This is a genomic window from Hydrogenobaculum acidophilum, assembly GCF_054656715.1.
On sequence record NZ_BAAHXP010000005.1, the window covers coordinates 57,672 to 106,615 of the forward strand.

At 34.8% G+C, this 48,944-nt stretch carries 55 protein-coding genes and 1 tRNA gene (1 of these 56 only partly in view); 18 read left to right on the forward strand and 38 right to left on the reverse strand.

Annotation, left to right across the window (positions count from 1 at the left end; genetic code table 11):
- The 13 genes from ACYQZV_RS04150 to ACYQZV_RS04210 all read right to left on the reverse strand — a co-directional run.
- On the reverse strand, positions 1–1,610 hold the 5' portion of the coding sequence (locus tag ACYQZV_RS04150) for a diguanylate cyclase (protein WP_459893503.1). 988 nt of this gene lie to the left of the window's left edge; the window shows 1,610 of its 2,598 coding nt (coding positions 1–1,610); its start codon is at positions 1,608–1,610; its stop codon lies beyond the left edge, outside the window.
- A gap of 14 nt (positions 1,611–1,624) precedes the next feature.
- Positions 1,625–2,050, reverse strand: coding sequence for a phosphatidylglycerophosphatase A family protein (locus tag ACYQZV_RS04155; RefSeq protein WP_459893505.1), 426 nt, complete (start codon positions 2,048–2,050; stop codon positions 1,625–1,627).
- A 17-nt stretch (positions 2,051–2,067) separates the two neighbouring features.
- On the reverse strand, positions 2,068–2,712 hold the full coding sequence (locus ACYQZV_RS04160; protein WP_459893507.1) for a hypothetical protein: 645 nt from the start codon (positions 2,710–2,712) through the stop codon (positions 2,068–2,070).
- Between the two features lie 12 nt (positions 2,713–2,724).
- A complete protein-coding gene (locus ACYQZV_RS04165) occupies positions 2,725–3,567 on the reverse strand; it encodes a menaquinone biosynthesis family protein (RefSeq protein ID WP_459893509.1) in 843 nt (280 codons plus the stop codon).
- An 81-nt stretch (positions 3,568–3,648) separates the two neighbouring features.
- Positions 3,649–4,860, reverse strand: a complete 1,212-nt coding sequence (locus tag ACYQZV_RS04170) for a (Fe-S)-binding protein (RefSeq protein WP_459893511.1) — start codon at positions 4,858–4,860, stop codon at positions 3,649–3,651.
- Between the two features lie 62 nt (positions 4,861–4,922).
- Positions 4,923–5,339 (reverse strand): hypothetical protein, encoded by a 417-nt coding sequence (locus tag ACYQZV_RS04175; RefSeq protein ID WP_459893514.1) that lies wholly within the window; start codon positions 5,337–5,339, stop codon positions 4,923–4,925.
- Positions 5,339–6,172: a diaminopimelate epimerase gene (dapF, locus tag ACYQZV_RS04180; RefSeq protein WP_459893516.1), complete on the reverse strand. Its 834-nt coding sequence runs from the start codon at positions 6,170–6,172 to the stop codon at positions 5,339–5,341. Before dapF ends, ACYQZV_RS04175 begins: the two co-directional genes overlap by 1 nt.
- A 1-nt stretch (position 6,173) precedes the next feature.
- Positions 6,174–7,571 (reverse strand): Do family serine endopeptidase, encoded by a 1,398-nt coding sequence (locus ACYQZV_RS04185; RefSeq protein WP_459893518.1) that lies wholly within the window; start codon positions 7,569–7,571, stop codon positions 6,174–6,176.
- A gap of 62 nt (positions 7,572–7,633) precedes the next feature.
- The gene (locus ACYQZV_RS04190) at positions 7,634–8,257 is read right to left on the reverse strand and encodes a c-type cytochrome (protein ID WP_459893521.1); all 624 of its coding nucleotides are present in this window, start codon (positions 8,255–8,257) and stop codon (positions 7,634–7,636) included.
- Positions 8,258–8,378: 121 nt separating this feature from the next.
- Positions 8,379–9,134 carry a patatin-like phospholipase family protein gene (locus ACYQZV_RS04195; protein WP_459893523.1) on the reverse strand — a complete coding sequence of 252 codons (756 nt, stop codon included), beginning with the start codon at positions 9,132–9,134 and terminating at the stop codon, positions 8,379–8,381.
- Positions 9,104–9,574 (reverse strand): 2-C-methyl-D-erythritol 2,4-cyclodiphosphate synthase, encoded by a 471-nt coding sequence (ispF, locus tag ACYQZV_RS04200; protein WP_459893525.1) that lies wholly within the window; start codon positions 9,572–9,574, stop codon positions 9,104–9,106. The genes ACYQZV_RS04195 and ispF overlap by 31 nt, the downstream gene beginning before the upstream one ends.
- A 30-nt stretch (positions 9,575–9,604) precedes the next feature.
- Complete coding sequence (locus ACYQZV_RS04205; protein WP_459893527.1) at positions 9,605–10,714, reverse strand: L,D-transpeptidase; 1,110 nt, start codon at positions 10,712–10,714, stop codon at positions 9,605–9,607.
- 45 nt (positions 10,715–10,759) lie between these two features.
- Positions 10,760–11,392: a C40 family peptidase gene (locus ACYQZV_RS04210; RefSeq protein ID WP_459893529.1), complete on the reverse strand. Its 633-nt coding sequence runs from the start codon at positions 11,390–11,392 to the stop codon at positions 10,760–10,762.
- Between the two features lie 97 nt (positions 11,393–11,489).
- Between ACYQZV_RS04210 and ACYQZV_RS04215 the strand changes: the two genes are divergently transcribed.
- Genes ACYQZV_RS04215 through ACYQZV_RS04225 form a run of 3 tightly spaced genes read left to right on the forward strand, consistent with a single transcriptional unit; the run spans position 11,490 to position 15,279 of the window.
- Positions 11,490–12,425, forward strand: a complete 936-nt coding sequence (locus ACYQZV_RS04215) for an NAD(P)H-dependent glycerol-3-phosphate dehydrogenase (RefSeq protein WP_459893531.1) — start codon at positions 11,490–11,492, stop codon at positions 12,423–12,425.
- Entirely contained in the window at positions 12,418–13,926 is a 1,509-nt protein-coding gene (locus tag ACYQZV_RS04220; protein WP_459893532.1) for a sigma-54 interaction domain-containing protein, read from the forward strand. The genes ACYQZV_RS04215 and ACYQZV_RS04220 overlap by 8 nt, the downstream gene beginning before the upstream one ends.
- On the forward strand, positions 13,927–15,279 hold the full coding sequence (locus tag ACYQZV_RS04225; RefSeq protein ID WP_459893534.1) for an ArnT family glycosyltransferase: 1,353 nt from the start codon (positions 13,927–13,929) through the stop codon (positions 15,277–15,279).
- On the opposite strand, the gene ACYQZV_RS04230 is transcribed toward ACYQZV_RS04225, so the two are convergent.
- The 15 genes from ACYQZV_RS04230 to ACYQZV_RS04300 form a co-directional block, all read right to left on the reverse strand.
- A complete protein-coding gene (locus ACYQZV_RS04230) occupies positions 15,276–16,547 on the reverse strand; it encodes an NAD(P)/FAD-dependent oxidoreductase (RefSeq protein ID WP_459893536.1) in 1,272 nt (423 codons plus the stop codon). The genes ACYQZV_RS04225 and ACYQZV_RS04230 overlap by 4 nt on opposite strands.
- Positions 16,547–17,485: an NAD-dependent epimerase/dehydratase family protein gene (locus ACYQZV_RS04235; protein ID WP_459893538.1), complete on the reverse strand. Its 939-nt coding sequence runs from the start codon at positions 17,483–17,485 to the stop codon at positions 16,547–16,549. Before ACYQZV_RS04235 ends, ACYQZV_RS04230 begins: the two co-directional genes overlap by 1 nt.
- Before the next feature lie 12 nt (positions 17,486–17,497).
- The gene (locus ACYQZV_RS04240) at positions 17,498–18,556 is read right to left on the reverse strand and encodes a mechanosensitive ion channel family protein (protein ID WP_459893540.1); all 1,059 of its coding nucleotides are present in this window, start codon (positions 18,554–18,556) and stop codon (positions 17,498–17,500) included.
- Positions 18,557–20,827, reverse strand: coding sequence for an endonuclease MutS2 (locus tag ACYQZV_RS04245; RefSeq protein ID WP_459893542.1), 2,271 nt, complete (start codon positions 20,825–20,827; stop codon positions 18,557–18,559).
- 84 nt (positions 20,828–20,911) lie between these two features.
- A complete protein-coding gene (locus ACYQZV_RS04250) occupies positions 20,912–21,256 on the reverse strand; it encodes a hypothetical protein (protein WP_459893544.1) in 345 nt (114 codons plus the stop codon).
- On the reverse strand, positions 21,253–21,945 hold the full coding sequence (locus ACYQZV_RS04255) for a response regulator transcription factor (RefSeq protein WP_459893546.1): 693 nt from the start codon (positions 21,943–21,945) through the stop codon (positions 21,253–21,255). Before ACYQZV_RS04255 ends, ACYQZV_RS04250 begins: the two co-directional genes overlap by 4 nt.
- Entirely contained in the window at positions 21,942–23,051 is a 1,110-nt protein-coding gene (locus ACYQZV_RS04260; protein ID WP_459893548.1) for a hypothetical protein, read from the reverse strand. Before ACYQZV_RS04260 ends, ACYQZV_RS04255 begins: the two co-directional genes overlap by 4 nt.
- The gene (gene rsfS / locus ACYQZV_RS04265) at positions 23,048–23,380 is read right to left on the reverse strand and encodes a ribosome silencing factor (RefSeq protein WP_459893550.1); all 333 of its coding nucleotides are present in this window, start codon (positions 23,378–23,380) and stop codon (positions 23,048–23,050) included. Before rsfS ends, ACYQZV_RS04260 begins: the two co-directional genes overlap by 4 nt.
- Entirely contained in the window at positions 23,373–24,299 is a 927-nt protein-coding gene (locus tag ACYQZV_RS04270) for an outer membrane protein assembly factor BamD (RefSeq protein WP_459893552.1), read from the reverse strand. The genes rsfS and ACYQZV_RS04270 overlap by 8 nt, the downstream gene beginning before the upstream one ends.
- 261 nt (positions 24,300–24,560) lie before the next feature.
- On the reverse strand, positions 24,561–25,280 hold the full coding sequence (locus ACYQZV_RS04275; RefSeq protein WP_459893554.1) for a DODA-type extradiol aromatic ring-opening family dioxygenase: 720 nt from the start codon (positions 25,278–25,280) through the stop codon (positions 24,561–24,563).
- A gap of 8 nt (positions 25,281–25,288) precedes the next feature.
- On the reverse strand, positions 25,289–25,918 hold the full coding sequence (locus ACYQZV_RS04280; RefSeq protein ID WP_459893557.1) for a class I SAM-dependent methyltransferase: 630 nt from the start codon (positions 25,916–25,918) through the stop codon (positions 25,289–25,291).
- On the reverse strand, positions 25,902–27,230 hold the full coding sequence (gene hemG, locus ACYQZV_RS04285) for a protoporphyrinogen oxidase (RefSeq protein WP_459893559.1): 1,329 nt from the start codon (positions 27,228–27,230) through the stop codon (positions 25,902–25,904). Before hemG ends, ACYQZV_RS04280 begins: the two co-directional genes overlap by 17 nt.
- Positions 27,227–28,018 carry a thiazole synthase gene (locus ACYQZV_RS04290; RefSeq protein ID WP_459893561.1) on the reverse strand — a complete coding sequence of 264 codons (792 nt, stop codon included), beginning with the start codon at positions 28,016–28,018 and terminating at the stop codon, positions 27,227–27,229. Before ACYQZV_RS04290 ends, hemG begins: the two co-directional genes overlap by 4 nt.
- Entirely contained in the window at positions 28,019–28,225 is a 207-nt protein-coding gene (gene thiS / locus ACYQZV_RS04295) for a sulfur carrier protein ThiS (protein WP_459893563.1), read from the reverse strand. It lies immediately after the preceding gene.
- A 22-nt stretch (positions 28,226–28,247) separates the two neighbouring features.
- The gene (locus ACYQZV_RS04300; RefSeq protein WP_459893565.1) at positions 28,248–29,465 is read right to left on the reverse strand and encodes a molybdopterin molybdotransferase MoeA; all 1,218 of its coding nucleotides are present in this window, start codon (positions 29,463–29,465) and stop codon (positions 28,248–28,250) included.
- A 67-nt stretch (positions 29,466–29,532) separates the two neighbouring features.
- Between ACYQZV_RS04300 and lepB the strand changes: the two genes are divergently transcribed.
- Together lepB and ACYQZV_RS04310 are read left to right on the forward strand one after the other, a co-directional pair.
- Positions 29,533–30,213, forward strand: coding sequence for a signal peptidase I (gene lepB, locus ACYQZV_RS04305; RefSeq protein WP_459893567.1), 681 nt, complete (start codon positions 29,533–29,535; stop codon positions 30,211–30,213).
- A gap of 5 nt (positions 30,214–30,218) precedes the next feature.
- Complete coding sequence (locus ACYQZV_RS04310) at positions 30,219–30,506, forward strand: hypothetical protein (protein ID WP_459893569.1); 288 nt, start codon at positions 30,219–30,221, stop codon at positions 30,504–30,506.
- A 136-nt stretch (positions 30,507–30,642) separates the two neighbouring features.
- Here ACYQZV_RS04310 and ACYQZV_RS04315 read toward each other — a convergent pair whose 3' ends face one another.
- Together ACYQZV_RS04315 and purE are read right to left on the reverse strand one after the other, a co-directional pair.
- A complete protein-coding gene (locus ACYQZV_RS04315) occupies positions 30,643–31,026 on the reverse strand; it encodes an STAS-like domain-containing protein (RefSeq protein ID WP_459893571.1) in 384 nt (127 codons plus the stop codon).
- A gap of 60 nt (positions 31,027–31,086) precedes the next feature.
- Positions 31,087–31,551 carry a 5-(carboxyamino)imidazole ribonucleotide mutase gene (purE, locus tag ACYQZV_RS04320; protein ID WP_459893573.1) on the reverse strand — a complete coding sequence of 155 codons (465 nt, stop codon included), beginning with the start codon at positions 31,549–31,551 and terminating at the stop codon, positions 31,087–31,089.
- A gap of 57 nt (positions 31,552–31,608) precedes the next feature.
- Here purE and ACYQZV_RS04325 point away from each other — a divergent pair, with 57 nt between their 5' ends.
- The 5 genes from ACYQZV_RS04325 (at position 31,609) to tpiA (ending at position 36,075) form a co-directional block, all read left to right on the forward strand.
- The gene (locus ACYQZV_RS04325) at positions 31,609–33,618 is read left to right on the forward strand and encodes a carbon monoxide dehydrogenase beta subunit family protein (protein ID WP_459893576.1); all 2,010 of its coding nucleotides are present in this window, start codon (positions 31,609–31,611) and stop codon (positions 33,616–33,618) included.
- Positions 33,619–33,633: 15 nt separating this feature from the next.
- Positions 33,634–34,671: a histidinol-phosphate transaminase gene (gene hisC, locus ACYQZV_RS04330; RefSeq protein ID WP_459893578.1), complete on the forward strand. Its 1,038-nt coding sequence runs from the start codon at positions 33,634–33,636 to the stop codon at positions 34,669–34,671.
- The gene (locus ACYQZV_RS04335; RefSeq protein WP_459893580.1) at positions 34,668–34,994 is read left to right on the forward strand and encodes a winged helix-turn-helix transcriptional regulator; all 327 of its coding nucleotides are present in this window, start codon (positions 34,668–34,670) and stop codon (positions 34,992–34,994) included. The genes hisC and ACYQZV_RS04335 overlap by 4 nt, the downstream gene beginning before the upstream one ends.
- 17 nt (positions 34,995–35,011) lie before the next feature.
- A tRNA-Ser gene (locus ACYQZV_RS04340) sits at positions 35,012–35,098 on the forward strand.
- Between the two features lie 236 nt (positions 35,099–35,334).
- A complete protein-coding gene (tpiA, locus tag ACYQZV_RS04345; RefSeq protein WP_459893582.1) occupies positions 35,335–36,075 on the forward strand; it encodes a triose-phosphate isomerase in 741 nt (246 codons plus the stop codon).
- Here the strand turns inward: tpiA and ACYQZV_RS04350 are convergent.
- Complete coding sequence (locus ACYQZV_RS04350) at positions 36,072–36,734, reverse strand: class I SAM-dependent methyltransferase (RefSeq protein ID WP_459893584.1); 663 nt, start codon at positions 36,732–36,734, stop codon at positions 36,072–36,074. The two genes, tpiA and ACYQZV_RS04350, sit on opposite strands and share 4 nt — an antisense overlap.
- 23 nt (positions 36,735–36,757) lie before the next feature.
- Between ACYQZV_RS04350 and minC the strand changes: the two genes are divergently transcribed.
- The 8 genes from minC to ACYQZV_RS04390 are packed head-to-tail and all read left to right on the forward strand — an operon-like array spanning position 36,758 to position 41,208.
- Complete coding sequence (minC, locus tag ACYQZV_RS04355) at positions 36,758–37,354, forward strand: septum site-determining protein MinC (RefSeq protein ID WP_459893587.1); 597 nt, start codon at positions 36,758–36,760, stop codon at positions 37,352–37,354.
- Positions 37,351–38,145, forward strand: a complete 795-nt coding sequence (gene minD / locus ACYQZV_RS04360) for a septum site-determining protein MinD (protein WP_459893589.1) — start codon at positions 37,351–37,353, stop codon at positions 38,143–38,145. Before minC ends, minD begins: the two co-directional genes overlap by 4 nt.
- A 2-nt stretch (positions 38,146–38,147) precedes the next feature.
- Entirely contained in the window at positions 38,148–38,387 is a 240-nt protein-coding gene (minE, locus tag ACYQZV_RS04365; RefSeq protein ID WP_459893591.1) for a cell division topological specificity factor MinE, read from the forward strand.
- A gap of 37 nt (positions 38,388–38,424) precedes the next feature.
- Positions 38,425–38,991 carry a hypothetical protein gene (locus ACYQZV_RS04370; RefSeq protein ID WP_459893593.1) on the forward strand — a complete coding sequence of 189 codons (567 nt, stop codon included), beginning with the start codon at positions 38,425–38,427 and terminating at the stop codon, positions 38,989–38,991.
- A 4-nt stretch (positions 38,992–38,995) separates the two neighbouring features.
- Positions 38,996–39,460 carry a hypothetical protein gene (locus tag ACYQZV_RS04375; protein ID WP_459893595.1) on the forward strand — a complete coding sequence of 155 codons (465 nt, stop codon included), beginning with the start codon at positions 38,996–38,998 and terminating at the stop codon, positions 39,458–39,460.
- Complete coding sequence (locus tag ACYQZV_RS04380) at positions 39,461–40,207, forward strand: ABC transporter ATP-binding protein (RefSeq protein WP_459893596.1); 747 nt, start codon at positions 39,461–39,463, stop codon at positions 40,205–40,207.
- Positions 40,208–40,262: 55 nt separating this feature from the next.
- Positions 40,263–40,745 carry a chemotaxis protein CheW gene (locus ACYQZV_RS04385; protein ID WP_459893598.1) on the forward strand — a complete coding sequence of 161 codons (483 nt, stop codon included), beginning with the start codon at positions 40,263–40,265 and terminating at the stop codon, positions 40,743–40,745.
- Entirely contained in the window at positions 40,732–41,208 is a 477-nt protein-coding gene (locus ACYQZV_RS04390; RefSeq protein WP_459893600.1) for a J domain-containing protein, read from the forward strand. The genes ACYQZV_RS04385 and ACYQZV_RS04390 overlap by 14 nt, the downstream gene beginning before the upstream one ends.
- On the opposite strand, the gene ACYQZV_RS04395 is transcribed toward ACYQZV_RS04390, so the two are convergent.
- The 7 genes from ACYQZV_RS04395 to ACYQZV_RS04425 form a co-directional block, all read right to left on the reverse strand.
- Positions 41,203–41,970 (reverse strand): HAD family hydrolase, encoded by a 768-nt coding sequence (locus ACYQZV_RS04395; RefSeq protein ID WP_459893602.1) that lies wholly within the window; start codon positions 41,968–41,970, stop codon positions 41,203–41,205. The genes ACYQZV_RS04390 and ACYQZV_RS04395 overlap by 6 nt on opposite strands.
- Entirely contained in the window at positions 41,954–42,877 is a 924-nt protein-coding gene (locus ACYQZV_RS04400; protein ID WP_459893604.1) for a LysR family transcriptional regulator, read from the reverse strand. The genes ACYQZV_RS04395 and ACYQZV_RS04400 overlap by 17 nt, the downstream gene beginning before the upstream one ends.
- Before the next feature lie 119 nt (positions 42,878–42,996).
- Positions 42,997–44,217 carry a cysteine desulfurase family protein gene (locus ACYQZV_RS04405; protein ID WP_459893606.1) on the reverse strand — a complete coding sequence of 407 codons (1,221 nt, stop codon included), beginning with the start codon at positions 44,215–44,217 and terminating at the stop codon, positions 42,997–42,999.
- 1 nt (position 44,218) lies between these two features.
- Complete coding sequence (locus tag ACYQZV_RS04410) at positions 44,219–45,262, reverse strand: Mrp/NBP35 family ATP-binding protein (protein WP_459893608.1); 1,044 nt, start codon at positions 45,260–45,262, stop codon at positions 44,219–44,221.
- Between the two features lie 109 nt (positions 45,263–45,371).
- Positions 45,372–46,736, reverse strand: coding sequence for an apolipoprotein N-acyltransferase (gene lnt, locus ACYQZV_RS04415; protein ID WP_459893610.1), 1,365 nt, complete (start codon positions 46,734–46,736; stop codon positions 45,372–45,374).
- The gene (locus ACYQZV_RS04420) at positions 46,726–47,673 is read right to left on the reverse strand and encodes a lysylphosphatidylglycerol synthase transmembrane domain-containing protein (RefSeq protein ID WP_459893612.1); all 948 of its coding nucleotides are present in this window, start codon (positions 47,671–47,673) and stop codon (positions 46,726–46,728) included. Before ACYQZV_RS04420 ends, lnt begins: the two co-directional genes overlap by 11 nt.
- On the reverse strand, positions 47,670–48,875 hold the full coding sequence (locus tag ACYQZV_RS04425; RefSeq protein WP_459893615.1) for a bifunctional 3,4-dihydroxy-2-butanone-4-phosphate synthase/GTP cyclohydrolase II: 1,206 nt from the start codon (positions 48,873–48,875) through the stop codon (positions 47,670–47,672). The genes ACYQZV_RS04420 and ACYQZV_RS04425 overlap by 4 nt, the downstream gene beginning before the upstream one ends.
- Positions 48,876–48,944: the final 69 nt, after the last annotated feature.

Consider the following 48,944-nt stretch of genomic DNA (forward strand, 5'->3'; position numbering starts at 1 on the left):
AAAATATCGTAAGCTTCATCTTCCTTATGAGCTTTAGAAAGGTCTGTTATAAAAGAATAAAGAGTATTTAAATCTTTGTTTGTATTTTTTAATTTTTCTTCTATAATTAGCTCTCTTGATATGTCCCTCGCCACCACAAGTATATGCTCTTTGGTAGTATGATTTTCAAATTCTACCTTTGTTGCTACTACATGCACTGGCAAAAAACTACCGTCTTTTTTTATATAGACTCTTCTTCCCACCACTTTTTTATTTTCTTTTAGTATCCGGTCTATAAAACGTTTTATCACATTTTCCGAATTTAGTATAATCTCAAAAAAATTTCTACCTAAAAGCTCTTCTTTGGAGTATCCAAGGTGCTCTACAACTGAGTTGTTGATAAGCTTTATCTTGTAATCATAAGCATCATAGATTATGACCATATCATCCATAGCATCCAAAATACTTTTATATTGCTTATTTATTTTTTTTAATTCTATTTCTGATGTATAAGCTTTTGTAATATCCTTAAATAAAATTTTAATTCTTCCATCTATTATTTTGGGTTCATCTTCAACATAAACACAAGATATGTGATATATGTTATCTTTAATAAAAATAGGTTCATAGTTTACGCTTTTATCGTTTCTAAGCTTTTCATAGATGCTTTTCCACGTATATATATCTATAATTTCATTTATATTTTTGCCTAGAAAATTCCCGAAGATACTTTTCGCACTTTCGTTTTGCCATACTATCACACCAGAAGATGGATTAAAAACTCCAGCATCTATAATTTCTAATACTGGGTCTTGCATTATATTTAACATGAATCTAATATGCTTAAGCTTCTTTTCTACATATTCTTCGTATTTTTCTTCGAGGTTTCTTATAATATCTCCTTGAGTTATAACACCTATTGGCTTATCATCGTCATCCACCACCACAAGCCTTCTTATGTTAAACCTAGCCATCATCTCTGAAACTTCTATAAGAGGAGTATCCAGCTTACACGTAACCACCGGGCGCTTCATATAATCTTTTATTAAGCTAGTACTTAAATCCACGCCCAAGGATATTAACTTAGTTAAATCTTTTTGAGTTATTATACCAACAGCCAAACCAGATTCTACTATTACCACGGCCCTTATCTTGTTCTCAACAATTGTTTTAAGAACCTTATCCAAAGTATCAAATTGATAAAGACTTATCAACCCTCTACGCTTTACAACATCTTTAACAAACTTGTGCCTTTTCAACATCTCTTGGTCTATAGTAGCTATTAGAGTTCTTTGGGATAAAACTCCTATTGGACAATCTTTATCATCTACTATAACAAGCTTAGATATATCGTTTTCAATCATCAAATTTATAGCCTCAAATAGATTGTAAGAGGTTTTGACTGTTATAACCGGTTTTGAAGCGTACTCTAAGACACTAGTACTTAAATCTTTGTTCTCATATTTTATTCTAAGAGCATCCGACTCAGAGAAAATACCAACAGCTTTGTCTTGTTCAACAACAACAGCGTAGTCTTTATCGGCGTCTGCCATCAGCTTTATTACATATGTTGTTGGTGCATTCGCATCAACTTTTAAAAAATCTACGACTTCCTTATTCCTTAAAGCCAAAGAAACAGTATAATTCATAAAAGTTTTAACACATAAAGCAATACAGCTCCCAAAAACCCAGCAGCGATATCATCCAGCATTACGCCAACACCATCTGGTGTCTCCAACTTTCTTATACCAAAAGGTTTCGTTATATCTAAAAACCTAAAAACAATAAAACCTAACACCATCCACAAAAAGGTGTGTGGTACAAACATCATAGTGATAAAATAACCAACCAACTCGTCCACCACCACCTCATCAGGATCAGGATTTTGAGTAATATCTATAATGTATTGAGAAGCCAAAACACCAAGAGGTATAAACATTATCAAAAATAAAAGCTTTTCAAAAATGCTGTTGCCAAATAAATATATAAATGGAATTGCGCTAAGACTACCCACAGTTCCTGGAGCTATTGGAGATTTGCCAAGTCCAAAACCAGTGGCTACAACTTTCAAAAAAATGTCCTTATAATTCATAAAGGTATTTCTACCGGTGGCAAACTTTTATCCTTGCAAAGACCCCTATGGTCTTCCAACAATTTCTCTATAAGCCTTATCTCATCCTCTTTGTTATTCAAAGGAACACCGTATATTTTAGCCAAATCTTGAAGCTCTGGCGTAGGACAGCCTATGCTTGATAACTTATGAGGTATTACATAAGCTATGCTATCTATAGCTGGATAAACATCTTTTAAATATGTTAAAATGGCACTTTGGTATATAACAACCCTTTGATAGTTTGGAAGCTCCTTTGTGAGCTTTTCTACGCTAAGCTGGTCAAATTTCTGTATGTTGTCATCGTTTCTGGCTTTTAAAAGAAGAAACAACTTATCGCCATCAAAATCAGAATGCAAAATAGCTATATTTTTTGGATACTCCTCAAAACCAAGCTCGTATGCAAAGCTTCTAAAAGCGCCCATAGCCTCTTCTTTTGTTTCAAATACCCCTACAGACTTTTCAAAGTCCTCATCTTTTGTTTTTATATGTACTATATTTATAGTATCATCACCCACCTTCACGGATTTTACCGTGATTTCATGCGATATCTCTGGCCAAGCCTCAAAAAGGCTTTTTATGTCGTTGTCGATGTTTTCATCGTATATTTTTTGCAAAATCATAAAACTCTCCTTTTAAAGTTCATCTGTAAAAATAACATCTGGTATATCTGCTTTTATAATACCTCTTTCCTTACCAAGCTTATATAAAAGCCTCACAGCCTCCTTACCGTCAGCTCCATAATCTATAGTCCTCTGGTTTACATACATACTTACAAAAGTAGATGCTCTAGCTTCGTCATCCTCTAAATCCCTTGCATAGTTTATGGCATAACTTAGCGCTTCTCTCTTTATTTCCAAAGCTTTTTTTACACTTTCTCTCATAATATTTTCAAGTTTTTTAATAGTATCCAAACCAAGGTCTTTTCTTACTATGTTGCATCCTAAAGGAAGCGGTAAATTGTATTTTTTTTGCCAATCTTCACCAAGGTCCACAAACTTATAAAGACCTTTATCTTTGTAAGTGAGCTGTCCTTCGTGTATTACAAGACCAGCATCTACTGTACCTTTTTCCACCTCATCCAGTATCTTATCAAAGGGCATCACAACAGGCTTAAAATCTTCTTCAAAAAGCCTCAAAACCAAATAAGCCGTAGTTAGTTCACCGGGAATTCCTACTATCTTTCCCTTTATACTATCGATGGGTTCTTTTGTTACTACGATAGGCCCATATCCTTCTCCCACACTTCCACCGCTTGGTAAAACATAATATTTATCAGCTACATAAGGGTAAGCGTGAAAGGATATAGCAGACAATTCATAGGTTCCTTTCTTGGCATCTTCGTTTAGACTTTCTATATCTTTTAAAACGTGTTCTATTTTAAAACCATAAGTATCTATAAGACCTTTTACCATTGGGTAAAACATAAAAGCATCGTCTGAATCTGGGCTGTGAGCCACTCTAATTATTTTCTCCATAACGTCTCCTTAAAAATTACTAATATAAACATTATAAACCAAACAAAAATTATTCAAGGCGATTTATTAAAAGCAAGCAGACTAATCTTCAAGATTATCAGCTACAAAATCCGCTATGTGCATAACTTTTTGATTGTTCCCAAACTTTAGGTTGCCGTCGTTTAACTGTAAAACACACCCAGGGCAAGCGCTCAATACATATTTCGCCTCCGTAGACCTAAAGTCTTCCATCTTCTCTTTTTGAATAGCAGTAGATAACTCTGGGTTTTTCATAGAAAAAAGCCCAGCAAAACCACAACAACTTTGAGCCTTAGAAGCTTTCTTATACTCTACGTTCTCTATCTTTTTTATAGTGTTCTCAAAGTCTGAAACCGGTGTTTTCATAGCGCTATAAGAGTGACATGGGACATGGAAGGTAACGGTTTCTTTTTGCTTAGATTTTAATACCAAATCGTTAGAAGAAGCCACTATACTTGCAAAGTCTAAAACGTTTTTATACCCATAATCTTCTAGAAGCGCCCCACCACAAGTGGGGCAAACCACCACTATCCCGTCAAAAGAATATTTTGATATTTCCTCTTGGTTTTTTGCTTTTAGATGAGAAAAAGCTTCTATGTTTCCAGAATAAAGATGAGGAGCCCCACAGCATTTTATATCCTTAGGCACTATCACATCGTATCCTACCTTATTTAAAACCTTTATAGCGTTTTTGCCAGTAGTTGTATAAAAAGCATCCACCATGCATCCTGTAAAAAACAACAATGTACCTTTAGAAGAGGTTTTATCGGTTTTGAAAGTCTGTCCTCTTATGCTAAAAGCATCTTTACTGGGCTTTGGCATAAATTTAACAGCTCCGTTAATACCAGATGGTATATATGTTTTTAACTCTTTTTTCGGTATCAAAGAAAGCAAGGAACCCATCATTTTAACAACAGCCCTACCAGCACTGGTTTGCATCATTTCAAGAGCGCTCAAAGCAGTATATTTAAACGGGTCTTTTCCAAGCTTTTCTGATTGAAGTTCTTTTGCTTTTGACATTATTTCTTTATACTCTACGTTGTTTGGGCAAATCCACTCGCATCTTCTACACATAGCGCACTCATCCCACTGTCTTGCCACATCTTTTGTAAGAGGCAACTCTCCAGACAGCACCATTTGAGCTAAAGCAAGCCTTCCCCTAGCAAAGCTTCTTTCTTCTTCGTTTACTCTATATGTAGGACACACTGACTTGCAAAGACCACATCTTACACATTTTTGTAACAAATCTATAGGTATTTCAAAATGCTTTTCCATACTTTAAATATATTTTTTATTTAGTATATGGCTTTTAGTAAAATCATAAAACTTTTATATTTTTACGTAAATAATATTTGGTCTAAAAACTCGTCAATACTTTCTTTCAATATCATATCCTCAAATAACGTTGGATAAAGTTTCTTAATTAAAAAAAGCGGTGGGTAGCCCACTCCAATTACAGGCCTTGGTTTTAGATGTTGTCCAGAAGACTTTGCTATCTCAAATATAATATCGTATCCAGTCCTTATGGCTTCTTCTATATTGTAGAATCTCTGAATAGGGTCTCCATATTCAAGAAGATATATGTTTCCAACAGAAGAGCTAAAGGTATCCCAGTCCAGAATGTTTGATATAAGCTTAGAACCGTAGAAATCTGTAATCTCCACAGAATCTAAATCAAGAAGCTTAAAAGATACCATATAAAAGTTAATAAGGTATTCACCTACATAAGTATCTAGATAAAAATAAAGCTCCATTAGAAAATCTCGTAAGAGAGCATGCCTTCAAACACTTTCGTAGTGGGACCCTCTAAAAACACTTTATCATCTTCTATTGTTATTTTTAAAAGTTCACCAGACTTTGTAATAATATCTACTATGTTAGAAGCCGAAAAACCAAGAAGGTAAGCATTTATGCCACAAGCTGCGCTCCCTGTACCACAAGCAAGGGTTTCTCCTTCTACGCCTCTTTCGTAAGTCCTCACCCTAAAAGCCCCATTTTTTGTCCTAGCCACAAAATTTACGTTTGTTCCTTTAGGAGCAAAATATTCATGATATCTTATGGCTCTTCCAATCTTTTCTATATCCAACTTATCTAATTCATCTTCTTCCACAAACACCACAAAATGAGGAACGCCCGTATTTACAAAATGCCCTTTAAAAACACCATACTCTGTTTTGACCTCTATATCTTTCTGATATGAATGATAGGGTGTAAGTTGAACCTTCACCCTCCTTTGGTCTATAATGTGAGCCTCTATTTCACCGGCTAAGGTTTCAAACACCATATCTTTAGGAGCTATGCCTTTTTCGTAAGAGTACCTAGCAGCACAGCGAGAGCCGTTGCCACACATTTCAGCTAAAGAACCATCAGCATTAAAAAAGGCCCAACTAAAATGGTTTTTTGGATTTTTGGCTTTTTCTATAAGAATAACACCATCAGCCCCTACAGAAACATGCTGCTCACAAATCTTTTTTACAAACTCTTGTATACTTAACCCTAAAGCTTCTACTTCTTTGTATACAAAATTATCCCTATTGTCTATTATAATAAAATCGTTTCCAGAACCTTGATATTTTGATATAAGCATATTATTTTAGTCTTACCGTTACAAAGATGTTCTGACCATTTCTATCTACCAGAAATGTAGCCGTATTCTTATGCTCGGCTATAAGGCGCTCTAATATATCATTCATCTGAGCCTTTGTATAAATCCTGTGTAAATTTATACTAAGGATAATATCCCCAGCCCTTATACCAGCATCATAAGCTGGAGAACCCATAAGCACATCCTCCACCAAGAGACCGCCCTTTACCTCATAACGTCTTTGCTCTTGAGGATTTAAAGGTCTTACTATGAGACCCAAATCTTTAGCTTCTGTAGCAACACCGCCAATAGTATTTGTATGGCTTGGCATCTTAGCAGTTTTCACCTTCAAAGTAATTAGCTTGTGGTTTCTTATAACACCAAGCGTCAAAACAGTACCAGGTGGGGATTCCATTGTTTTAAACTGTAGCTCATCTATACTTTCTAAAGGCTTGCCGTCTACTGAAACTATGATATCGCCTACCTTCAACCCATACTTTTGGGCAGGAGAACCTGGAAATACCTGAGCAACTATCGCACCATAATTCACACCTAAAGAAGAAGCCATCTCCGGTGTTATTTGTTGTATAGATACACCTAGCCATCCCCTTACAACTTTGCCATGCTCCATTATCTGATGATAAACCCACTTAGCTAAGTTTATAGGTATAGCAAAGCCAAGTCCTTGACCACCCTTCACCATAGCGGTATTTATTCCTATTACCTTACCTTCTATATTTATAAGAGGTCCTCCGCTGTTACCTGGGTTTATAGCGGCATCAGTTTGTATATAATCTTCATACTGAGACAAACCTAATCTTCTATTTAAAGCGGACACCACCCCCATTGTGACAGTCCTGCTAAAACCGTATGGGTTTCCTATAGCTATTACAAGCTGCCCTATTCTAACATGAGAAGAGTCACCAAGAGTAGCAACTCTAGACTCAGGATTCTCTATACCTTCAGCACTAACTTCCAACACTGCTAAATCTGTTTTTGGATCTCTACCTAAAACCTTAGCTTTCCTCTCTATAGTCCTAGATAATTTCACCATTACATCTTTTGAATTTCCTACTACATGATTGTTTGTTAAAATTATGAAAGCATTTTTAGATTGAATATATTTAATTATAATACCGGAGCCTAAATCTTTCTCCTTTTCAGGAATTTCTGGTGTTGGTATACCTGGCATCATGAAAGGCGGAAATCCTGGAAATAGCTGAGTATTTAAAGGAGCTTTAACTATTTGAGTGGCGTAAATTGTAACCACTGAAGGCGATACCTTGTCTACTATTTGTTCTACTTCTTTTTGAAATTGCTCCAATACAGGACCAGCTACAACGTTTGTAGTAGAACCTAGCATAGATAAGGCTAATGCAATAAAAAATAAACTTCTCTTCATATTAACACCCCTTTAAAAAAAGGAATAACCCTCCCTCAACGGGAAGGTAAATAAATATTAAATTAACCTTTCTTTTCAGTCTTTTTTTCTTCCTTCTTATTGTTCTTTTCCTTGCTAGAAGAAGATGAGCTTGAGCTTGAAGTAGATGTGGAGCTAGAATTTTTGTTGTAAAGAGCTAATACCATCTGAGCTAACTTCTTAGCATCAGCATCGCTAAGAGATGTTTGAGCTGGCATTGGTACAGCACCCCATATGCCTTGGTTGCCGTTCTTTATTGCCTTTGCCAATTCATCTACAGCGTTTGGTTTACCAGCGTACTTTTTAGCAACGTCTATCCAAGCTGGACCTACCACTTGCTTATCCACAGCGTGACAAGCCAAACATCCCTTTGTACCAGCCATAGCTACCAACTTTTTAGCGTCATCTTGGTTTATAGAAGATGCACTAGCACATACTTGTTGGGCACCAGTGCCAGAACATATTTGCCCAGCTGAAGATGATGAAGCTGTGGTTGTAGATGTAGGGCTAGAAGTTGTAGAGGAAGAAGATGGTGTAGAAGATGATGTAGAAGGTGTTGTAGCGGCAGATTGCTCTGATGATGAAGATGATGACTCGCTAGATTGTTGGTGGCTACATGCCACAAGGCCTAGTGCTAAAACTGCAGCACCTAAAAGTGTCTTCTTCATTCTTAAAACCTCCTAAAAATAAAAATTATCTAATATAATAACTTATTTTACAATCAAAAAGCTATGATATAAAGCACTTTTGTACAAATAAAAACTATGAAATATAAAAATTTTATAAAATTTAACTAAAAAATTTCACAGTGTAGTTATAGCCTATATTATATAACTCATCAAACTTCTTATAATTTATAAAGCTTATATGGCTAACAGGGAGTTCTAAATATGCATCGCAAAACTTCTTTTGAAAATCCATATTTCTTCTTGCTATAAGAAAAGTAGACCTCAAAAAATTCCCCACTAAACCTAAATTTTCTTTAACTAAGACATTTGGCATTATATCTGAGCAGACAATGTTTAAACTAGGATATTTAGCTTTTAGCGGACTAGCGGGTAAATTATCTGTAAGACCCCCATCTACCAAAAGCATGTCTTTATAAGATACTGGCTCAAATACAAATGGCAAAGCACAAGAACCAAGCGCTATAGATGCCGGGTCCCCTTTATCTAAATATAAAGTATTACCAGAAAATAAATCTAATACACTGGCGCTATAATATATTGGCAAATCTCCTATATCTTTGTAAGGTATATAACTTCTTATAATATTAAAAGCCTTTTTAAAACCTAAAAGGCCTCCTTTTCCTATAGTAAATGTGGTGTACCAGTTTATAGATTTTAAGATAGATAGCATATCAGTAGGGTTATAGCCACTAGCGAAAAATAACCCTACTAAAGCTCCAGCGCTGGCACCAGAAACTGCTTTTATTTTAAACCCTTTTTCTAAAAGAGCCTGTAAAACTCCGATATGGGCTGCGCCTCTTGCTACACCCCCAGATAAACAAACGCCTATATCATCTTTTGTAAAAGTATTATGCATACTACCTCTAAACTGTCTTCTTTGTTGTAACCTTCTTTTGTCTTAGCTTTTATTGAAATGTTTGATTTTGGTACACTTAGAAGCTTAGAAAGACTCTCTAGCAATTTGTCTCTTATGCTAGATATATTTGGTCTATCTGCTATAATATTGCAATCCAAATTTACAATGCTATAGTCCATATCATACATAATTTCCAACGCCTTATTTAAAAAATCTACGCTATTTCTATTTTTATTTTCTTTGCTTTTATCCGGAAAAATAGTCCCTATGTCTGTTTGAGCTAAAGCCCCCAATATTGCGTCTGTGATAGCATGCAAAAGAGCATCTCCATCCGAATGACCTTTTAGACCATACCCAACATCAAATTCTTCACCCCCAAGGTATAATTTTCTTCCATCTTCAAAGTAATGAGCATCCTGACCTATACCTATTCTATACATGTAAAAATTATAACACTTGTTAAATATTTATTAAAAGCCAAGTCTCAAAGGATTTATAGGCTTGAAAGACGCCTGCTCAGTGCTTATATTTTTGACGCTTTTATAAGGATGTGTGGCTAAATATCTTTTATCGTAATGAGAAAGGGTAACTACCGCGTACTTATACAAAATCTTATACAAATCTTTAGCTTTTGGAATAGGAAGCTCCACGCAACCAGCAGATTGTGGATAACCATACCTTCTTCTTGGAAAACCGTGCAGAGCCTCGCCACGATAAAAATAATTTACCCAAGGCACATCTGGATCATTGTAAGTTTTATTTGTACCTGGAAAAGTTCCCTTCATAGCAGTTTTTCTAAATCTAAGATAAACCATATAAGTACCAGAATTTGTAGTACCCATAACGCCAGTGTTTGCTAAACTTTCAAACACATACTTACCATTTTCCCATACATAAACCTTTTGAGGTATATGCTGATTTACATAAACCCACACAAAAGGCTTTTTAGCTTTAAAACCTGATTTATAAGCCTGATTCAAAATAATATTGGCTAACATTGTATTGTTAGGGTTAAATTTTATATCATCATCTCTCATAAATCTTAAAATGGCGCTTTTATAAAGTATGCTATTTTTGCTAGTAATACTTAACGCTACAAGCTTTGGCGGTACAGTTTTAGCATCCCATTTTAAAATAACTCTATATCCATCTTTGTAATCTTTGTAATTCTTCACCGTAAACGGTAAATATCCCATTTTATAAAGATAGTCTATATTTTTTATAAGAAATTTATCTTTTATGAACACAGTGTTTTCAAAATGTGTCCCTATCATTGTTTCAGGCTCTTTCCCTTTTCCTACGTTTTTTATAGCATTTGAAGGGTTGCTATATTTCACTTTTGGCATTGGATAATAAGATACTGGAACAACTTTCACATTTACCTTATACATTTCAGGTTTTAGCTCCTCATAGGCTTGTATAGGAATAGGCCTAAACAAGACCATACCACGTGATAGATTTGTAAATTGTGGTATACTTGTGGTGCGTGGTATACTTGTAAATCGTGGCATACTTGCAGCAAAAGAAAACGTATAACAAAGTAACAAGGAAAAGAATAATCTACTCCCAATATTATCCATATTTTAAATATAACAATTCATTATAAAAAACCTATAAAACAAACTTCAAAACAAACTTTTGGCGAATAAGAAGTGCTTCTTAAAATAAGGTTGATTTATAGGCTCTATAACCACTTTCCCGTAAGCAGAAGAAGCATCTATCATAAGGCCATGACCTATATATATACCCACATGGCCGGGATGGTGCTTTCTGTATGTTTTAAAAAATAGCAGATCTCCAGGCTTTAAATTTATAGCAAGCTTTCCCATATGAGCTTGCTCTGAGGCAGTTCTTGGAAGTTTTATACCCAATTTATCAAAAACCTTCATTGTAAAACCAGAGCAATCTATACCATATCTAGAAGTACCGCCAAATCTGTAAGGGGTACCTAAATATTGTTTAGCTATGGCGATAAGCCTCTTTACTAGCTTCTTATCAAATTTATCTGATATTATCTTCTTAGGAATGGGGGATTCCCCTATGCTATACCTTACAAGCTCTGAAATAGTTTGTGGTTTTTTAAGCTCTACCTTCGACTTTTGAATAATGTTAAGTATTGGGTCTTTGTAAATATCCTGCCCATACTTATGGTAATTTATTATTTGTCTTATAGGACTTACAAATTCGCTTCCATAAGCGACATTAAACGCTAGAACCAAACCCGCTAAAAACACCCCTATATATCTTACCTTTTTCATAGTTTCTTCATTTTATTATATTGATTATATATATTTCAATGATATATATCATATTATACAAGGACTTTCTAATACTATATTCTGATATAATATAATTATGATATTTGTTTTTGGAGCAGGTAAATGGGGCAATGCACTTTCTTACGTTTTGAATAAGAAAAACATACCCATAACTATTTATGACATAAACGCAGAAAACCTCTCTAAAATATCATCGCAACTGCAGGTTAAATCCACCACAGATGTATCGGAAATTTCAAGGCATAGCCTAGTGATAATAGCTATACCCACCCAAAGCATAAAACATATATTAGATTATTGTAAAGAAAAAGACATAATAATAGCTTCCAAAGGTATAGATATATCCACCCACAAAGATGTGGTAGACTTAGCGTTAGAACATGGTATAAAGAAAGAAAATCTATTTGTGCTATCAGGCCCTTCTTTTGCAGAAGATGTTTTAAGAGACTTGCCGGTAGCACTAACCCTTGGATATTTCAACAAAGAAAAGGCTCTAAATATACAAAACCTCATATCATCATCGCTTTTCAGAGTATATACATCAAACGATATAAAAGGTGTAGCCCTAGGCGGCGCTATAAAGAATGTAATGGCTATAGCCTCTGGTATAGTGGAGGGTGCAGGTTTAGGAGAAAGCGCTCAAGCAGCCTTGGTAACAAGGGGATTAAAAGAAATGATAAAAATAGGAAAGCTCATGGGTGCAAAAGAAAAAACCTTTTATGGGCTTTCAGGGATAGGAGATTTATTTTTAACAGCAAGCTCTAACAAATCAAGAAACAAGCGTTTTGGGCTTTTAATAGGCAAAAAGAAAACCCCAAAAGAAGCGTTAGAAGAAATAAAAGAGGTAGTGGAAGGTTATTATACTACAAAAGCCTTGTACGATATAGCCATAGAAAGAAATTTAGACCTTCCTATTACAAAAGCTGTCTACAAAGTCCTTTATGAAAACATGTCTATTGAAGATAGCATGAAGAGCCTTCTCTCAAGGGAGCTAAAAGAAGAAGATGACTAACAAAATAAAGCTTGAAAACATAGATATATCGCTTTTGACTTCGGTGAGTAAGGCACTTTCCCAAAAGGATTTTGATAAAGCTTTGAGAGATATTTTAAAAATATTTTATTCCTTTTGGGGAGTAGAATACTCTTATATAGCTTTTTATGATAAAAGCACAAAAACAATAAAGATAAGAGAAGCCTTTGGGTTTAACCAAAGTGTAAAAAAGATACTTTTTGAATCCGGGAAAGGTATAGTAGGAAACATATTTAAAAATAGTATACCAGTAGTAATAAAAGACCCAAAAAGCGATAAATCTTTTCTAAACAAAACAAAAATATTGGATAAAATAAAAGATGAAACCTTTGTAGGTGTTCCAATAAAATCTGAAGACGAAACTATAGGTGTATTTTGTCTTTTCAAGAGTTTAGATAAACATGAGGAGCTCACGAGAGTAGTGGATATAATGCTCATAGTAAGTGCTATGATAGGTATGTCTTATAAACTTTTTAGTATTTTACAAGAAGAAAAAGCCTCTTGGGAAGAACAAAGACAGCTGTTAGCTCAGGAGTTCTCAGATACATTTAATATAGAGGGTTTTATAGGTAAATCAGAAGCAGTTCACATATTAAAAGATACCATACAAAAAATAGCAAGAACAGATAGCACAGTTTTACTTTTAGGAGAAAGCGGAGTTGGAAAATCTCTCATAGCAAAAGCAATTCATACTTTAAGCGATAGAAAAGATAAGCCTTTTATATCAATAAACTGTGCCGCCATACCAGAAACCCTCATAGAGGCTGAGTTATTCGGATACGAGAAAGGTGCTTTTACTGGGGCTACCCAGTCAAAAAAAGGAAAATTTGAACTAGCAAACGGTGGCACTATATTTTTAGACGAGATAGGTGAACTCCCTCTTCAATCCCAATCTAAGCTTTTAAAAGTTATCCAAGAAAAAGAGGTGGAAAAACTTGGAGCAGAAAAGAGTATATTTGTAAACGTAAGGGTTATTGCATCCACCAACAAAGATTTAGCTTCCATGGTGGCAAAAGGAGAGTTTAGAGAGGATCTATATTATAGGTTAAACGTAATACCTATAAGGGTGCCAGCTTTAAGGGAAAGAAAAGAAGATATCCCACTTTTGGTAAAGCATTTCTTAGACAAATTTAACAAACACTACAAAAAAAATATAAACATAGAAAAAGAAGCTATTGAAGCTCTCATAAACTATAACTGGCCAGGAAATATAAGAGAACTTGAAAACCTAATAGAGCGTCTTGTAGTAATAAACAACAAAGATATAACCAAAGAAGACGTGGTGCTCGCTACAAGAATAAACATAGAAAAGTCAAAAACAGACATTCCAAACCTAATAGAAAATACCGAAAAAGAGGCCATAATAAAAGCTTTAGAAAAATGTGGCTATGTAAAATCAAAAGCTGCAAAGATGCTTGGTTTTACCCTAAGACAGTTAGATTATAGGATACAAAAATACGATATACCGGTGAGAAAACTATAGATGAAACTTTTGAAGGATTATAGAGTATTATTTTTGCTCTTGATAATACCTTATGTTTTTGTGTTAAACCTTCCTTATGTAGGAGAAGAGGCAAATTGGGTTATACCCTCTTTTGAAATGAGCTATTTCAAAGAGTACGTGCTTCAAACCATTTATAAAACTCCGTACTATAGACCACCTCTTTTTAACTATCCCACCATTATATTTTCAAAGCTTTTTGGATGGGAATACGCCAAAGCTATCCAAAGGCTTCAAACTATCACAATGACTATTCTTACATCTCTTAGCATAAGATATGTTTTAAAAAGAGTTTATAAAGATGAAAAGCTCGGTTGGTTTGGAGCACTTATTTACTTAAGCATGGGCGATGTTATGATTCACGACGGGTGGCTTGGATATGAAGATGGAGTTTACATAGGCTTTTCTTCTATGTCAATGTTGTTTACTATGCTTGGGGTATATGAAGAATCTTATCCACTTATATTTTTTGGTTCTTTGTTAGCCACCGGGGGTTTTCTCACAAAGGCTCTTACATCCTTTGTCTACTTTTATGCTACTTTGATAATCTCTTTTTACATACTAAAAGCTAAAAAACTAAACGTATACAAAACAGCTATTGTTAGCTCTATAGTTCCCTTATTTTTCTTAATAATTTGGTACGGCTTTGCGCCAAAATCAAGCATAAGCGAGCATGGTATGCTATGGGACATAATAAATAAATTTAGATTTAAAGGTGTTATACCTTATTTAAAACAATTTTTCGGTTATCCTGTACAGTTTTGGTTAAACATGTCTTTAAACTCTTTAATATTTTTGTATTTGGCTTTTAGAAAAAAAATAGATTTTGAAATATTAAAGAACGATAAATTCTTGCTAAATGCATGGGCGGCAGGGATTATAAACTTTATACCCTATTGGCTTCCGCCTTTTAGTGGCATAAGATACGCTGCACCTTTATATAGTATTTTTGCAGTCTGTTTCAGCGTTATGCTTTATCCTAAGTTTAAGGATTTGGTGCTAAAGTTTATATACTTTGCTATAGTCTTTAAATTTATTACCCTTGGCATAGCATTTCCTATATACTATGGGCATATCAGAGAGAATACCAACAAGATAGCAGAAGAAGTTTACAATCTCACTATAAAAAAAGGAATACCACTATACTGCGATGATTATGGATGGGTAGGGTTTTCAGTAATAGCAAACATAGATGTAAAAATACACAAACCAATACTATATCCACCAAAACATCTCACATACGGATGCGTATTTACAGCAAATCTCTCAAAGTATAAGGATTTTAAAATAGTAAGAAACTATCAAAACTCAGATTATCTTGTATGTAAATTTTAAAGGTATCTGTCCACCACATATTTTGCTATTCTGACACTTTCCGAAAAGCCTCTATCCTCTGGATAATAATAAGTGGTATCAAGAGCGTAAAAGTCTTTTGCAACATTTATTGGCGGTAGCCTATGAAGATAAAGCGGTTTATACACCCCTTGAGCATTTTTATATATGTTCATACTAAAAGCTAAAAAATCTTCATCTTTCAAGTCTTTATTTATCTTTTTAAGATAGTATTTGCAAATATCCTTTATAAAGCTCTCATCTTTTCTAAAAAGCTCACTATCCTTTGGAAGGTAAAAGGGTATATAAACTATGTTAGATTTTATGTCATCTCTTAAAGCAGTATAATTTATAATCCCAGGTATTTTTATTTCATCATCGTTTATATTTATCCAAAAATGTTTTGCAAAGGGTCTTCTTAATTTTATTAAAACGCACATTACATCAAGGTAAATAAAGCCTTTGTACTTAGAAGCTATATGTTCATCAGTTATAAGATGTGGAAGTATGTTGATAGGTATAGTGCTTATTACTTTTTCGTAATGAAATATCTCACCTTTTGTCTCTATTCCTTTTAAAGCGTTGTTTTGTATTAGGATTTTATCAACACCTTTATTTAAATAAACCCTTGCCCCGTTTTCTTTAAGATAATTTGCCAAAGCATCTATTATTGTTTTAACTCCACCTTCTACATATCCAAGGCTTTCTTTAAACATATTTTCTCTTGAAAGCCCTACTCTTTTTATCCTATTCCATATCCAAGCCGCTGAAACTTCATGTTGATATTCGTAAAACTTCAAAGAGAAAAGCTTATCCCATAAGACATTGTAAGCTTTTTCTCCTATTATAGATTTTATCCAATCTATAGCATATTTATTATCAAGATGACGCCAATCTTTCATCTTTATACTATAAAAAGCTAAAAAAGCGTATCTAAGTTTTGATATTATATCAAGTCCATCAAATTTTAAAAGGCTTATTGGGTCTCCAAAGGGTTGAAGTTTGTTGTTGTAGTAAAATCCCATACTAGTATGTTTCCATTTTAGCTTTTGATAAATTCCCAATTCTTTCAACAATTCAAACAAAGAAAAATCTGTTTTACAGAAAAAATGATAATATTTTTCTATGATATCACCGTCAAAATTAAAAGAAGCGCTCATGCCTCCTAGCACATCATCTTTTTCGTATATATCTACGCTGTACCCTTTCTTAATTGCATAATAACCAATGGCAAGCCCCATAGGCCCGCCGCCTATTATAGCTATCTTCATCAAAACTCCAGCACAACCTTAGAATATATGGGATGTGTGAAAGTCTCTTCTATAGCTTTTTCAAAAGGTGTTGGTTTTACGTTGAAAATATGAGGCCAATCTATCACCTCAAAGACATCTCCTGCCACAAGAGCTTTGAGTTGGTCTACCGTAAAAGGTGGGTCTTTATCAAATATGCCCCATATGTATAAAAGTACATAAAACAAAGAGTAAGGGATATTTAAAATGATAGCCTTTGCCTTGGTATACTCTTTTATAGTCTTTATAATGTCTATATAATACACCTTTTCTATACCAGTAATATTGTATATACCTTCTTTTTTTGTTTTTATACAATCTATTATTATGTTGCAAAAATCTTTCACATATAAAGGCTGTCTTATATATTTACCATCTCCAGGGATTGGAAATACGGGTATTGCCTTCATAAACCTTGATAGCCAGCCAAGATGCTTTCTATCAAACCATCCAAACATAAGAGTAGGTCTTAAGACGACATTTCGAATACCTGATTCTAACACCATCCTTTCTTGGGCTTTTTTGGTTTCTGTATAAAAATCCTTTGCCACTGAGTTAACAACAGAAGAGCTTATGTGCACTATATAACCAACATCGTATTTTTTACAAGCATCCAATACATTTTCAGTGGATTTTATAGTGTTTTTATAAAAAGGTTCATAAGTTTTGGCTCCTATCTGGGCCTGAAGCATCACGAGGATATCAGCATCTTCTAGATATTTTTCCCAATCTCCTTTTTCTGATAAATCGCTATAAATAGCTGTTATATTTTCATGAAGAGACTTTAGTATATCTAAGTTTTTTTTATGTTTATCTATAACCACTATATTTTTATAGCCTGCTTCTTTCAAAAAAGTCACCAAATTTTGCCCTACAAGACCAGCACCACCAGGAAGCACTATCTTTTTATCTAATTCCATATGAAAATTATATCAACTTTGATTTTTTAACAGCACATTTATTGTTTGATAGGGTATTTCTATATTTTCTTGGTCAAAGCGTTTTTTTATAGCTTTTAAAAGCTCATGAACAATAAGATATTGGTTTACAAACTCCTCTACCTTCACAACAAGGCTCAAGTTTATACCAGAAGCTCCAAAAGAGCTATACCTCACAATAGGTTTAAAGCTTTTGTCTGCTCCTTCTACTCTATTTATTACATCTTTTGCTATCTCTACAAGCAAATTCTCCACCCTTTCCAAATCTTCTTTGTATCCAACAGACAGTGAAAATACAACAGCCATGTTCTCATAAGGAAGGTGGTAGTTTGTGATAACAGAAGATGTTAATTTTGAATTTGGTATTACTATGACATTCCCAGAAAGAGTTCTCACATGGGTAGTACGCCAATATATATCTTCCACATACCCTTCATAAACATCAAACTTTATGTAATCCCCAACCCTTATATTCTTACTCAAAAGTATATAAAAACCAGACAAAAAGTTTGACAATGTATCTTGTAAGGCAAGGCCTATAACTACAGTGCCAACTCCCAATGTAGTAATAAGCGGTGTGATAGAAAGACCTATACTTTGAAAAGCTATAAAAAGCCCTATAACAGAAACAAAAATCACTATTGAAGCTTTTAAAATAGAAGACGGCACTTCGCGTGTTTTTGATTTCACGTATAAAGAGATAATTTCTCCTATTATTGTTGAAATAATATAAAAGCCTAAAAAAACAAGGGAAAAAAGTATAACTCTGTCTACTACAATATGGGCTCTTTTGTTTATATAAAGATAATCAGAGGATATATAAGCACCTAAAAAGGCACTCCAAAGGCCCACAAAAAAAGAATTTATACTTACTTTGCTGGTGGTTTTAAAGCTTTTAAAAATAAGATTTATAAGTATTCCTATTAAAAGCCCAATACCAAAAAACAGCACACTATAAAAACCAAAAACCGCCATTCCATATTCTTGTCTATTTTTGAAGATATGACCTAAAAATTCAAACTTAAGCTGTTTTGGAAGCATAATGCTGCTCATCTAAAAATATACAACGGTAGTACCCTGACCACCTTCTTTTGGATAAGCGTCCCTATAAAAAACTACGTAAGAAGAAGATGACAAATAATCGGTAACTGCCTTCTTAAGCACTCCAAGTCCATGTATTATCTTTGCCATCTTTACACCACTTGCAAAGGCACTATCTAAAAATTTATCCAACTTGCTTATAGCCTCCTCTATAGAAAGTCCTGTTAAATTTATCTCCGGTACTCCGGCTTTCTTGTTTTCAAACCTTTGCAAACTTATGCTAGTGGTATGGGTCTTGGGTAATTTAGCAGTTTTAGAAAGGTCTTTTAATTTTATCCACGCTTTTATGTCTCCAAACATCACCTGAGCTTTGTCTTGCCTTATTTCCAATACCCTTCCTTTACCACCCATAAACTCTACCCAGTCACCCACCTCTATAGGCTCTTGCTCCTCTTTTTCAAACTTTCTTAGCTCCTCTTGTTTTTGTTTTATAAAATCCTTCAAACCAGCTTTTTCTTTCAAACCACTTAAAAACTCTTGTGCTTCTTTTCTAAGCTGCTCAAGATATTCGTTTGCCTCCTTCACGGTATTTTTCCAAGCTTCTTGTTTTGCCTTTTCCATCTCCTCTATTAAAGATTCATACTTTCTCTTTAAAAGCTCAAGCTCTTGTCTGTGCTTTTCCAAAAGTTCCATTTTATCATGGTATTCTTTTGTAAGTTCGTTTAATTTTTCCATTAAGCCTTGGTATTCTAAAGTATTTTCTCCCAACAGTTTCTGAGCTTCTAATATTACGTCCTTTGGTATACCAAACCTTCTTGCTACTTCTATCCCCATGCTTTCACCTATAGTGCCATAAACAACTCTATAAAGTGGCCTGAGAGTATCTTTGTCAAACATTAAAGTAGCTGGCTCATAATAATCTGAATTCACAGCCCAAAGCTTTATTGGCGTATGATGCGTTGATACCACCACAAAAGCGTTCAATCTTTTTATATAATCAAGTATGGCTATACCAAGAGCAGAGCCCTCTAATGGATCTGTACCCGCTCCAAGCTCATCCAAAAGTATTAGAGAGTCTTCGGTAGAGTTTTGAAGTATTTCAGATATATTTTTTATATGAGACGAAAACGTTGATAAAGATTGAGATATATCTTGTTCATCCCCTATGTCCGCAAAGATGTTATCAAATATGGGAAGTCTTGATTTTGGTGAAACCGGTATTGGTATAGCATGCAAAAACATAATATAGCAAAGTCCCAAAGTCTTTAAAAATACAGTTTTACCGCCAGTGTTTGGACCAGTGAGCACAAGTCCCTTCTTGTTTAATATTATATCGATAGGTACTGGATTTTGAGATAATATACTCATAATAGGATTTCTTGCACCTAAAAGCTCCACATAATCGCCAATAGAAGGTATAGAGCATTCGTATTCTATTCCAAAAGAAGCTTTTGCCAACAAAACATCAACTTTTACAACCGTATTAAAAGAATCCAAAAGCCTATTAGCCCTTTCTCTTATAACAGATGTCAACTTTTTTAAAACAAGATGAATCTCTTTTTCTTCTTCGGTCCTTAGCATTGCCAATTTGTTGTTTAGGTCCACCACTATTTGGGGTTCTAAATATGTTGTAAAACCAGAAGAGGATACTCCATGCACTATGCCAACAATCCTCTTTACGCTTTGGGTTTTAACAGGCACCACATATCTATTTTGCCTTAGGGTTATGAGTTTTTCAGAAAACAACGTATCGCTATCTGGTCTTTGAAAAAGCGCCTCTAGTTTTTCCGTGATAGTTTTTTCAACATGTTTTATCTCTTTTCTTATCTCAAGCAAATCCCTTGAAGCTTCAGATTTTATAATACCAGATGGGTCAATGGTTCTTTCTATCTCAGCCTCTAAAGTTTGAAACGTTCCAAGGTCTTTTAAAATCCTATTTAAAACATCGCATCTATCCAAACTATCCACCAAAAACTTCCTTACATCTTTTATAATCTTTAAAACTTTATATATGGCGATTATCTCATCTGCTCCCAAAACGCTTTCTTCAATCATAGCTTTTTTTAGGCTTTTAGAAATATCGTCAAAACTATACAAAACATTTCCTTTTTGTTTTAAAAGCCACATAAAACATTCTACAAGCTTTTGCTCTTGCAAAAGTTCATCTTTGGATAAAGGTTTCATATGTTCTATATAATCTGCGCTTGCAATAGAATGTATCCTTAATTTTATGTTTTCCTTTATTTTATTAAACTCTAACTTTCTTATCTCGTATTCTCTCATATTTAATATGATAACATCAAAAGATTGTATTCTAAAAGAAAATAAGAGACTAGCCAAAGCAATCAGATAAAAAGAGATATTATTCTATTTTAAAAGTTTTGCCTCGGTATTTAAAAATCCAGGAGGCCCAAAGGTCTTGTATTCAATCTTACCTTGAGGACAGTTGTACTGCCATATAGCCATCCTAAGAGGCGCTCTAAATATGAGCTTTTTGGTACAACTTTCTGGATTTTGAACAAAGTAAGACATAGGAGCAAGCTCTCTTTGAGATTTTGCCACCACCTCTTTTACTATACCATTTTCATCAGTTTTTATATAGTAAGTAAAGCGCTTTCCTTTAACCACTCTAAAAGCTTGGTTATTTATAACCTTTTGCTCCATTGCACCGTTATTTACATTGCCAATAGGTTGACCTAAAAATATATTCATAACACCTCCTTTTGAGCCTCTTCTGTGCTAAGCATATAGCCTCTTCCTCTTACAGTAAGGATTAGCTTTGGCGGTTTATCTCCTAGCTTATTGCGGATATTTTTGATATAGACATCCACAATGTTTGAATCGTAATCAGAGCCTATACCCCAGACTTTGTTGAGAAGGATTTCTCTTCTTATGGTTTTGTTTGGGTTTTGGGCGAGGGTTTTCAAAAGTTCAAACTCTTTTGGGGTTAGGTTTATTGATTGGCCTTTGTAAAAAACTTTAAAATCTTTAATATCAATGATGAGGTCTTTTAGGATGATTTTTTCTTCTTCGACTTTGTTATAACGCCTTAAAACGGTTTTTACCCTCATGATTAACTCTTTAAAAGAAAATGGTTTTGTAATATAGTCATCTGCCCCAGCTTCTAAGCCCTCCAATTTGTCTTCTAGCTGAGATTTTGCCGTTAACATGATAATTGGGGTTTCACTTTGAAGTCTTAATTGGCGGCAAACTTTCACACCATCTATCTTAGGAATTACCACATCAAGGATTATAATATCATAGTTATTTGATTTTGCTTTTTGGATTGCTTGAAAACCATCTTTTGCTATATCCACTTCAAAGCCTTCGTGTATAAAACCCTTCTCTAGTGTTTCCAAAAGAAGCTCGTCGTCTTCTACTATAAGAGCTTTTAGACTCATAAACCTATATATGGCTCGAAACTAAACCAACTATCACAAGAACACTTAGGAGAAAAATCTTTAAAAGTTTCGCCGCATTCTTTACACTTCCAAAGTTTTAAGCTTTTAAAAACGATGTTAAATCCATCTTTTTGAGATTGGTCTTGATAAGCTTTTAAAAGAAAATCCACTATCTCGCTGTCAGTAGACGTTTCCGAAAGCATCTTAATTTTTTGGGGAGCTCCTATGTGTATGTAAAATACTCCAAGCACATATTTTGAAACGCTTTTTTCTATGTTTGTACTCATAAGATATACAGCTTTTTCTGGATTTGAGCACCCCACCAGCATAAGCTTATCTTGTAAATTTGCCTGCACAACGTTGTCTACTACCTTAGAAGCATCTTTTGTCTTTTCTTGAGCTAAAAGCTCGGATAAGTATAAAAATGCGGTAAGCTCGTTTTTTGTATCATCAAAAGCATCTTCTAATTCGTTCAAAAGTTTTGTTTTATCTTCTATGCTATTAGCATTTAGGCTTTTAAGAGTATTTAAAACATCTTTTTGAAAGGCTTTTTCTGAGCGCGGAGTATTTTTTAGTACCTCTTGTTGAGCTTCATAAGCACCTTGATAGTCTCTTGCGTCAAATAAAATATTTCTTTTTAACTGTAAAGCCACATACTTTTCTTCTAACGAATCAAGGCTTTTGATAGCTTCCTGAGGATTTTCATATCTTAAAGATTTTGCCTTTTCAAACTTGCTATATATGTCATCTTCATACGCTGGTGTTTGTTTTAATAGGTTTGAAAATATGAAATAAAGAGGTTTTACATCCTTTATAGCATCTAAATTTACTTTGGGCTTTTGATATTTGGAGAAAAATATAGCTTTTGATATGTTAAAAATATTTGAAAGTTTGGAGCTAAGCTTTCTCTCTCGCCAAGAAAATATAAGCGTTGGTATAATAAAACCAATAAAACCAAAAGTAAGTAGCAATACAAAAAGAGGCACTTTGAATGTGTATGTGAAAAAATATACGTTTACATCGTACATATGCTCTGCTACAAAGACTACTATAGCTATTATTAAAAGCCCTATGAGTAGAATTTTAAAAATGTTTAAAAGCTTCATATATCAACCCTCTCTGCATTTGACCATAGCCAGTCTAGATTGTAATACTCCCTTGCCTCTTTTGTTTGTATATGCACTATCACATCAAGAAGGTCTAGAAGTATCCACTGGGCATGCTCGTTTAGACCTTCAACATGGTCTATTGTAATGCCTCTGTTTTTTAGCTCCTTTTCCAAATATTCTGCTAAAGCCTTTGCGTGTATGCTAGAGTTAGCAGTAGCTATCACAAAATAATCGGCTATATTGGTATGCTTTCTCACATCCAAAATTGATATATCTTCCGCCTTCTTATCTTCCAAAAGCGTTTTGATGAGCCTTAGCTTATCCATTAGATTCTTTAACAAGTCTCTCCAATTTTACCACATAAGGAGTTTGTCCAAACATCTCTTTGTATTTTTTGAAGTACTCTAAGCCTTCTTTTCTAGATTTCGCTGCCAAGTCTTCCCATCTTTTTATTTGAAGCTTCCAAAACTTTATACGCCTTTCTATGAAAGGTTTGTTTTGGGCTTTTGCATGGCGAAGCTTATCCTCATCTCTTTTCAACATATCTTTATATTTATCTTCATACCTCTTAGCCTGTTTTGGAACTAGCAAAAGATTTTTTATAAGTCTATAGTAGGTTTTTGTTTTGGAGATATATTGAGTATCGTTTATGAGCATGTCTTTGTATCTTTCGGCAGCCGGATAATAAAAGCCATAATCCTCATAAAACTTCGCTATAAGCTCGTCGTGTTTTGCTATCTTTTGCCTTGCCTTGTCTATAAGCTCTCTTACCTCAGAGTCGTATGGATTGTTTGGATATTTGCTTAAAAATTCCTTTGCAAGGTCTATAGCCTTATAGGTATAACTTTGGTCTCTGTAAGCATCTGGAGCTATTTTATAGTAGCTTTTAATGAGCATGTAAGTAGCTTGGGGAGCTTCTGGAGAGTTTGGATAATAGTACAAAAAGCTTTCTAAATAGATGATGGCGTTGGTATAATCATGGTCAAGATAATAGCTTTTAGCCAGCATAAACCTAGCCCTTTCTATTTGCTCTGGTGTAAGGTTTTCTAAGTACTTTAGTGCTCTAGATAGATTTTCCTCAGCGGAAGAATAATTGCCGTTTGTAAAAGCCTCAGAACCTCTTGTATAACCTTTTATAGCCCTCTCTTCCCTCTCTTTTTGAGTTACTTTAGCACAAGAACTAACCATAAATGAAATACCCATAAAACTCAAAGCTATAGCTAAAATTTTAAAGCTTTTTTTCATATTAATAGTATATCACATCAAACCTACTCAAAATATTTATCTTTAAGATAACTCATATTAAAACACCAGTTATTTTTGCCTCTTCAAAATAGGCCTATCTTCTATGTTTTTAGCTTTTAACAATAAATCTACCTTTCTTTCAATACCACTTTATACCTTTATCTTGTATCCAAAGGCCTCTACCCCAGTGTCCTTTATAATTTTTATCTCTTCTTCTAAAAGCCTTAAACTTTTGAAAATAAAATTTATTTTAAAGCAAAACTATAAACATGCAAAACTCAAAAGAGATAGATTACCCATTTCAAAACCATCGTAAAGAATTGTAGGCCTTTGGCAAGCACCCATAAAGTAAAAAAGTGGTATAAAATGCTCTATGGTAGGATGGGCAAGACTTCCATATCGATGATGCCTAAAATTTTTAAGGCTTTTAATATCACGATTTAAAACGGCGTTCATTATAAACTCGGCAAACTCATAAGCCCAATCATCGGTTTTATCTTTTATAAGCATGAGGTTGTGAATAGCCCCACCGCTTAGTATGATACTAGCTTCCTCTTTGAAATAAGACAATTTTTCACCAAAATCAATATAAAAATCAAAATCTTTGTTAATGGGTATGCTAAGTTGAACTATTGATAAAGATGCATCCTTTAACATGTGGTAAAGCAAAGCCCAAGCACCGTGGTCTAAACCTCTTTTTGTTTTTTCTAAAGAAAGTTTAGAGGATATCTTATCTACAATTTCTTTATCTGTAAAAGCCTCATACTTAATAGAATAAAGCTCTTCTGGGAATCCATAAAAATCGTATAAGATAGGAGATGGGCTTTCGCTTATCATGGGCTTTTCTGTGAGCCAATGTGGAGATATCACAATTACGTATTTAGAAGACTTTAGCCTTCTCTCTTGGTTTCTTAGCATACTTGTAAAATCGTTATTTTTAGTTAAAAGCATGGGAGACCCATGCGATATAAAATATATCATGTGAAATGTTATAGCGCAGGTGGTATTTTTATGGGGTTGTTCATCTTTTGCTCCAACTCTGGGTCTGGAGCCATAGCATAAACGCCATAACAGTATTTCCCAAGCTCTATCATTCTACCCACTTTTATACCTACATCTTCTAAAGCAAGACCAAGCTCCCATTCAGAAGGCACCTCTTCTTTTGGTGGACCTTTGTCTCTGTCCTCTTTTTTCCATTCTATAATCCCTATCAAAGCCCCAGGCTTTAAGACTCTTAAAAGCTCCGACAGAAATTCACCAGGGTTTGTAAGCTCGTGAAAAACAAAAGCCATATAGGCAAAATCAATGATTTTATCTGGAAGAGGAATTTTATTTTCTTCTGATTGAAGCACTATCACATTTTGAAGACATAGCTTCTCTACCTTATTTTTTGCATATTCTACAGCTTGAGGCTCTTGGTCTATAGCATAAACTTTGCCTTCTGGGCCCACCATCTTGCTAAGATAAGGTAGGTAAAAGCCAGCCCCCGTGCCTATATCAAGGACCTTGTATCCAGCTTTTAAGCCAAACTGTTTTAAGGTCTTTTCTGGGTCAAAAAGCTCAAGACGTTCTTCGTTGTCAAGACGCTTTAAATGTTCCGGATTAAACTTGTGCGCCATGCACCACTCCTTTTTTAAGAAATTCTATTTGCTCTTTTGCTTTTTTAATGGCGTACCTTAAAGAATCATTAAAAGAGTTTCCTTCAACATAGTTTCCCGCTATAAAAACACCTTTGTTCATATTTTCTATATCCTTTACGGTGTTTATAAACTTTTCATAGCCTATATTGTATTGAGGTATTGCCTTTTTCCACTTCTTGAAATAGTATTTTTCAAACTCATCTATACCAAGGATTTGCTTTAGCTCCTTTTTTACCTCTTTTATTATCTTATCCTCAGGCCAATCCACCACATCTTTTCTTCTTTCTCCACCTACATAGATGGTTATAATACTTTCTCCTTCTTTAGAAATGTTAAATAAATTGCTAGAAAAAAGCGCTCCAAGCATGATGGTATTTTCTTTTCTTGGTATTAAAAACCCAAAACCTTTTGGAAGAGATTTTTTTACTATAGCACTTATAACTATCACAGGGGCATACTCTATCTCATCTAGTTCACCTGACATACTCCAAGTGAGGTTTCTAAGAAGATAAGAGGCGCTGTAAGCGGGTGTGGCTATAAGTATAGATTTTGTTTGAATTTTACCGCTTTTAGTATCTATAGTGTATATATCATCTTTTTTGGTTATCTTCAAAGCTACATTTTCCAATGATACTTCTATACCAGAAGCCATTTTCTCTAAAAACGTCAAAAGCCCACCTTCAAAAGAGGTAATCTCGCCTTGAGGACCAAGGGCTTTTTTCTTCATTGCACCTTTTATTATAGAACCGTATTCATCTTCTAAGGCTTTCACCCTTTTAACAGCGTATTTGGCAGACAGTTTATCTGGGTCTCCAGCATATATACCGCATACGAAAGGTTCTACTATCTTATCTAAAAATTCCTTTCCAAGGCGTCTTTTCACAAAATCGCTTATGCTTTCTTTGGGGTCATCTTTTGGGGGTATAAAAGGTTCTCTTAAAAGCCTAATTTTACCAAACAACGAGAAAAAATCTCCAGTTAAAAACTCCAAAGGGGTAGAAGGCATTTTTTTTAGTTTGCCGTTTATATATACATATCTTGTATTAGCATGCTCTTTAGGTGGATGAAGGGGTTTTAAATTCAGCTCTTTAGTAAAAGCCAAAAATTCTTCCTGACCCAAAACTGACTGTACACCAAGCTCTATAACACGCCCATCTTCTCTTAGAGTATATGTAGACCCCCCTATGTGAGGTTCTTTTTCTATGACAAGAGGGTCAAAACCAGCTTTTTTAAGGGTATAAGCTGCTACTATACCACTAACACCTGCGCCTATTATTACAGCGTCTTTCATTTAAATGGTACTCCTGTCAAAGGAGATGATGGAACAGCGTATGTCCTTTTAGGCATTCTACCTGCCAAATAAGAAAGCCTGCCGGCCATCCATGCATGTTTCATAGCTTTTGCCATAAGTATAGGATTTTGAGCCTCTGCTAGAGCAGTGTTTGTCAATACGGCATCTGCGCCAAGTTCAAACACAATTGGTATATCGGCAGCACTACCAATACCAGCATCTACTATTACAGGTACCGAAACAGCCTCTTTTATAAACATGATGTTGTACTTGTTTTGAACCCCAAGGCCAGAGCCTATGGGACTAGCTAATGGCATAACCGCTACACATCCTATATCTTCAAGCTTTTTAGCAGAAATAGGATCGTCAAATATATAAGGAAGCACCTTAAAACCTTCTTTCACAAGCACCTTTGCAGCTTCTACCGTTTGCTCCATATCTGGATATAAAGTCTTTTGGTCTCCTATAACTTCTAACTTTATCCATTCTATACCAGTGGCTTCTCTAGCAAGCATTGCAGTATTGATAGCGTCTTTTGCCGTATAACAACCGGCTGTGTTTGGAAGTATCAAATATTTGTTTGGGTCTATGTAATCTAAGAGATTTTCCTTTGTTCTATCAGTAATATTTACCCTTCTTACCGCTACTGTTATCACTTCTGCTCCAGAGGCTTCCAAGACTTCTTTGTTTTCTTGAAAGCTCTTAAACTTACCAGAACCTATAAACAGCCTGGACCTAAACTCTCTTCCAGCTATTGTCAAAGGATCAAAAGACATGATATCTTCCATTTAACCGCCTCCTACTAGCTCTATAATTTCAACACAGTCACCATCTTTTACGAAGACTTCCTGGTATTTAGATTTTGGCACGATATCTTCGTTGATGGCCACAGCAAGACCCACTGGTCTTAATTTGACACCAAAAAACTCTATAAGCTCTAAAACGTTTAAAGGCTTTTCAAAATCGTAGTACTGACCGTTTACTTTGATACGCACATTAAAAATTTAGTAAGTTTTACTATCTTATGTATGATGAAAACATTATTACATCCACATATTCACCAGCTGATATCTCATTTACACCTTTTGGCACCAAAATATAGCAACTTGCATTTCTAAACTCTGTAAGCATGTGAGAACCTTGCTTTGGTAAAGCCTCTACCAAAAGCTCTTGCTCTAAGTTCAAAATACCTCTTAAAAACTCAAGCCTATCTGAAGATTTTCTCTTTATAGGAGCTATAAGCTTTGCTCTTAGGAAAGGTTTTATAATATCTTTATATCCCATTATTTTTTTGATGACAGGTCTTACAAGTATATCAAAATTTATAACGCAAGAGACAGGATTTCCAGGAAGCCCAAAGAATAACTTATCACCCTTCTTAGCAAAAAGCATAGGCTTGCCAGGTTTTATGGCTACCTTGTGAAACTTAACATCAAAACCAAGCTCTCTAACAACTTCTTTGGTAAAATCTTTATCGCTTACAGAAACCCCACCAGTTGATATGAGAACATCAAACTCATCTACGCGTCTCAAAACATCCTTTATAGCTTCCCTATCATCTTTTACTATACCTATAAACGTGGGTTTTATACCCATGCTTTCCAAAAGCCCCATTATGCTTATATGATTTGAACTCCTTATCTCTGAAGCTTTAATGCTTTCTTGACCTATATCCAATATCTCATCACCGGTTACAAAAATACCGACCCTTGGAGTCCTAAATACATCCAACGTTACTATATTGTGAGAAGCCAAAATACCAAGTTCATATCCTCTTAAGACTTTTCCAGATTCTAACAAAAGCTCTCCTTTTTTAATATCCTCTCCCTTTTTTCTTATGTTTGCGCCTTTTTCTCTATAAGCTATAAATTCTACTTCATTACCATTTATTTTTGTAAGCTCTAGCTCTATTACTGTATCAGCACCTTCTGGTATTGGAGCACCTGTGTATATTTTTACAGCTTCGCCTCTTTTTATAGATGTTGGAACATCACCAGCCGGAGTCTCTCCTACAAGTTTAAGCTTAACAGGTAAAGCATTTTTAAGGGGCAGTAAATCCTCGTTTATCACTGCAAAACCATCCATCGCAGCGTTATCAAATGATGGCATATCAACCTGTGCGTATATATCTTTGTAAACTACTCTATTAAGAGCTTCCGATATAAATATACGCTCGCTACCCAAAACCTTAGCTTCATTTAAAACAATCCTTAGAGCATCTTCAAAATCTATCATACTTTTATTTTAGCATTGTTTTATCCTTTTCATGCAAATTTTATAGGCTTTTAGTATAATATACCAAATGAATTTTTTAAAAGAGATAAAAGAATTAGTAATTATAGTAATAGTTGTGATTTTCCTAAGAGCTTTCGTGGTAGAAGCTTTCAACATACCCTCTGGTTCTATGAAACCCACCCTTGACGTGGGGGATTTTGTACTGGTAAACAGGCTAGCTTACGAAATATCAAAGCCAAAAAGAGGAGATATAGTGGTGTTTAAATGGCCAGTAAACCCACAAATAGATTTTATAAAAAGAATAATAGGTGTTCCTGGGGACCACATAGTAGTCAAAGGCCAAACCCTTTATATAAACGGCAAAGAGGTAAAATGGCAATTTGTAAAGCAAACCAATAGAAAACTCATATATTACGAATATCTTCCCATTGGAAACGGAAAGTTTAGAAAACACCTTATAGCCATATACAAACATCCTTTTGTTCCAAGGAGAAATGTAGACGTAGTAGTACCGCCAGGAGATTACTTTGTCATGGGTGACAACCGAGACAACTCAGAAGACAGCAGATACTGGGGCTTTGTACCAAGAAAAGACCTTATAGGTGATGCATTTGTGATTTATTTTTCTGGTCATGTACCATCTCTTACCACCGCCGAAAACAACCCTCTAATCGGTATAAGACAGCTTCTTTTAGCCCTTATAAGCCCAAGGATAGATAGAATAGGTATGCCACTTATGAGGAGATAATTCTCGTGGGAAGAGATTTAACCTTTGATAATGTTCATGAGCATATACATGATTTTATAAGAGTAGAAAACGGCACTGTAGATATCTCAGCATATTCATATGTAGAACCCGTTGGTGTAGCTATGCTAAAAGCTATAAAACAAGAAGCAAAAGAGGTTGAAATAAACACTTTAGACAAAGCCAAGTATGATGAGAATAAGACGTATATTCCTATAGAAGTTGTAAAGAGTGGTAACGTAGAAAATAATAGAGAAAAGATAGTAAATAAAATAATGCATAGCTTTAGTAATTAGATAGCTGTAAACACGAAACAATCGTAACAGTTGATAAACTTAATACTGGTTGGAAAGGTTCTATAGTAGCTTTTGAATTTTTTGAAAATGAAATAATTTTTTCCAAAGATGAATTTTTTAGGATATACGTATGGGATCAAGACGAAGAAATATTTTGAGCAGCTTTTTTACTGTATGATACCACCCAATTTAACGTCCCACGAACAAAATCGTTGGCGTTTACAACGCTTATTTTGTTTTTAACAAAATCTATTCCATTTTTCCTAACAAAAACACCTACCACCTCATCGCCAAAGCCCTGCGTAATAAGCTCAATACCTTCAAAGTCTATTACGATATTTTGATTATTTTCTAACTCCTTTTCCATGATATTTCTTACTATAAATCCAGTTTCCCTTGAAGTAAGAGAGTTTAGGTTAGGAAACAGCTCTTTAAGTTTTATAACAATTCTATCCTGGCCTATATTAGAATGCTTATTTGTAAATTTTGTATTAATAACATTTACAGCATTATTTTCCATACATATATTATATTTTATTTTTTAAAATTTCCAACTCCGTAAATATCATAACAAACTCAACTAGATAATCATATTGTAAACCTTCTCTTTTAAAGCTTCTTGGTGTTTTTTTAGCTTTTCGTAAAGATAATCGTATTTTACGGATAAAATTCTTATAGCAAGAAGAGCTGCGTTGTGAGCGTTGCCTATGGCTACAGTAGCTACAGGTATACCTTTTGGCATCTGAACTATAGAATATAAAGAATCAACACCCATAAGGTGCTTTGTAGGAATTGGTACGCCTATTACTGGAAGCGTTGTGATAGATGCCACCATGCCTGGTAGATGGGCAGCTCCACCAGCCCCAGCTATTATAACCTCTATGCCTCTTTCTTTCGCAGTTTTGGCATACTCATACATCATATCAGGTGTCCTGTGAGCAGATACCACCTTTTTCTCATAAGGCACTTCAAACTCTTCTAATATTTTAGCGGCTTCTTCCATGTATTCCCAGTCTGACGAACTTCCCATTATTATACCTACCATGTAAATATTATAAATCTATATCATTGTAAATTTTAGATGATATAAGAGATTTTTGATATGAAAATTTTGAATAAATATGGAAATATTGATATATATGGTTTTGATAGAGAATTTGTAATAATAGGATGTCATCAAGACCCTCAAAAAGAGGTGAGGCTTGACTATATAAAAGAAAACAATATAGACCTTATGAAAAGCAGGCTTTCAGGCCCAGCCGTATATGTGGATAAAGACACAATTGCAATAAGGTTTGAAGGTACAAAAGAGCTTTTTTACGAGAAGTTTTTAAAAGCTTTTAACAACATAATAAAAGACACACACATAGAAGGCACACAGCTAAAAGTAGGACAAAAAAGACTATCCATAATACACGGAGATATTGAAAATGGTTATACATTTGAAATTTTCTTACCATTATCTTTAAACATAGAAAAAACACTAAAAAGTATACATATGCCAGTAGAAAAACTAACCTCTCACGGTATAAAAGCGGCGGATGACAGACTCACAAGCATAAGAAAAACCATTGGCAAAGATGTATCAAAAGAAGAGTTTATAAACATACTCTTAAACAGCATTTACGATGTGTTTGAAACTATAGAGATAAAAGAAGATGAAGAATCTACCGATAAAAAATTTGATGAAATATCTATCTTTGAAAGCAAAGAGACAAAAAAAGATTATACTTACGGACTTTATAGATGTAAAGGTGGTACTTTTAGAGTCTATTTAAAAGAAAAGGATGGCATATTAGAAGATATTTTCATAAACGGTGATTATATCATCTCACCAAAAGATTATATTAAAAGCTTAGAAAATTTTTTAAAAGGAAAAAGAATAGACAAAGTAAAAACTGATGTTGATAGCTTTTTGGAAACAAAGCCCTTTAAAAGTATAGATATATCAAAAGAAGATGTAAAAGAAGCCATTATATTTACCTTAAGAAAGCTTTGTGCAAAAGATTTTGGCTTAAAAGAAGATTCTCTTATAGCAAGCATAGGAGGGGATTTAAAAGAAAATTTAGAAAAGGCCAAGGTAATGCTGCTGCCTTACTGTGCTAAGCCAAGGTGGTGTGATTACAGACACCTTGATGATTGCGGTGAGTGTGGTGGATGCACCGTAGGAGATGCTTATAGACTTGCCTATCAAAAAGGTATGATACCTATCACCATTACGTCTTTTGAGCTTTTAAGAGATACGCTTCTTTGGTGTGCTAACAACGGATATACTTATATAGGGCATTGTTGTTACGAGTTTTACGAAAAGCGCTATGAGGCCTTTCAAAAAGCATCAGCTTTTGGTGCAAACGGCGTTCTTTTTGACATAGTAGGGACTACTTGCTACAGTCTTGGCGTTGAAGAAGAAGAAAAAGCATATCACGGTGAGTTTACTGTTGAGCTAGACCTTATAAAAGATGATCTTTTTAAATCTTTAAACGTCAAAGAGAGTGTAGACGTTGCAAAGAAATCCAATCAGAGTTTTGATTTTTCACAATATCTCATAGATTTTAAACCCTCTTACTATAAAAAACCAAAAGCCGTACCAACCCCAGAAGAAGATAAGACTAGAAGCGCTATACAAATAGATGTATTCAAAGGAGAAGCTACAATCAAAGACAGCGTAGTATCTTACAAAGAAGCTTTCAAAGAGCTTGCAAATCTTATTAAAAGCTCTAAAAATCCAACTGTGGTGATAGGGCCTCTTTTGTTTTGGGATTTTAACGAAAAGGACCTCCAAGAAAAAGCCTATATTACAAGGCTTTTGATAGAAAAGATAAACTCAAACGTAAAAATATTACCGGACTATAGACCAAAGCTAAAAAATTACGACCCAAGCGTTGAAATTGACCCTCCAAATCCCCACGAGGCCATACTTCATGGCAATCATGATATCACAATCCTAATAGGGACTCATTGTTACAGGACAGACTTTATTATAAGGCTTCTTAAGAAAAATACTCCGACTACAGTGGTAGCTCTTTGTGGGCTTTACGGCCATCCAGAAGCTGATTTATCTACAAGTTTTACAGATGCCAACAAGCTAAAAGAACTATTAGACATCCTTTGATGTTATAATATTTAGATGTTTAGCGAACGCATTAAGCTTTTAAAAGCCTATAAAACAGAGACTACACCCTGCACTATAAAATTATCTTCCAACGAAAACCCCTTTGATTTAGAAGAATCAATAAAACTTGAGCTTTTAGAGGTAATAAAAAAAATAGAGTTTAACAGATACCCAGACCCTCACGCTACAAAGTTAAGACAAACCCTCGCAAAACTCTACGATGTAGAACCAGACAACATAATGGTTTGCAACGGCTCCGATGAAGCTATTCAATATCTTATGCTAGCAATAGGAGAGTTGGAAGAAGGAGTTTTAATACCAAAACCTACGTTTCCAATGTATGAAGTAATAGCAAACGCCTTAGGAAGACCCATATACGAAGTAGAACTAAATGAACATTTTCAAATGGAAAAAAAATCTTTAGAAAAAGCAATTTCCTTCAAACCAGCATTAGCTTTTATATCAAACCCAAACAATCCAACTGGAAACCTTTTTAACGACGACGATATAACATTTATAAAAGAGCACACTTTTTGCGTAATAGATGAAGCTTACTATGATTTTTGCGGTAAAACCTACATAAAAGACGCTATAAAATATGATAAAGTAGCAGTTATGAGAACCCTTTCTAAGATAGGGTTAGCTTCTTTAAGAGTTGGAGCTTTGATAGGCACAAAAGAGTTTATTAAAGAAATATCAAAACTAAAAATGCCCTTCAACGTGTCAGCCACATCCCAAGCTATGGCAGATTATATATTATCAAACCACGCTGATAAGATTAAAAGCCAAATACAAACAATAATAGAAGAAAGGCAAAGGCTAAAAGAAGAACTTTCGAAGATAGACGGTATAAAAGTTTATGATTCTTGTGCAAACTTTTTCCTGATAAAGGTAAAAGATGCCGATTTTATCCATAAAAGCCTCATAAAAAAAGGTATTCTAACAAGAAACATCTCCTATCTACCAAAACTTAAAAACCACATAAGGATAAGCATAGGCAGAAAAGAAGAAAACGATGCTCTTATAAACGCTTTAAAAGAAACAAGCTTATGAGTGAAGAATGCCCCGTAAACATAACCCTTAACATACTAAACGGTAAATGGAAACTTCTTATTATAAAAGAACTTCTTACTGGTAAAAAGCGTTTCTCAGAGCTTAAAAAAGCGATGCCAGAAGTCACCCAAAAGATGCTCACCAAACAGCTTAGAGAATTGGAGTTTTATGGGCTTATAGAAAGAAAAGTGTACACAGAGATACCGCCAAAAGTAGAATACTCTCTAACACCTCTTGGCGAAAGCCTAAAACCTGTTTTGGATATACTGCATCGCTGGGGTGAAAACTATATTAAAAACCATAAAACTTCTAAAGATTTTTGATAAAATATATAGTCTAAGGAGAGGTGGCTGAGTGGCCGAAAGCGGGTGATTTGAAATCACTTGTGGGTTGACGCCCACCGGGGGTTCGAATCCCTCCCTCTCCGTATATAACCCTTAGTATTTGTCTCATCATCTTATCCTCTTCCAACCAAAATTTATTCTATTTCTCCTTTCTTCTGAGAACTCTATTTTGGTTTATGAGTTCATACATTATGGACACTTGCCTTTGTTAAAATTTTCTATAAACCAATAAATGAAGGAATAGTGTGTGGCATACTTATAGCGTGTGGCATACTTATCGATGTACAACAACTCATACAGGTTATGATATAATATCTATATGAAAAAGATTATAGCTGCCAATTGGAAGATGCACAAGACCTATGAAGAAGCGATTTCTTATATAGAAGAGATAAAAGGTAAAAACATAGATTTTGAAAAAAAAGATGTGCTTATATATCCACCGTTTTTGTATTTGTGTGAGGTTTCTAGGCTTTTAGAAGATTCAAGCATAAAAGTAGGAGCTCAAAATGTGTATTTTGAAAAAAGGGGGGCTTTTACTGGAGAGATATCCCCTGTGATGGTAAAATCTTGCAAAGCTGATTACGTGCTAATAGGACATTCTGAGAGAAGGCACATATTTAAAGAATCTGATGAGCTTATAAGAAAAAAAGTCATCTCTTCTTTAGAAGAAGGCTTAAGAGTTATACTCTGCGTAGGAGAGACTTTAGAAGAAAGAGAATCTCAGCTTACTTTCAACGTTGTAGAGTCTCAAATAAAGCTTGCATTGGCAGGATTGGAAGATTACACAGATAAATTAGAAATAGCTTATGAGCCGGTATGGGCAATAGGTACTGGCAAATCCGCAAATCCTGAAGACGCTTCAAAAGTACATACTTTTATAAAAGATACACTAAAAGATTTATTTAAAAAAGATGTAAATACAAGGGTGCTTTATGGTGGCAGTGTAAATTCAAAAAATGCAAAAGACTTTCTAAGCGCTCCAAACATAGATGGGCTTTTGGTAGGAGGAGCTAGCTTAGAACCAAATACATTTTTAGAGATAATAAACGCTTTTTAAAGCTTTTCAAACACCAAAAGTCCCACCATACCAAATACAAACTTTTCCCTTTTTAAAAGCCTAAAACTGTAAGATTCGCATAGATTTTTTATCTCTTCGGTGGATAGGCTGTTTTCCAAAGAGTGTATGAAAAAATCCCAGTTTTTAGTACCAAATATAGCAATACCCATTGGCTTTAAAGCAGTCTTAGAAAGCTTTGCAAAAAGGTCCATACCCACAAACTTTGTAGTATCAAGAATTATAAATCTACCACCCTTCTTCAACACTCTATTTATCTCTTTTAACGCGTCATCTTTGTTTATGATGTGTCTAAATACCAAAGACATAGATACGTTGTCAAAAACACTATCTTTAAAAGGCATATACTCCGCAGAGCCTACAAATAGATAAGCAGGTTTGCCTTTTAGCTTTTCCTTGGCTATTTTAAGCATTTTTATAGATAGGTCTAGTCCAAAGGCTTTGTTTATCTTGTTTTGAAGAAAAGCCCTAAAAATTACATCCCCTGTTGCGGTCCCAATATCAAGCATGTTGCCAGTCTTTAGCTCGTAGGCTATGCTCTTATGCCATTTTTTGTTTTGGCCTAAGCTTATAAAACCTACAAATTTATCGTAAGCCCCAGATATTGAATCAAATATATTGGCAATAGTTTCCAAATTCATACAAATATGATATCATATTATCTATGATAAAGATAAAAGGCATAACGCTACCTGTGGTGAGTCTTAATCTCTCTTTGAAAGACTGCACAAAAGAAGAACTAATAAACGAATTAAAAGAGAAGATAAACTCAAACATATTCTCAAACAGCTACTTTCTCATAGAAGTGGATGAAAGTATAGATAAACAAACTTTACAACAAATAGAAAAACTTTTAGAAGAAAAAGATGTTAAAAGCATAAAAACTATGAACGTAGAAAGCGTAAACGCCAAAAAACCCACAAACGTATCTAGGCTTTTAATAGTAAACAAAAATTTACGCTCAGGTCAATCTATAGAACACAACGGTGATATATTGGTACTTGGGGATGTAAACGAAGGGGCAGAAGTTATAGCTGCTGGGAATATTGTAGTGATGGGAACACTTAGAGGTTATGCCCACGCTGGGGCTATAGGAGATGATAGTTCTGTAGTTGTAGCAAAGAAGATGATGCCTCAACAACTAAGGATAGGACATTACATAGCCATTAGGGGAGAAAACGAAGAAGAGCCAAAAGAAGCTGAGATAGCACGCGTTATAGACAACAACATAATGTTAGAGCCAATAGGAGGTATAAGATGAGCGATACAAAGGTTATTGTAATAACCTCAGGCAAAGGCGGCGTTGGCAAAACCACCATGACCGCTAATATAAGCACAGCGCTTGCAAAACTTGGTAAATCGGTTTTAGTTATAGATGCCGACATAGGACTTAGAAATTTAGACATGATACTTGGCCTTGAAAATCGAATAGTATATGACGTTTTAGATGCCATCGAGCAAAGGGTAAGTCCAGAAAAGGCTTTGGTAAAAGATAAGAGGGGTCTACCATTATGGCTTTTACCGGCAAATCAAACAAAAAACAAAGACGCCATAGACCCGGTTAAATGGAATAAGTTGATAGCAGATTTTAAAGAATCTGAAAAGTTTAACTACATAATAATAGATTCTCCAGCTGGCATAGAGCAGGGTTTTAAAAATGCCGTAAGCCCTGCCGATAGTGCAATTGTGGTGGTAAACCCAGAAGTGTCATCTGTAAGAGATGCCGATAGGTCTATAGGTCTTATGGAGAGCATGGGCAAAAATGACTATAAAGTGGTCATAAACCGTATAAGATGGCATCAAGTTAAAAAAGGTGAAATGCTTTCTATGGAAGATATAGAAGAGGTATTAAAGGTACCTATATTAGGTGTGGTCCCAGAAGAAGAGAAGCTGGTGGACTTTACAAACAGAGGTGAGCCTATCGTATTGGACGAATCTTACAACGCATCCAAAGCCATAATGGATATAGCAAGAAGGATAACCGGTGAAAACGTACCTCTTAACCTCTACAACAAGGACAAGGGCTTTTTAGCAAAACTCTTCGGGAGGTAACAATGGGTATTTTGGATATATTTTTCAAAAACAAGAGCAAGGATGTTGCAAAACAACGCCTTACAATGGTGTTAGCTTACGAAAGAAAGGGCTTGGCACCAAACTTCATAGACTCTTTAAGAGATGACCTTATAGCAGTGTTCTCAAAGTATTATCAATTTGATGTAAACAACATAGAGGTAGAGCTTAAAAAAGAAAATTCCGCTGAAGAGTTATGGATAAGTATACCATTCAAACAATAAACATGTTCTTAAAAGCAAAAGATGTTATTATATTAGTATGATTTGCTTGACTCATTTAGAAGTTTGCCCTTATTGTTATCATGTGGCTTTGAAAGTATGCGAGTTTGACGAGCCTTATTCAAGAGTAGAGGCCACATGTCTTTGCTGTGGTTATAGCATAGCAGATAAAATACCAAAGCACTATGATTTGGATTTTAAAAGCATTTTAGAGCTTTTAAGCAAAAAACAAGTAGGTGCTATATGTGTGGACAACCATTGCGGTTCTAAAAATATAATAAGGCTTATAGATGAAGGCAATTACAAAGAATTTAGATGCCTTGATTGCGGAGCCGAATGGAATAGCAAAGAGCTTCAGCATGCCATAAAAAATGTCAAAAAAGTATGGGAATGCCTTCAGAAAGAAGAGCTTGAAGATTGTGTTAGAGCCAAAGAAGGCGAATGTCCCATATGCAAAAACGATATAGGCCACAAAAGAAATGGATACCTTGTGGAGATTTCCTGTAGTCTATGTGGTTTTCACAATATATACGAAGAAAAAATACCCAACTTTGACATTTCTCAGATAGATTGCAAAGAGTATCAAAAAGCAGAAATACCAGGTTAAGACTGTGGCTTACTTTGAAGACCCAGTAAAACCCCTTCAAAAATATATAGATTTATACGAAAAGTATAAAGATGCTACTAAAAATATACAAAACTACAAGCAAGACTTTGTAAATAAAAATACCAGCGAAAGGCTAGCCCTAGCCATAGCTTCAGCCATTATAGGTGGTATAGAATCCAGAACAAAAGACGAAGAGGTGAGAAAATGGGCTATCTGGGGCGTAGAGCAAACTATGAATACTTTTAACAACTTTCCAAAACTCTCTGAAAATCAGCTATCTTATCTTTTCTTTGTATTAGGAAGACATTTTATACCGGTGCTCCTTCATGAAAAGGGCATAAAATCAGATTCTTTCAAAGCTCTAAAGGAAGAAGAACAACTAAAAGCTGTTATGGACGTGCTTGATATAAACTTTGAAAACGTAGTCATAAGATGTCTTCAAGCCATAGATTTTCTTCACATTGAATAAATGGACATAGCAATAAGCGTCAAAAACCTTACCAAGACGATAAACGGTAGACAGATTTTAAAAAACATAACTTTTGACGTGTATAAAAAAGAGGTATTTACCATAATAGGTGGTAGTGGAAGCGGTAAAACATCCATCACAAAACATATAATAGGACTTTGGCAACCCACCGAAGGAGATATAGAGGTGGAGGGCAAATCCATAGTAAATTTAGACAAAGATGAGTTAAACAAAATTAGGATAAAGATGGGTTATGTCTTCCAAGAAGGGGCGTTGTTTGATAGTCTTAGAGTATGGGAAAACGTAGGGTTTTATTATCTAGAACACACCAACAAATCAAAAGATGAAATAATAAAAATAGCTACAGAAAAGCTAAAAGAGGTAAATCTGGACGAATCTATACTATACCTTATGCCTTCAGAGCTTTCCGGTGGCATGAGAAAAAGGGTAAGCTTGGCAAGGGCTCTCGCTACAAATCCAGAGATTATTATTTACGACGAGCCAACTTCTGGTCTTGACCCCATTACAAGCCGCATCATAGACAAACTTGTATTAGACTTAAAAATTAGGCTAGGCATAACATCTATTGTGGTAACTCACGATATGGTAAGCGCTCTTAGTATAAGCGATAAGATAATGGTACTAGATAAAGGGGAACAAAAATTTATAGGTACAAAAGAGGAGTTTATAAACTCAAAAGAACCATCGGTGAGGATGTTTTTAGAAAATTCAGTTTTAAAAATATAAACAACGTTTTTTAGCTTTTAAAATTTATGTTAATATAATATTAAGGAGGTTGTTTATGGCAAATATATTAAAAGCAGAAAATACTGTAGCACAAAGAGGTAAAAAAACCCAAGCAAACATACTGGAGTTTTTAGCTATTTACTTAGAGAGTGAGCTTATGGGTATACCGCTTACAAAAGTGGTAGAGATAACAAAAATGAGAGATATAGTACCTGTGCCATTTTCTAAAAGTCATATTAGAGGGGTTATAAACATACGCGGTGAAATAATGGCTATAGTGTCTTTAAAAGAAACGCTTGGGTTAAATGAAACTAGGGAGTCTCAAAGGATAGTAATATTAGAAACAAGGTTTGGAAAGATAGGCATCATAGTAGATGAGATTTACGGCGTCATAAAAGTAAAAGAAGACGATTTAGAGCCAAACCCTATGGTAGGAAGATATAGCGAATACGTAAAAAATATTGCACAGGTGGAAAACGGCATACTTATCATAATAGATATTGATAAAATCTTTGAAGACAAAAATGGGTTTCCATGAAAAGATAGTAGATTACATATATCAAAATAGGCTGTCAGAGTTCCAAGCGTCATTTTTTAGCCTTTATAGAGAATACTGTTATTTAGATGAAGAGGAGTTTATAAAAGAATGGTTTGATAAGTTTATAATAAAAGCCTTATACAAATATATGCCTTACTCCAAACTAGTGGAGTGCTTTGACAAGTACTGCTCTGCAAGAAAAAACATAACCAAGTCCTACGTTTCCACCTATTGGAAATTTTGTAGAAACCCTAAGAGTTTTTCTTCCAAAATATCAAGCTCAATGAAGTTCTTTGGTATAGAAGAGCTTGATGAAACAACCTTAAAAAAAGCATACAGAAAAATGATAAAGGAATGTCATCCGGATAAGGTAAAAGATAAAAAACTATCGCACGAAAAAACGGTTCTTATAAACTATCACTACCAAGTGCTTCTTAGTTATATCAACAACCTAAAATCATAAAAGCATATTTTCCAAGTCTTTTTGAGTTTTTGCTGTGCTATATATATATTCTTTAGGTAGTTGTTTTGTTTCATTACCGTAAAAATCACAGTGGATATAGTAAACAAGTGGTTTGTAGGATTCGTTGTAATGTTTTACCATCATTATATCGCTTATGGTATCCCCTATATAAACTCCACCTTTCTTGCAAATTGCATCTACGCAAGATTTTAGCGCCTCTTTGCTGGGTTTTCTCTTGGTTTTATCTTCTGTAAAATCATCATCCACTATAAAATCAAACATATGTTCGATATCAAAATACTTCAAAGAAAACATCAAATCTTCTCGCGGTCTTCCGGTTACTATACCAGTTTTATATCTTCTTTTAACGTTTTCTAAAAAATCTTTATCAACAAGAAGTTTTTCTTTCTCTCTAAATTTTTTGTAAAAAGCCTCAAAAACCTCCACGAGCTCTTGATAGTTAAAGTATGGGTTTTCAAATATTTTCTTTTGCAAAGATGTTTGATTTTTTGTGTAGTTTATAGCATCTTCCTTGGTTATATATCCAAATTCCATCAGTATCAAAACCGAAGTGCTTTCCCAGTCATTGTTTATACCAGCTTCTTTTTTTACAAATAAAAAATCTTCTTGCGTCAAAGCTTTATTGGTATAGTATGTAAAAGTTTCGTATATGGCTTTATGATAAGAGGGTCTTACGTCTATTAAGACACCATCTACATCAAATATGACTGCGTCTATACTATCTTTAAGATTGGAAGCCAACCGCCTCTCCAAGAGCTTCTTTATTTGCTAGCAAAAACTTTATAAACTTATCCACCAATGCCGACTTGTTAAAATCTGTATAGTATATTACGTTGAAAACCTTGTAAGCGCTAAAGTTTCTAATCTTTATAGGTATAAGTTCACCGTTTTCAATATCTTTCTGGATTGAGTTTTTAGGGAAAAAGGAAGCTCCATATCCAGACTTTACTATATTTATAATAGACCTAATAGAATTTGTTTCTATTTTAATATTTAAAAGCTCAAAATTTAACCCCATAGCTTCCAAGGTCTCTTTTACAGTTTTTCTCGTGCAAGAGTAAGCTTCTCTCATGACCAAGTCTATAGTATACAAGTCTTCAGGTTCTATTATATCTTTTTTAGCAAGTTCGTGATTTTTGCCAACACATAAAACAAGCTCATCTCTAAAAAGCTCTACACTGTTTATTTTAGAATCTGCCTCTTTGTCTACGACACCGACGTTTATAAGACCATTTACTATACTATCCTCTATTTTCTTAGAAGTGTCCACATAAAGTTTAACCGTAATACCTGGATAAAGCTTCTGAAAATCCACTATAAGTTTTGGAAGTCTGTACTCGCCGAAAGTGGGGCTAGAACCTATATAAAGGGTGTCTTTTATATCCTTTTTAAGCTGGGACATCTCCTTTACTAGGTTGTCGTAGCTTTCTAAAAGAAGCTTCGCCTTTTGATAAAGCCTCTCACCTTCCTCTGTTAAAACTATTTTTCCACCTTGCCTTCTTAAAAGCTTACAACCTATGGTCTTCTCTAAAGATTTTATCTGTTGAGTTATAGCTGGCTGAGTGACATAAAGTACATCTGAAGATTTTGAGAAACTTCCTAAATCCGCCACCGTTATAAAAGTTTTTAGCTTAACTATATCAATCATTCAACCACTCTTAACTATATATTATAGCATTATAAAGAAAATTTATACTTAATGAGCATCATAAAACTAAATAAAGAGGTTGGCGAGGGCAAATACCCCGCCCATCTTGAAGATGAAAATTATTTTTTAGATTTTACGTAGTTGTCCCAGTTTGTCCTATCAAAAGGAGATATTTCCCTTAGTTTTTGAATGACCTTAGGAAACTCTCTTGCCACATAATCTATATCCTCATCGGTGTTGTCCCTTCCAAAGCTAAACACCAAAGAACCGTTAGATACTTCTTTCGGTATGCCTATGGCAGCTATAACGTGGGATTGTTTTAAAGCCGTAGAAACACAAGCAGAACCAGAAGCTGTTTCTATACCCTGCAAATCCAACCTAAGGAGCATAGCTTCTCCTTCTATAAGATGCACAATTACAGAAAGATGATGGGGAAGTCTCTGGGTAGGATGGCCAGTAAACTCTATCATATCAAGATTTTCTTCCAAAGCTTTTCTTACCTTATCCCTATAAGAAGAAAGACGCTTTACCCTATCATCCATCTCTTTCATGGCAAGCTCCGCCGCCGCTCCAAAACCTACTATGCCAGGCACATTCTCAGTACCAGCTCTAACACCACGCTCTTGAACGCCGCCTTCAATCAGAGGCTTTACTTTTACACCTTTTTTGGTCCAAAGAGCACCTACACCTTTAGGACCATACATCAAATGAGCAGTAAAAGAAGCAGCATCTATACCAAGCTCTTGCACATCTATAGGCGTATGACCACAAGATGGGGCTATATCGCTATGAAATATAACCTTTGGGTTTTTGGCTTTTGCTATAGAAACAAGGTTTTTTATATCTTGGATAGTGCCTATCTCTCTGTTGGAATGCCCTATAGATATAAGTATGGTTTCTGGTCTTATGGCTTCTTCCAACTGTTGAGGATTCACAAATCCGTATTTATCAACTTCTAAGTATGTTACTTCAAATCCTTCTTTCTCTAAATTTTTGCAAGGATGCAAGATAGAATGATGCTCTATGGGTGTTGTTATTATATGTTTTCCCTTCTTCTCATAAGATTTGGCTATACCTTTTATAGCAAGGTTGTTAGCCTCTATGCCACCAGATGTGAAAACTATCTCTTCTGGGCTTTTAGCGTTTATAAAATAAGCTATTTGCTCCCTTGCTTGGTTTATAGCTTTTTTAGCCTGTTGCCCAAAGCTGTGTAGCGATGTCGGGTTTCCAAAGACTTCCCTAAAGTACGGAAGCATTGCGTCTAAAACCTCTTGAGCCACTGGGGTAGTAGCTATATGGTCCAAATAAACCGTCTTTTCCCCTGCCTTCTTGAAAAACATGTTATTTACCTCCTTGGTATATAGAATCAACAATTTTTGCTATTCCCATAAAAGCTTTTGCCGTTCTTGATTCTGGTAAAGCCTCTACTATAGGCATTCCTTCATCTGCATATTTAGTGACATCTGGTTCTATAGGTATTGCCCCTAAAAGCTTTAAATTGTAGGTTTGCACAAACTGTGGCACTTTGCTTTCACCAAATATATAGTACTCTTTGCCAGTTTCTGGACATACAAAGTAAGACATATTTTCTACAACACCCAATATCGGTATACCCACTTCTCTAAACATAGAAACAGCTTTTTTGACATCCACAAGAGCCACGTCCTGAGGGGTAGTAACCACCACAGCGCCATCTATGGCTGTATTTTGGGCAAGACTAAGCTGTACATCACCGGTCCCTGGTGGCAAATCAAGTATTAGATAATCCAACGGTCCCCAATCTACATCAAACAAGAACTGATTTAAGGCTTGCATCAAAATCGGTCCCCTCCATATTACGGGAGTATCTTCAGAAGGAAGCAAAAAGCCCATCGATATCATTTTTACACCGTATTTTTCTATGGGTATTATCTTATTAAACACATTTGCCGTAAGCCTTGCACCTTTTGTCCCAAGCATTGTAGGCACAGAAGGACCATATATATCAGCATCCAAAAGTCCCACGCTTTTACCTAACTTACCAAGAGCTATAGCCAAGTTTGTAGCAACGGTAGATTTACCAACGCCACCCTTACCGCTGGCCACAGGTATTATCCTTTTTACACCCTTTATGCTTCTCTTACTAAACACCGGCTGCTCAAAGGGATTTTTCTTAGGTTCAGCTTCCACAAACTCTATGTTTGGTTTAAGGCTTTGGTTTGTCTCTTTTATAAGGCTTTCAAAGCGATTCTTAACCTGCTCTTTTACAGGCTCTGGCACAGCCAACTTTAAATTTATAACATCTCCAGATACTTTTAAATCTTTAACTATGCTAGTAGGCTCTTGAATATTCAAATCTTTTAAATCAAGAGTTTTGATTTTCTCTAAAATCTCTTTTACCGCCATAATTACCTCCGTTTAATTTAAAAAGATATAAACTTTTTCAGGGGTTTTTATGAGAAATCTTAGTTTAAAATTTATTTTTATGACTTGGTCATCATAGATTTATGTCATATCAATAACGCTTCCTAATAAATTTTTTAAAAGCCCCAAACTTATAAAAATAAAAAATATTCATAGTAATAATACAAATCGCTAAAGGCCTATAGCCATATATATCAAAAGGCGTTTTTATTTTATAAGGCTTTATATAACCCACAAGCACACCTTTTTTACCAAAAGGCAATATCTTCTCATGCCCAAGCGGAGATACAATAGCTGATATACAGGAGTTGTTGGATCTTATAAGATAAGCACCATTTTCAATAGCCCTTGCGATAGCTTGATCGTTGTGTTCATAAGGCTCTAGAGTAGGTCCAAACCAAGCATCGTTGGTTAGATTTATAATAAAATCGCTACTCAAGGATAGCTCTCTTACATAAGAAGAAAAATCTAATTCAAAACATATAGGTGTTGCTACTTTATAGGTATGTCCATTTACAATTACGTTTATAGGTTTTATGCTTTTACCAGGCACAAAATCTATACCATTTATAGCGCTAAAAAGCTTCTTAGCAAATTTAAAAGGATACGGCATATACTCTCCAAAGGGAAGAAGTTTTATCTTAGAATAATAATCTATCATGTTGCCTTTGTAAAAAGAGTAAGCGTTGTTGGTAGGAAGTATTTTATCGCCTTTATATTTTATATCCACCAACCCAACTACAAAAGGCTTGTAATAAGTGTAGTATATAAAAAGCTCCCTAACCGGGTCAGTATAATCAGAATACAAAAATGGAAAAGCTGATTCTGGAAGCACTATAAGTTCTGCTTTTTCTGATATGGCTTTTTTTATTAAAGGAAAGTAGACAAGCGACTCTTTCTCAAACTGATAGTAGTTTAACTTTATATTTTCATCTATATTTGGTTGTATTGTAGCCACTTTTATAGAAGGTTTGTCTTTATAAAAGCCGTATACATAGGATTCGTAGTTATAGCAAATTATTGCTAAAATTACTGTAAGTATTATAGATAAAACAGTTAGTTTTTTGCTTTTAAAACTAACAAAAAAATAAAGCAAAAAAAGACCTACCCCATACACACCAAAAAACGCTAAAGTATATCTTAGAATAGGCACATGCACTATGAGAGTTCCTACCGGATACCAGGGAAAACCGTCAAAGGGAAAAAACTCCCTTAAATATTCAACACTTATCCATGAGATGGGAAACATGTATACGTTAAAATTGTATAACCTCTGAAGAAGATAAACGCTTCCAAACTGAAGTATATCAACAGCTATAAGAAAGATAAAAAAAAGCGCTACAGCTAAAAAAATACTCATATCTCCAAACTTGTATAGTGTGTAAAAAATCCAATAGTAACACAAAAAAGAGTATAAAAACCCAACACCAAGGTAAACGCTAAGCTTATTTTTCATTGTCCTTTATAAGGATTATCTGGAAAAGTATCCAGCCTATAAAAGCAGCCAAATACTGGCTTATAAACCTCCATAGTATTACAAAAAGCCCAAGCTCATAAAAGCTAAGATAAGCTCTAAATACCTCAAGCCCTCCTATCTCTCCCACTCCAGCACCACCAGGCGTAGGACTCATATATATGCCGTACAAAAGTCCAAGCTGTCTAAGCATAGCTTTAAAAATATCCACATTTTTACCAAAAGCTTTTATAAGAATGGGCCCTATACATAAAAACGATATGTATAACATGCTAGAATAAAAAAATGCCAAAAAAACACTACTTTTCTTGATTCTCAAAAATATTCTTAATGTAGCTATATATTTTCTAAGCGTGTATCTTATATTTAATTTTCTCCTATTGCTAAGTATGTTGCTTTTAAAAAAAAGTTTAGCACTTATATATATAAGAAATCCGAGACCAACAGATATTAGAAAAATTTTAATCACATCGAGTCCAAGCTTTGGTTTTTGATAAAGGTAAAAAACCGTCAAAGGAAAAGCCACCACGAAAAAAAACATACCAGAGAGAGTTTTCATAGTGACTATGCTCATCGTTTTGTGTAGATGTACTCCTTTTCTTTTTAACATGTAAACGCTTGCAAGCTCACCACCTATGTGCAAAGGAGATACCGTAGCGGCAAAAGTATTTATAAAAGACATCATATATCCATAAAATATAGAATATCTAACGTTTAGAGCTTTTGATAAAGTTATAAGCCTCAAAACATCAAAGGTTTGATACAAAAAGCTAAAAAACAAAGCAAGCAAAATATAGCGGATATTTAACTTATAGATTATATCTATAGTATATTTGTTAAAAGTTTTATAAACCACATAAAATATGCTAAAACCCGCTACAAAGGTAAACAAAACAACAGCTTTTAGGATATGTTTCACAACATATGACCCAGTTTTTTCTTCTTGGTATCAAGGTATATTCTGTTGCACTCGTTAGGATTTATAGCTATGGGTACTCTTTCCACCACTTCAAGCCCATATCCTTTTAGAGCCACTATCTTACGGGGATTGTTGGTAAGAAGCCTTATCTTTCTAACACCTAAATCAAGAAGTATTTGGACACCAGTGCCATATTCTCTTAAATCCGCTGGAAAACCTATCTTTTCGTTGGCTTCCACAGTATCATAGCCTTGCTCTTGCAAAGCGTAAGCCTTTATCTTATTAGCTATGCCAATACCTCTTCCCTCATGACCTTTCAAATACACTAAAACACCCTTACCCTCTTTGGCTATCGCTTCAAGAGCAGCCTCTAATTGAGACCTACAATCACATCTTAAAGATTTAAACACATCACCAGTAAGACATTCAGAATGCACTCTAACAAGCACTGGCTCATCTTCTTTCCATTCTCCCATTGTAAGAGCCACTTGCTCCTCGCCGTTTAGCTTATTCCTATACGCATGCACTTTAAAAAGTCCATAAGCGGTAGGCAAAGTAGCGCTTGCAACTCTTTCTACAGTCCTATCTTTTTTCAACCTATATTTTATAAGGTCCTCAATAGTGATAATTTTTAAATTAAAAGCTTTTGCAAAAGTCTGTAGTTCTGGTAATCTAGCCATTGTACCATCTTTGTTCATAATCTCACATATCACACCGGCAGGGTAAAGACCGGCAAGCTTTGCAAGATCCACCGAAGCCTCAGTATGACCAGCTCTTTCTAACACACCGCCTTCTTTAGCTCTTATAGGGAAAACGTGTCCTGGTCTTATAAAATCAGATGGTTTAGCATCTTCGCTTATAGCGAGCCTTATGGTTTTTGCCCTATCAAAAGCTGAAATACCAGTGCTAGTACCATACTTAGGATGAGCATCTATAGACACACAAAAAGCTGTTCCCTTTGGATCAGTGTTTATGCTGACCATTGGATGAAGCCCTAACTCATCACACCTCTTTCCCTCCAAAGTAAGACATATAAGCCCCCTTCCGTGAGTAGCCATAAAATTTATGGCCTCTGGCGTTACGAACTCCGCCGCCATAACAAGGTCTCCCTCGTTTTCTCTAGAAGGGTCATCCACTACTATCAGCATCTTGCCATTTCTTATATCTTCTATAGCTTCTTCAATGCTTGCAAATTCGCTCATAATTTTAAATATATTATATTTTTACCTAGCGTGCCATGCTTTTAAAAGATAAAAAACTCATTATTTTGT

What these genes read in the sequence shown, in the direction of transcription:
- ACYQZV_RS04205 (WP_459893527.1), bottom strand. Translation starts at nt 10,714, where the DNA reads ATGGATAATATTGGGAGTAGATTATTCTTTTCCTTGTTACTTTGTTAT.
- ACYQZV_RS04230 (WP_459893536.1), bottom strand. Translation starts at nt 16,547, where the DNA reads ATGAAGATAGCTATAATAGGCGGCGGGCCTATGGGGCTTGCCATTGGT.
- hisC (WP_459893578.1), top strand. Translation starts at nt 33,634, where the DNA reads ATGTTTAGCGAACGCATTAAGCTTTTAAAAGCCTATAAAACAGAGACT.
- tpiA (WP_459893582.1), top strand. Translation starts at nt 35,335, where the DNA reads ATGAAAAAGATTATAGCTGCCAATTGGAAGATGCACAAGACCTATGAA.
- ACYQZV_RS04405 (WP_459893606.1), bottom strand. Translation starts at nt 44,217, where the DNA reads ATGTTTTTCAAGAAGGCAGGGGAAAAGACGGTTTATTTGGACCATATA.
- ACYQZV_RS04425 (WP_459893615.1), bottom strand. Translation starts at nt 48,875, where the DNA reads ATGAGCGAATTTGCAAGCATTGAAGAAGCTATAGAAGATATAAGAAAT.
- ACYQZV_RS04240 (WP_459893540.1), bottom strand. Translation starts at nt 18,556, where the DNA reads ATGAGCAGCATTATGCTTCCAAAACAGCTTAAGTTTGAATTTTTAGGT.
- purE (WP_459893573.1), bottom strand. Translation starts at nt 31,551, where the DNA reads ATGGTAGGTATAATAATGGGAAGTTCGTCAGACTGGGAATACATGGAA.
- ACYQZV_RS04250 (WP_459893544.1), bottom strand. Translation starts at nt 21,256, where the DNA reads ATGAATATATTTTTAGGTCAACCTATTGGCAATGTAAATAACGGTGCA.
- ACYQZV_RS04210 (WP_459893529.1), bottom strand. Translation starts at nt 11,392, where the DNA reads ATGAAAAAGGTAAGATATATAGGGGTGTTTTTAGCGGGTTTGGTTCTA.
- ACYQZV_RS04275 (WP_459893554.1), bottom strand. Translation starts at nt 25,280, where the DNA reads ATGATATATTTTATATCGCATGGGTCTCCCATGCTTTTAACTAAAAAT.
- ACYQZV_RS04255 (WP_459893546.1), bottom strand. Translation starts at nt 21,945, where the DNA reads ATGAGTCTAAAAGCTCTTATAGTAGAAGACGACGAGCTTCTTTTGGAA.
- ACYQZV_RS04335 (WP_459893580.1), top strand. Translation starts at nt 34,668, where the DNA reads ATGAGTGAAGAATGCCCCGTAAACATAACCCTTAACATACTAAACGGT.
- ACYQZV_RS04220 (WP_459893532.1), top strand. Translation starts at nt 12,418, where the DNA reads ATGACTAACAAAATAAAGCTTGAAAACATAGATATATCGCTTTTGACT.
- ACYQZV_RS04325 (WP_459893576.1), top strand. Translation starts at nt 31,609, where the DNA reads ATGAAAATTTTGAATAAATATGGAAATATTGATATATATGGTTTTGAT.
- rsfS (WP_459893550.1), bottom strand. Translation starts at nt 23,380, where the DNA reads ATGGATAAGCTAAGGCTCATCAAAACGCTTTTGGAAGATAAGAAGGCG.
- ACYQZV_RS04175 (WP_459893514.1), bottom strand. Translation starts at nt 5,339, where the DNA reads ATGGAGCTTTATTTTTATCTAGATACTTATGTAGGTGAATACCTTATT.
- ACYQZV_RS04245 (WP_459893542.1), bottom strand. Translation starts at nt 20,827, where the DNA reads ATGAGAGAATACGAGATAAGAAAGTTAGAGTTTAATAAAATAAAGGAA.
- ACYQZV_RS04410 (WP_459893608.1), bottom strand. Translation starts at nt 45,262, where the DNA reads ATGGCGGTAAAAGAGATTTTAGAGAAAATCAAAACTCTTGATTTAAAA.
- ACYQZV_RS04350 (WP_459893584.1), bottom strand. Translation starts at nt 36,734, where the DNA reads ATGAATTTGGAAACTATTGCCAATATATTTGATTCAATATCTGGGGCT.
- ACYQZV_RS04270 (WP_459893552.1), bottom strand. Translation starts at nt 24,299, where the DNA reads ATGAAAAAAAGCTTTAAAATTTTAGCTATAGCTTTGAGTTTTATGGGT.
- dapF (WP_459893516.1), bottom strand. Translation starts at nt 6,172, where the DNA reads ATGCTTATATCAAAATATCAAGGTTCTGGAAACGATTTTATTATAATA.
- lnt (WP_459893610.1), bottom strand. Translation starts at nt 46,736, where the DNA reads ATGAAAAATAAGCTTAGCGTTTACCTTGGTGTTGGGTTTTTATACTCT.
- ACYQZV_RS04300 (WP_459893565.1), bottom strand. Translation starts at nt 29,465, where the DNA reads ATGATAGATTTTGAAGATGCTCTAAGGATTGTTTTAAATGAAGCTAAG.
- ACYQZV_RS04400 (WP_459893604.1), bottom strand. Translation starts at nt 42,877, where the DNA reads ATGATTGATATAGTTAAGCTAAAAACTTTTATAACGGTGGCGGATTTA.
- minE (WP_459893591.1), top strand. Translation starts at nt 38,148, where the DNA reads ATGGGTATTTTGGATATATTTTTCAAAAACAAGAGCAAGGATGTTGCA.
- ACYQZV_RS04260 (WP_459893548.1), bottom strand. Translation starts at nt 23,051, where the DNA reads ATGAAGCTTTTAAACATTTTTAAAATTCTACTCATAGGGCTTTTAATA.
- ACYQZV_RS04380 (WP_459893596.1), top strand. Translation starts at nt 39,461, where the DNA reads ATGGACATAGCAATAAGCGTCAAAAACCTTACCAAGACGATAAACGGT.
- ACYQZV_RS04225 (WP_459893534.1), top strand. Translation starts at nt 13,927, where the DNA reads ATGAAACTTTTGAAGGATTATAGAGTATTATTTTTGCTCTTGATAATA.
- ACYQZV_RS04315 (WP_459893571.1), bottom strand. Translation starts at nt 31,026, where the DNA reads ATGGAAAATAATGCTGTAAATGTTATTAATACAAAATTTACAAATAAG.
- ACYQZV_RS04370 (WP_459893593.1), top strand. Translation starts at nt 38,425, where the DNA reads ATGATTTGCTTGACTCATTTAGAAGTTTGCCCTTATTGTTATCATGTG.
- ACYQZV_RS04185 (WP_459893518.1), bottom strand. Translation starts at nt 7,571, where the DNA reads ATGAAGAGAAGTTTATTTTTTATTGCATTAGCCTTATCTATGCTAGGT.
- hemG (WP_459893559.1), bottom strand. Translation starts at nt 27,230, where the DNA reads ATGAAAGACGCTGTAATAATAGGCGCAGGTGTTAGTGGTATAGTAGCA.
- ispF (WP_459893525.1), bottom strand. Translation starts at nt 9,574, where the DNA reads ATGTATAGAATAGGTATAGGTCAGGATGCTCATTACTTTGAAGATGGA.
- ACYQZV_RS04190 (WP_459893521.1), bottom strand. Translation starts at nt 8,257, where the DNA reads ATGAAGAAGACACTTTTAGGTGCTGCAGTTTTAGCACTAGGCCTTGTG.
- ACYQZV_RS04170 (WP_459893511.1), bottom strand. Translation starts at nt 4,860, where the DNA reads ATGGAAAAGCATTTTGAAATACCTATAGATTTGTTACAAAAATGTGTA.
- minC (WP_459893587.1), top strand. Translation starts at nt 36,758, where the DNA reads ATGATAAAGATAAAAGGCATAACGCTACCTGTGGTGAGTCTTAATCTC.
- ACYQZV_RS04195 (WP_459893523.1), bottom strand. Translation starts at nt 9,134, where the DNA reads ATGCATAATACTTTTACAAAAGATGATATAGGCGTTTGTTTATCTGGG.
- ACYQZV_RS04290 (WP_459893561.1), bottom strand. Translation starts at nt 28,018, where the DNA reads ATGGAAGATATCATGTCTTTTGATCCTTTGACAATAGCTGGAAGAGAG.
- ACYQZV_RS04165 (WP_459893509.1), bottom strand. Translation starts at nt 3,567, where the DNA reads ATGGAGAAAATAATTAGAGTGGCTCACAGCCCAGATTCAGACGATGCT.
- ACYQZV_RS04385 (WP_459893598.1), top strand. Translation starts at nt 40,263, where the DNA reads ATGGCAAATATATTAAAAGCAGAAAATACTGTAGCACAAAGAGGTAAA.
- ACYQZV_RS04280 (WP_459893557.1), bottom strand. Translation starts at nt 25,918, where the DNA reads ATGGCGCACAAGTTTAATCCGGAACATTTAAAGCGTCTTGACAACGAA.
- minD (WP_459893589.1), top strand. Translation starts at nt 37,351, where the DNA reads ATGAGCGATACAAAGGTTATTGTAATAACCTCAGGCAAAGGCGGCGTT.
- ACYQZV_RS04215 (WP_459893531.1), top strand. Translation starts at nt 11,490, where the DNA reads ATGATATTTGTTTTTGGAGCAGGTAAATGGGGCAATGCACTTTCTTAC.
- lepB (WP_459893567.1), top strand. Translation starts at nt 29,533, where the DNA reads ATGAATTTTTTAAAAGAGATAAAAGAATTAGTAATTATAGTAATAGTT.
- ACYQZV_RS04160 (WP_459893507.1), bottom strand. Translation starts at nt 2,712, where the DNA reads ATGATTTTGCAAAAAATATACGATGAAAACATCGACAACGACATAAAA.
- ACYQZV_RS04390 (WP_459893600.1), top strand. Translation starts at nt 40,732, where the DNA reads ATGGGTTTCCATGAAAAGATAGTAGATTACATATATCAAAATAGGCTG.
- ACYQZV_RS04235 (WP_459893538.1), bottom strand. Translation starts at nt 17,485, where the DNA reads ATGGAATTAGATAAAAAGATAGTGCTTCCTGGTGGTGCTGGTCTTGTA.